50 protein-coding genes and 1 pseudogene (2 of these 51 cut by a window edge) are annotated in these 56,924 nt (G+C 64.5%); 25 read left to right on the forward strand and 26 right to left on the reverse strand.

Translation table 11 applies throughout. The features are described 5' to 3' along the window. The 4 genes and pseudogenes from B9Z01_RS00255 to B9Z01_RS00265 all read right to left on the reverse strand — a co-directional run. Positions 1-133, reverse strand: partial view of an MFS transporter gene (locus B9Z01_RS00255; protein ID WP_085480265.1) — the start only. 1,151 nt of this gene lie to the left of the window's left edge; only the first 133 of its 1,284 coding nucleotides appear in the window; the start codon lies at positions 131-133; the stop codon falls past the left edge of the window. A 115-nt stretch (positions 134-248) separates the two neighbouring features. Further along, a complete protein-coding gene (locus tag B9Z01_RS35370) occupies positions 249-1,232 on the reverse strand; it encodes a sugar kinase (RefSeq protein ID WP_167387432.1) in 984 nt (327 codons plus the stop codon). 102 nt (positions 1,233-1,334) lie between these two features. Next, positions 1,335-2,141, reverse strand: a pseudogene (locus B9Z01_RS35375) (sugar phosphate isomerase/epimerase family protein); the annotation flags it as partial. A 175-nt stretch (positions 2,142-2,316) separates the two neighbouring features. Further along, on the reverse strand, positions 2,317-3,210 hold the full coding sequence (locus B9Z01_RS00265; RefSeq protein WP_085480267.1) for a LysR family transcriptional regulator: 894 nt from the start codon (positions 3,208-3,210) through the stop codon (positions 2,317-2,319). 128 nt (positions 3,211-3,338) lie between these two features. Here B9Z01_RS00265 and B9Z01_RS00270 point away from each other — a divergent pair, with 128 nt between their 5' ends. From B9Z01_RS00270 to B9Z01_RS00295, 6 genes are all read left to right on the forward strand, one after another. After that, positions 3,339-4,445: a YeiH family protein gene (locus tag B9Z01_RS00270; protein ID WP_085480268.1), complete on the forward strand. Its 1,107-nt coding sequence runs from the start codon at positions 3,339-3,341 to the stop codon at positions 4,443-4,445. Between the two features lie 169 nt (positions 4,446-4,614). Beyond that, on the forward strand, positions 4,615-5,352 hold the full coding sequence (locus tag B9Z01_RS00275; RefSeq protein WP_085480269.1) for a glutathione S-transferase: 738 nt from the start codon (positions 4,615-4,617) through the stop codon (positions 5,350-5,352). Positions 5,353-5,470: 118 nt separating this feature from the next. Continuing rightward, positions 5,471-7,204, forward strand: coding sequence for a ClcB-like voltage-gated chloride channel protein (locus B9Z01_RS00280; protein WP_085480270.1), 1,734 nt, complete (start codon positions 5,471-5,473; stop codon positions 7,202-7,204). A gap of 202 nt (positions 7,205-7,406) precedes the next feature. Next, positions 7,407-8,744 carry a C45 family autoproteolytic acyltransferase/hydrolase gene (locus B9Z01_RS00285; protein WP_085480271.1) on the forward strand — a complete coding sequence of 446 codons (1,338 nt, stop codon included), beginning with the start codon at positions 7,407-7,409 and terminating at the stop codon, positions 8,742-8,744. A gap of 270 nt (positions 8,745-9,014) precedes the next feature. Continuing rightward, entirely contained in the window at positions 9,015-9,269 is a 255-nt protein-coding gene (locus tag B9Z01_RS00290) for a hypothetical protein (RefSeq protein WP_085480272.1), read from the forward strand. Between the two features lie 32 nt (positions 9,270-9,301). Then, positions 9,302-9,532 carry a DUF2795 domain-containing protein gene (locus B9Z01_RS00295; protein WP_085480273.1) on the forward strand — a complete coding sequence of 77 codons (231 nt, stop codon included), beginning with the start codon at positions 9,302-9,304 and terminating at the stop codon, positions 9,530-9,532. Positions 9,533-9,583: 51 nt separating this feature from the next. On the opposite strand, the gene B9Z01_RS00300 is transcribed toward B9Z01_RS00295, so the two are convergent. Then, a complete protein-coding gene (locus B9Z01_RS00300) occupies positions 9,584-10,657 on the reverse strand; it encodes a LysR family transcriptional regulator (RefSeq protein WP_085480274.1) in 1,074 nt (357 codons plus the stop codon). Between the two features lie 265 nt (positions 10,658-10,922). Here B9Z01_RS00300 and B9Z01_RS00305 point away from each other — a divergent pair, with 265 nt between their 5' ends. After that, entirely contained in the window at positions 10,923-11,135 is a 213-nt protein-coding gene (locus B9Z01_RS00305) for a hypothetical protein (RefSeq protein WP_085480275.1), read from the forward strand. 151 nt (positions 11,136-11,286) lie between these two features. Here B9Z01_RS00305 and B9Z01_RS00310 read toward each other — a convergent pair whose 3' ends face one another. Continuing rightward, complete coding sequence (locus tag B9Z01_RS00310) at positions 11,287-11,904, reverse strand: TetR/AcrR family transcriptional regulator (RefSeq protein WP_085480276.1); 618 nt, start codon at positions 11,902-11,904, stop codon at positions 11,287-11,289. A 219-nt stretch (positions 11,905-12,123) separates the two neighbouring features. Here B9Z01_RS00310 and B9Z01_RS00315 point away from each other — a divergent pair, with 219 nt between their 5' ends. The 5 genes from B9Z01_RS00315 to B9Z01_RS00335 all read left to right on the forward strand — a co-directional run bounded on the left by B9Z01_RS00315 (position 12,124) and on the right by B9Z01_RS00335 (position 18,958). Continuing rightward, positions 12,124-13,272 carry an efflux RND transporter periplasmic adaptor subunit gene (locus B9Z01_RS00315; protein ID WP_085480277.1) on the forward strand — a complete coding sequence of 383 codons (1,149 nt, stop codon included), beginning with the start codon at positions 12,124-12,126 and terminating at the stop codon, positions 13,270-13,272. Next, a complete protein-coding gene (locus tag B9Z01_RS00320) occupies positions 13,269-16,397 on the forward strand; it encodes an efflux RND transporter permease subunit (RefSeq protein ID WP_085480278.1) in 3,129 nt (1,042 codons plus the stop codon). The genes B9Z01_RS00315 and B9Z01_RS00320 overlap by 4 nt, the downstream gene beginning before the upstream one ends. A gap of 2 nt (positions 16,398-16,399) precedes the next feature. Further along, positions 16,400-18,013, forward strand: coding sequence for an efflux transporter outer membrane subunit (locus B9Z01_RS00325; protein ID WP_085480279.1), 1,614 nt, complete (start codon positions 16,400-16,402; stop codon positions 18,011-18,013). Positions 18,014-18,175: 162 nt separating this feature from the next. Continuing rightward, complete coding sequence (locus B9Z01_RS00330; RefSeq protein WP_167387408.1) at positions 18,176-18,535, forward strand: YcxB family protein; 360 nt, start codon at positions 18,176-18,178, stop codon at positions 18,533-18,535. Positions 18,536-18,697: 162 nt separating this feature from the next. After that, a complete protein-coding gene (locus B9Z01_RS00335; RefSeq protein ID WP_085480281.1) occupies positions 18,698-18,958 on the forward strand; it encodes a hypothetical protein in 261 nt (86 codons plus the stop codon). Positions 18,959-18,987: 29 nt separating this feature from the next. Here B9Z01_RS00335 and B9Z01_RS00340 read toward each other — a convergent pair whose 3' ends face one another. Next, complete coding sequence (locus B9Z01_RS00340) at positions 18,988-21,489, reverse strand: penicillin-binding protein 1A (protein WP_085480282.1); 2,502 nt, start codon at positions 21,487-21,489, stop codon at positions 18,988-18,990. Between the two features lie 511 nt (positions 21,490-22,000). Between B9Z01_RS00340 and B9Z01_RS00345 the strand changes: the two genes are divergently transcribed. From B9Z01_RS00345 to B9Z01_RS00355, 3 genes are all read left to right on the forward strand, one after another. Then, positions 22,001-22,540, forward strand: coding sequence for a hypothetical protein (locus B9Z01_RS00345; RefSeq protein ID WP_085480283.1), 540 nt, complete (start codon positions 22,001-22,003; stop codon positions 22,538-22,540). 444 nt (positions 22,541-22,984) lie between these two features. After that, a complete protein-coding gene (locus B9Z01_RS00350) occupies positions 22,985-23,665 on the forward strand; it encodes a PspA/IM30 family protein (RefSeq protein WP_085480284.1) in 681 nt (226 codons plus the stop codon). Between the two features lie 173 nt (positions 23,666-23,838). Further along, positions 23,839-25,017 (forward strand): tetratricopeptide repeat protein, encoded by a 1,179-nt coding sequence (locus B9Z01_RS00355; RefSeq protein WP_085480285.1) that lies wholly within the window; start codon positions 23,839-23,841, stop codon positions 25,015-25,017. Between the two features lie 140 nt (positions 25,018-25,157). On the opposite strand, the gene B9Z01_RS00360 is transcribed toward B9Z01_RS00355, so the two are convergent. Continuing rightward, entirely contained in the window at positions 25,158-25,826 is a 669-nt protein-coding gene (locus B9Z01_RS00360; RefSeq protein WP_085480286.1) for a TetR family transcriptional regulator, read from the reverse strand. A 187-nt stretch (positions 25,827-26,013) separates the two neighbouring features. Between B9Z01_RS00360 and B9Z01_RS00365 the strand changes: the two genes are divergently transcribed. Further along, on the forward strand, positions 26,014-27,015 hold the full coding sequence (locus B9Z01_RS00365; protein ID WP_085480287.1) for an alpha/beta fold hydrolase: 1,002 nt from the start codon (positions 26,014-26,016) through the stop codon (positions 27,013-27,015). A 40-nt stretch (positions 27,016-27,055) separates the two neighbouring features. On the opposite strand, the gene B9Z01_RS36605 is transcribed toward B9Z01_RS00365, so the two are convergent. The 5 genes from B9Z01_RS36605 to B9Z01_RS00385 all read right to left on the reverse strand — a co-directional run bounded on the left by B9Z01_RS36605 (position 27,056) and on the right by B9Z01_RS00385 (position 31,481). Further along, a complete protein-coding gene (locus tag B9Z01_RS36605; RefSeq protein WP_275937481.1) occupies positions 27,056-27,178 on the reverse strand; it encodes a hypothetical protein in 123 nt (40 codons plus the stop codon). A gap of 197 nt (positions 27,179-27,375) precedes the next feature. After that, positions 27,376-28,194, reverse strand: a complete 819-nt coding sequence (locus B9Z01_RS00370; RefSeq protein ID WP_085480288.1) for an ABC transporter permease subunit — start codon at positions 28,192-28,194, stop codon at positions 27,376-27,378. Further along, the gene (locus tag B9Z01_RS00375) at positions 28,191-29,123 is read right to left on the reverse strand and encodes an ABC transporter permease subunit (RefSeq protein ID WP_085480289.1); all 933 of its coding nucleotides are present in this window, start codon (positions 29,121-29,123) and stop codon (positions 28,191-28,193) included. The genes B9Z01_RS00370 and B9Z01_RS00375 overlap by 4 nt, the downstream gene beginning before the upstream one ends. Further along, positions 29,120-30,286, reverse strand: a complete 1,167-nt coding sequence (locus B9Z01_RS00380) for an ABC transporter ATP-binding protein (RefSeq protein WP_244195890.1) — start codon at positions 30,284-30,286, stop codon at positions 29,120-29,122. The genes B9Z01_RS00375 and B9Z01_RS00380 overlap by 4 nt, the downstream gene beginning before the upstream one ends. A gap of 94 nt (positions 30,287-30,380) precedes the next feature. After that, positions 30,381-31,481, reverse strand: coding sequence for a polyamine ABC transporter substrate-binding protein (locus tag B9Z01_RS00385; RefSeq protein ID WP_085480291.1), 1,101 nt, complete (start codon positions 31,479-31,481; stop codon positions 30,381-30,383). Between the two features lie 654 nt (positions 31,482-32,135). On the opposite strand from B9Z01_RS00385, the gene B9Z01_RS00390 reads away from it, so the two are divergent. Beyond that, a complete protein-coding gene (locus tag B9Z01_RS00390) occupies positions 32,136-33,437 on the forward strand; it encodes an Nramp family divalent metal transporter (protein ID WP_085480292.1) in 1,302 nt (433 codons plus the stop codon). A gap of 109 nt (positions 33,438-33,546) precedes the next feature. Further along, a complete protein-coding gene (locus B9Z01_RS00395; protein ID WP_085480293.1) occupies positions 33,547-33,750 on the forward strand; it encodes a DUF1289 domain-containing protein in 204 nt (67 codons plus the stop codon). A 123-nt stretch (positions 33,751-33,873) separates the two neighbouring features. On the opposite strand, the gene B9Z01_RS00400 is transcribed toward B9Z01_RS00395, so the two are convergent. Together B9Z01_RS00400 and B9Z01_RS00405 are read right to left on the reverse strand one after the other, a co-directional pair. Next, complete coding sequence (locus tag B9Z01_RS00400; protein WP_085480294.1) at positions 33,874-35,112, reverse strand: MFS transporter; 1,239 nt, start codon at positions 35,110-35,112, stop codon at positions 33,874-33,876. Positions 35,113-35,427: 315 nt separating this feature from the next. Beyond that, positions 35,428-37,020 carry an ABC-F family ATPase gene (locus tag B9Z01_RS00405; protein ID WP_085480295.1) on the reverse strand — a complete coding sequence of 531 codons (1,593 nt, stop codon included), beginning with the start codon at positions 37,018-37,020 and terminating at the stop codon, positions 35,428-35,430. Between the two features lie 294 nt (positions 37,021-37,314). Between B9Z01_RS00405 and B9Z01_RS00410 the strand changes: the two genes are divergently transcribed. After that, positions 37,315-37,524, forward strand: a complete 210-nt coding sequence (locus tag B9Z01_RS00410; protein ID WP_085480296.1) for a dodecin — start codon at positions 37,315-37,317, stop codon at positions 37,522-37,524. Between the two features lie 406 nt (positions 37,525-37,930). Here B9Z01_RS00410 and B9Z01_RS00420 read toward each other — a convergent pair whose 3' ends face one another. The 4 genes from B9Z01_RS00420 to B9Z01_RS00435 all read right to left on the reverse strand — a co-directional run bounded on the left by B9Z01_RS00420 (position 37,931) and on the right by B9Z01_RS00435 (position 42,958). Next, positions 37,931-39,037, reverse strand: a complete 1,107-nt coding sequence (locus B9Z01_RS00420; protein ID WP_085480297.1) for a BMP family ABC transporter substrate-binding protein — start codon at positions 39,035-39,037, stop codon at positions 37,931-37,933. Positions 39,038-39,140: 103 nt separating this feature from the next. Then, complete coding sequence (locus B9Z01_RS00425; protein WP_085480298.1) at positions 39,141-40,070, reverse strand: ABC transporter permease; 930 nt, start codon at positions 40,068-40,070, stop codon at positions 39,141-39,143. 27 nt (positions 40,071-40,097) lie between these two features. After that, positions 40,098-41,204 (reverse strand): ABC transporter permease, encoded by a 1,107-nt coding sequence (locus tag B9Z01_RS00430; protein WP_085480299.1) that lies wholly within the window; start codon positions 41,202-41,204, stop codon positions 40,098-40,100. 98 nt (positions 41,205-41,302) lie between these two features. After that, entirely contained in the window at positions 41,303-42,958 is a 1,656-nt protein-coding gene (locus B9Z01_RS00435; RefSeq protein ID WP_085480300.1) for an ABC transporter ATP-binding protein, read from the reverse strand. Between the two features lie 252 nt (positions 42,959-43,210). Between B9Z01_RS00435 and B9Z01_RS00440 the strand changes: the two genes are divergently transcribed. Then, positions 43,211-44,143: a LysR substrate-binding domain-containing protein gene (locus B9Z01_RS00440; RefSeq protein WP_085480301.1), complete on the forward strand. Its 933-nt coding sequence runs from the start codon at positions 43,211-43,213 to the stop codon at positions 44,141-44,143. A gap of 129 nt (positions 44,144-44,272) precedes the next feature. Here B9Z01_RS00440 and B9Z01_RS00445 read toward each other — a convergent pair whose 3' ends face one another. Next, on the reverse strand, positions 44,273-45,661 hold the full coding sequence (locus B9Z01_RS00445; protein WP_085480302.1) for an 8-oxoguanine deaminase: 1,389 nt from the start codon (positions 45,659-45,661) through the stop codon (positions 44,273-44,275). Positions 45,662-46,254: 593 nt separating this feature from the next. Between B9Z01_RS00445 and uraH the strand changes: the two genes are divergently transcribed. From uraH to B9Z01_RS00470, 4 genes are all read left to right on the forward strand, one after another. Continuing rightward, positions 46,255-46,608, forward strand: coding sequence for a hydroxyisourate hydrolase (gene uraH / locus B9Z01_RS00455; RefSeq protein WP_085480304.1), 354 nt, complete (start codon positions 46,255-46,257; stop codon positions 46,606-46,608). Between the two features lie 363 nt (positions 46,609-46,971). After that, positions 46,972-48,165, forward strand: a complete 1,194-nt coding sequence (locus B9Z01_RS00460) for a urate hydroxylase PuuD (RefSeq protein ID WP_085480305.1) — start codon at positions 46,972-46,974, stop codon at positions 48,163-48,165. A gap of 276 nt (positions 48,166-48,441) precedes the next feature. After that, positions 48,442-48,708, forward strand: a complete 267-nt coding sequence (locus tag B9Z01_RS00465) for a helix-turn-helix domain-containing protein (RefSeq protein ID WP_085480306.1) — start codon at positions 48,442-48,444, stop codon at positions 48,706-48,708. After that, complete coding sequence (locus B9Z01_RS00470) at positions 48,705-50,054, forward strand: type II toxin-antitoxin system HipA family toxin (protein WP_085480307.1); 1,350 nt, start codon at positions 48,705-48,707, stop codon at positions 50,052-50,054. The genes B9Z01_RS00465 and B9Z01_RS00470 overlap by 4 nt, the downstream gene beginning before the upstream one ends. 484 nt (positions 50,055-50,538) lie before the next feature. On the opposite strand, the gene B9Z01_RS00475 is transcribed toward B9Z01_RS00470, so the two are convergent. Continuing rightward, positions 50,539-51,429 (reverse strand): LysR family transcriptional regulator, encoded by an 891-nt coding sequence (locus B9Z01_RS00475; protein WP_085480308.1) that lies wholly within the window; start codon positions 51,427-51,429, stop codon positions 50,539-50,541. Between the two features lie 104 nt (positions 51,430-51,533). Between B9Z01_RS00475 and B9Z01_RS00480 the strand changes: the two genes are divergently transcribed. Beyond that, positions 51,534-52,328: an SDR family NAD(P)-dependent oxidoreductase gene (locus B9Z01_RS00480; RefSeq protein WP_085480309.1), complete on the forward strand. Its 795-nt coding sequence runs from the start codon at positions 51,534-51,536 to the stop codon at positions 52,326-52,328. A gap of 295 nt (positions 52,329-52,623) precedes the next feature. On the opposite strand, the gene B9Z01_RS00490 is transcribed toward B9Z01_RS00480, so the two are convergent. The 5 genes from B9Z01_RS00490 to B9Z01_RS00510 form a co-directional block, all read right to left on the reverse strand. Continuing rightward, a complete protein-coding gene (locus B9Z01_RS00490) occupies positions 52,624-53,136 on the reverse strand; it encodes an ureidoglycolate lyase (protein WP_085480311.1) in 513 nt (170 codons plus the stop codon). Beyond that, positions 53,133-54,146: an allantoicase gene (alc, locus tag B9Z01_RS00495; protein WP_085480312.1), complete on the reverse strand. Its 1,014-nt coding sequence runs from the start codon at positions 54,144-54,146 to the stop codon at positions 53,133-53,135. Before alc ends, B9Z01_RS00490 begins: the two co-directional genes overlap by 4 nt. Before the next feature lie 67 nt (positions 54,147-54,213). Continuing rightward, the gene (gene uraD / locus B9Z01_RS00500; protein WP_085480313.1) at positions 54,214-54,735 is read right to left on the reverse strand and encodes a 2-oxo-4-hydroxy-4-carboxy-5-ureidoimidazoline decarboxylase; all 522 of its coding nucleotides are present in this window, start codon (positions 54,733-54,735) and stop codon (positions 54,214-54,216) included. Next, entirely contained in the window at positions 54,732-55,682 is a 951-nt protein-coding gene (gene puuE, locus B9Z01_RS00505; protein WP_085480314.1) for an allantoinase PuuE, read from the reverse strand. Before puuE ends, uraD begins: the two co-directional genes overlap by 4 nt. Positions 55,683-56,172: 490 nt before the next feature. Then, positions 56,173-56,924: the 3' portion of an aspartate/glutamate racemase family protein gene (locus B9Z01_RS00510; RefSeq protein WP_085480315.1), read on the reverse strand. Its footprint extends 1 nt past the window's final position; the window shows 752 of its 753 coding nt (coding positions 2-753); its start codon straddles the right edge of the window (only 2 of its three bases are visible, at positions 56,923-56,924); the stop codon is at positions 56,173-56,175.

Consider the following 56,924-nt stretch of genomic DNA (forward strand, 5'->3'; position numbering starts at 1 on the left):
TGCCGAGGTCCTGATTGATGCCGGCCGCCGACGCGAAGCCGAAGTTCGCGCGATCGAGATACGCGAGGCTGTAGGTGATGAACACGATCGGCATGATCGTCCACCAGCGGCGAATCGCAAGCGATGAGGTCATGAATGTCTCCTTTTACGGCTTCCCGAAACAATGATGAAAATGGGGCGCGCGGTGGGCGCTCCTGTTGTCGGTATGAAACGTCCGGGCTCGGCTTCAGCTCAGTGTCAGCTCAGTGTCAGATTACGCTCGCGGCGCGCGACCCATCGGCCCGTTCGAGCGCGTCGAGTTCGGCGCGACGCGGCAGGCCCTCCGAATCGCCGATCACCTGGATCGCGAGCGAGCCGATCCGGTTGCCGCGTGCGACCGCCTGCGGCAGCGTGCGGCCTTCGAGCAGCGCGCTAATCACGCCGACGGCGAAACCATCGCCCGCGCCGACTGTGTCGACGACCTTGGCGACCGGCTGGCCGACGATCACGGCGGCGTCGCTCGCTGTGCGGTAGTACGCGCCCTGTGCGCCGAGCTTGACGATCACGCCGCGCGCGCCGCGCTCCAGATAGAAGCTCGCGATGTCCTCAGGCTGCGTGTAGCCGGTCAGAATCTCGCCCTCGCCGATGCCGGGCAGCACCCAGTCGGCAAGCGCGGCGAGCGCATTGAGACCTTCGACCATTGCCGCGCGCGACGGCCATAGCGTCGGGCGCAGGTTCGGATCGAACGAGATCGTCCTGCCTGCCGCGCGCATTTCGCGGGCCAGGTGGAACGCGAGTTCGCGCGAACTCGCGGAGATCGCCGGCGCGACGCCGGTCAGGTGCAGATGACGCGCGGGCAGCACGTAATCGGCGACGTAATCGGCGAGCGACAGGTGGCTCGCCGCCGAGCCCTTGCGGAAATACTCGACCGCCGGGTCGCTGCCGTCGTCGTTTTTCGACTTGAGCTGAAAGCCGGTCGGATAGCGCGCGTCGGTGCTCACGCAGCGCTGGTCGATGCCCTCTTTCGTCAGCGTGTCGCGCACGTATTGGCCGAACGAATCGTCGCCCACGCGGCTCATCCAGCCCACCTTGAAACCGAGCCGCGCGAGGCCGATCGCGACGTTCAGATCGGCGCCGGCAACGCGCTTCGTGAACTGCCCGACGCCCGCGAGCGGGCCGGTTTCGGCGGCGACGAACATCGCCATCGCTTCGCCGTAGGTGATGACGTCGAGAGTTGGATGGGGGTGATCCATGCTGTGCTCCTGGGTGGCGCTTGTGCTGTGGTGTTGCTGTGCTTTGCTATGTGCTGCTGATCTGTGCGTCGCTGGTTGCCCTGACCGCTTGCCTTGAACCTTCGCGAGCCATCCGACGTAATGCGCGGCGTCGGCCTCGATCCGGCTCGCGTCGAACGGAAACTCGATACCCCGTGGCACATCGCGCGGCAAACGCTCGAGCACCGTGCGGAACTGCGTGTCATCCGCGGCGGGTGCGACCGGAAAGCGCCGCGCGCCCTCGCCCGCCGCCGTCTTGCAATGGATGTACTCGACGTGCGGCGCGAGCCGCATGGCGGCGTCGAGCGGTGCGACGTCGAGCCATGCCCAGTTGCCGATGTCGAAGGTCATCCCGAGCACGCCGGCCTGGCCCTCGCGCGCGAGCGCATCGAAGAGTCCGGCGAACTGCGCGAGCGAACCACCCTGCGCCAGTTGCCCGTTTTCGACGACGAGCCTTGGCTGCGCGCCGCGCGCCCCGTGCGCACGTTGCGCCCGTTGCGCCACCAAGGCGGCAATGGCCGCGCCCTCGGCGTCATGGATAAAGCCGCCCAGTTGCAGCTTGACGAAACGCGCGCCCAGCGCGGCCGCTTCGTCGAGCGCGAGGCGCAGAGCGTCGGTATCGAGCCGGCCGTGCGGCGTGTACAGCGAAGCGGGTGTCGAAAACACCGACCACAGACCGAGTTCCGCGATTGCCGCGCCGAGCGCATGGAGCTGCTCAGGGGCGGCGTCCGGGTTGGCGTCCCCCTCGCTCGTGAACAGCTCGCGGCGCACCTCGAAGCCCACCGCACCGGCCCGCTTCGCCGCTTGCGCCCACTTCAGATGACCACCCGCGCGCACCGCGTCCATGCCGAACGCGCTTGCGACGATCACGATCTCCACTGCGTCAGCCATGTCGAATCCGCTCAATCCTGCTGGAAACCATCATTTGGAACCGGTTCCAAACACATTTCGAAAAAAAGCGCCGAGGCGCTTGCGTTGCCCGAATAGTGCGCGGGACCGCCGCCGCGCACCATAGAGGAAATCCCCAGGCGAAGCGGGCACGAGAGTGAGCGCAACCCGGCGAGACTCACCCGTCCCCTTCCGCGAGACACAGCGCGAGAAACCGCTCGACCACACGCGACGGCGCACTCGCATGCGGCACGAGAATCGACAGCCGGCGCGTCAGCGGCTCCGGGCTCAGCGACAGCAGTCGCAACGCGCCGTTCTCGTGCCGCATCGACATCGCCGAGACGAAGCCCACGCCCATGCCGGCGCGCACCGCCTCCTTCACGCCTTCGACGCCAGCGATCTCGAGCGCCACGCGCATCGGCACCCCCGCGCGCGCGAACTCGCGCTCGACCGTCTGCCGCACGCCCGAGCCCTCCTCGCGCAACACCAGTGGATAGGCGCCGAACGCCGCGAGCCCGATGCGCCCGTCGTCGCCCTCCTGCGCGAGCGGATGCGCGCGCGGCATGATCGCGACGATCTCATCCTCGCGCCACGCATGCACCGCGGTGTCCGGCGGCAGATCGTCGCCGGCCGGCCCCTCGACCATCGCGATATCGACCGAACCGAGCGCGCCGACGATCTCGGTCGTGTTGCCGTTCGCCGTATGCACGGTCACGTCCGGATAGCGCCGATGAAACTCGGCGATCAGATACGGCAGCAGGTAGCTCGCCGGCGTCGTGCTCGCGCCGATGCGCAGCGTGCCCTGCTCGAGGCCGCGCAGCGCATCCCGATACGCATGCGCCTGCCGCCAGGTATCGCGCAGCCGCGCCGCGTAGCTCGCCAGTTGCTCGCCGGCGGGCGTCAGACGCACGCCGCGGCCGTCACGCTGATACAGCGGTTCGCCGAACTCATCCTGCAATTGCCGCAACTGGCCGGACACCGCCGGCTGCGACAGATGCAGCGCCACCGCCGCCCGGCTGATGTTGCGATGCTCGGCGACGGCGGCGAACGTTATAAGTTGATCCGGGGTCATGGGCGTTAAATATCCATCAGACTGATACCTTACATTCTAAATCATGATTTTTCATATCGATATATCTAATTTAGGATTAGACCCGTTGAAGCCCCCATGCAGTCAGTCACGAAGTCAGGCACCCGATCATGTCCACACCCACCGCACGGTTCACCGCAGCATCCCAGGCGCATTCCACTCGCGGCCAGCTCAACGGCGTGCTGTTCGTCGCGTTGTTCGCCGCCGCCGTCACGCGCATCGCGGCCATTCCGGCGATTGCCGGTCTGGGCCTGAGCCCGCTCATCGTCGGCATCGTGGCGGGCGCGATCTACGGAAACGCCCTGCGCGACGGCATGCCGGCGAGTTGGGCGGCCGGCGTCAATTTCTCGGCGCGCAAGCTGCTGCGCATCGCAGTCGCGTTCTTCGGGCTGCGGGTGAGCCTGCAGGAAATCGCCCAGGTCGGCCTGCCCGGTCTCACGCAGTCGGTCCTGATCGTGGTCAGCACGCTCGTGATCGGCACGTGGGCCGGCATGAAGATCATGAAGCTCGACCGCGACACCGCTCTGCTGACAGCGGCCGGCAGCGCGATCTGCGGCGCGGCCGCCGTGCTCGCCTTCGAGTCGACGCTGCAATCGAAGCCGCACAAGAGCGCGATGGCAGTGGGCAGCGTCGTGCTGTTCGGCACGCTGTCGATGTTCCTCTATCCGGTGCTGTTCAAGGCCGGCTGGCTGCATCTCGATACGGTCGGCGCGGGCCTCTTCTTCGGCGGCACGATCCACGAGGTCGCCCAGGTGGTCGGCGCGGCCAGCAACGTGAGCCCCGAAGCGACGCATATCGCGACGATCGTCAAGATGACCCGCGTGATGCTGCTCGTGCCGGTGCTGCTCGTGGTCGGCCTGTGGGTGAACCGCACGGCGCGTAGCAACGCAGCGGCGCAAGCCTCGCGGGACGGCGCCGCAAGTGACGCCGCGAGCCACGCCCCGCGCAAGCTCGCGATTCCATGGTTCGCGCTCGGCTTTCTCGCCTGTGTCGTCATCAACTCGCTGCATGTGCTGCCGGAGAGCGCCACCTCGACCCTGAACCTGCTCGACACCTTCGCGCTGACGATGGCCATGACCGCGCTCGGCATCGAAACGCGCATCTCGCAGATTCGCGAGGCCGGCCCGCGAGCGCTGAGCACTGGCCTGATTCTGTACGTCTGGCTGATTGCCGGCGGACTGGGGATTACATGGACGGTCCAGTACCTGTTCCGCTAACACGGTCCCGTCTTCACTCACACCCCGCCGCGTGCGGGGTTTTGCGCATTCTGGCGACCCATCCGGCCCGTTCGCGCGGCATACTCGCTGCTGCGGACTTTGCTCATGCAACCCGCGCGGGCGCAGTGCCTCGGCAGCGCGTCCGTGCAACCGGAATGAGGATCGATCGATGAGCCTGGAACTCTATTACTGGGACGGCCTGCAAGGCCGCGGCGAATTCGTGCGGCTCGCCCTCGAGGAAGCCAGCGTGAACTACGTGGAAGTGGCGCGCGGCAAGCCTTCGAAGGGCCTCGGCACCGGGGCGATGATGGCGGTGATGGACAGCCCCGACGAGCCGTATCCGCCGTTCGCGCCACCGTTTCTGAAGGACGGCGATCTCGTGATCGCGCAGACCGCCAACATCCTGCTCTATCTCGGTCCGCGCCTGAATCTCGCGCCGGCGGCCGACAGCCTGCGCTACGTCGCGAACGGCCTGCAACTGACGATCGCCGACGTCGTCAGCGAAGCGCACGACACGCACCATCCGCTCGCGAACTCGCTCTACTACGAAGACCAGAAAGACGCCGCCAAGGCGCGCGCGCATGATTTCATCGACAACCGCATTCCGAAGTTCATGTCGTACTTCGAGCGCGTGTTGAAGCAGAACCCGGCCGGCGACACCTTCATGGTCGGCGATACGCTCACCTACGTCGATCTGTCGATGTTCCAGCTGATCGACGGCCTGCTGTACGCGTTCCCGCGCGCGCTCAAGCGCTTCGGCGAGCACTATCCACGGCTCGCCGCGCTGCACGACGCGGTCATGGCGCGGCCGAACATCGCCGCCTATCTGAAGTCGGACAGGCGCATCGCGCACAACGAAGCCTGCATCTTCCGGCACTACCCGGAACTCGACAAGGCGGCGACTTGATCCACGCCGCCCGGCCCCGCCCCTTCTCCACGACAGCAGCGCGCCCGCCATCGAGGGCGGGCGCGCTGCTGTCGTGCTGCGGATTCCTCCACCTTCTCTCACGCCCCGTACCGTCGACGTGCTTTCATTCCTGCTGAAGCTGCGCACCCGCGCCCAACACCTGTTCCGCCTCTCCGAAGCCCACACGATGCTGGTCTGGTCGGTCGTGGTCGGCATTGCCGGCGCGTTTGCGACCATCGTGTTCCGCGAGGCGATCGCGCTGCTGCAACTGGCAATCACCGGCCGCTCCGGCAGCTTCGTCGAAATGGCCCGCGGCCTGCCGTGGACCATGCGCATCTGGCTGCCGGCGGCGGGCGGCCTCGTCGCCGGTTGCCTGCTGCTGATCGCGCAGCGTCACGCCGACAAGGGCTCGCACACCGACTACATGGAAGCGGTCGCGATCGGCGACGGTGTCGTGCCGGTCAGGTTGAGCCTGTGGCGCAGTGTGTCGTCGCTGTTCACGATCGCGAGCGGCGGCTCGATCGGCCGCGAAGGTCCGATGGTGCAACTGGCGGCGCTCGGCGCATCGCTGATCGGCCGATGGGTTCACTTCGACCCGTCGCGGCTGCGCCTGCTGGTCGCATGCGGCGCGGCGGCCGGCATCACGTCGGCGTATAGCGCGCCGATCGCGGGCGCGTTCTTCGTCACCGAGATCGTGCTCGGCTCGATCGCGATGGAGAGCTTCGGACCGATCGTCGTGTCGGCCGTGGTCGCCAATATCACGATGCGCGAATTCACCAGCTACAAGCCGCCCTATGAAATGCCGGCATTTCCGACGGTGGCGGGCCCCGAAGTGCTGCTGTTCGTCGCGCTCGGCGCGCTGTGCGGCGCGGCGGCGCCGCAGTTCCTGCGGCTGCTCGATGTGTCGAAGACGGGCTTTCGCAAGCTGCCCATGCCGCTGCCGTTGCGGCTCGCGCTCGGCGGTCTCGTGGTCGGCATCATCTCGACGTGGGAGCCCGAGGTATGGGGCAACGGCTACAGCGTCGTGAACTCGATCCTGCATTCGCCGTGGACGTGGTCCGCGCTCGTGCTCGTGCTCGTCTGCAAGCTCGTGGCCACCGCGGCGACGGCCGGCTCCGGCGCGGTCGGCGGGGTTTTCACGCCGACGCTCTTCGTCGGCGCGGCGGTCGGCTCGCTGTTCGGCCAGGGCATGCACGAGCTGTGGCCGCATGCGACGTCCGCGTCTTACGCGTATGCGATGGTCGGTATGGGCGCGTTTCTCGCCGGTGCGACCCAGGCGCCGCTGATGGCGATCCTGATGATCTTCGAGATGACGCTGAGCTACCAGGTCGTGCTGCCGCTCATGGTGTCGTGCGTGGTCGCGTATTTCATCGCGCGCGCGATCGGCAAGACCTCGATGTACGAGATCACGTTGCGCCGCAATCGCGAGGAACAGGAGCGCTCGCGCCTGCGCGCGACGCAGATGCGCGAGCTGATCCGTCCCGCGCAAACGGTCGTGCCGCCCAACGCGACCGTGCACGACATGACGCGCGTGTTCCTCGAATATCCGGTCAAGTATCTGTACGTCGCGAACGAAGCGGGCGCGTTTCTCGGCGTGGTCGCGCTAAAGGACATCACGTCCGATCTGCTCGACAAGCGCGACACTTCGACCAGGACCGCCGCCGATTATCTGCAGCCGCATTTCGACGTGCTGACGCCCGACATGTCGCTCGGCGTCGCGTTGCAGCACTTCATGGCGTTTCAGGGCGAGCGGCTGCCGGTGATCGAAAGCATCGCGCATCCGAAACTCGAGGGCGTGGTCTACAAGACTTCGCTGCTCGATGCGTACTTCCGCATGAATCCGTCGCCCTAGGGCCTGTTCACGCTAATTGCGGAGTTGCGCTGGCCGCGAGTGATTTCTCCCGAACAGAGGAACGGCTGCGCGCGCTTCTCCCGGCGCCATGCAAAGCGCTGCAGATTTTCTACAATGGACAAACCGCCGCGGCATCCGCCACCGGCGCGCGTGACGCGAAGAAAGGGCGTTTCGAGACGCCCGCCGTCCGACCGGAGCGAAGATGAGCGAACCGTCCCCCGATGCCGTGCGCCGCGACCAGGCCGGCTGGATTTTCGTGCATATCCAGGGCGAGCCCTACGATCGCGGCGAGCAGCACGGCCAGTTGCTCGCCGATGAAATCAGGAACGCGATCCGCACCGCCCGCTACCTCGCGAAGTGGGACACCGGCGAAGAATTCGACACCTTCGTCGACGCCGCGACGAGCCAGTTCGCGAGCAAGCTCGACACCGAATTCGCCGACGAAATCCAGGGCATCGCCGACGGCGCGAAGCTGCCGTTCGCCGAAGTGCTCGCGTGGAACGGCTACATGGATCTGCTGCAGAGCTGGTGGCCGAGCCACGTGGCGCAACAGCAGCCGCATCTCGGCGTGAAGCCGTGGCGCGGCCGGCGCGGCCATCATTGCAGCGCGTTCATCGCGACCGGCAATGCGACACGCGATGGCCGCATCGTGATGGCGCACAACTCGTGGGACCGCTACGCGGCGGGCGACGCTTTCAACGTCGTATTCGACATCGTGCCGGACCGCGGCAATCGCATCCTCATGCAAGGTCTGCCGGGCTGCATTTCGAGCCTCACCGATTTCTGGGTCACGGCAGCCGGCCTGATGGTGACCGAAACCACGATCTCGAACTTCGCGGGCTACAACGCAGCGGGCGCGCCCGAGTTCTACCGCTCGCGACGCGCGTCGCAGTATGCGAACAGTATCGGCGAATGGTGCGAAATGTTTTCGTTCGCAAACAACGGCGGCTATGCGAATAGCTGGCTGCTCGGCGACACCAAGACCGGCGAGATCGCGCGCTACGAACTCGGGCTGCACTATTCGGGTTTCGAAACCACGAAAGACGGCTTCTACAGCGGCTACAACACCGCGACCGATCTGAAGATCCGCAACCAGGAATGCATCGGCGAAGGAGAGGACTATACCGACGTGCGCAAGAACGGCGCGCGGCGCCTGCGCTTCATGCAACTGGAGGAAATGCATCGCGGCAGGATCGACGTCGAGCTTGCCAGGGAAATGATCGCCGACCATCACGACGTCTATCTCGACCGCAACGACAACCCGTGCTCGCGCACGATCTGCGGACATCTCGAACTCGACGACGCGCGCTTCGGCGGCACCGATCACGGGCCGTTCAATCCGTGGGGCGCGAATGACGGCAAGGTGGTCGACAGCGAAATGGCGCGTGAGATGGCGTTCACCGCACGCTGGGGTCATCCGTGCGGGCGGCCGTTCGACGCGCAGGCGTTCATGAAGCGCCATCCGCAATGGAACTGGCTCAACGGCTATATGCGCGACCGCCCGTCGTGGCCGTGGACGCGTTTCGACGCGCTGCGCTAGGACCGGGTCGAGCCCTTACCTCGGCGCTATCCTGCGCTAACCCGCGCTAACCCGCGTTGAGCGCCGTTGCCGCATTCGTGCCATCATCTGAAACCTACAATACGGTTTTGTCGCAAATGTGCGCGCATTGCAATATTTGCCAACTAAGATGGTAAATGAGCGCGGGCCGCGCATTGCCACGCCGCCTGTAGCTTGCGCTTTCCTTTCGACGCGGGGACGGCACAGGGATTGCTCAACTGTCAGCGCCGCATGAGCTTAGGAGGTCGGGCGATGAAAACCTCGACACTGTTGACCATGGTGACGCTGTCCGCCTCGTGCTTTGCCGCCCCGATTCACACCGCGCCGGACAGCGCGGATTCCACCACGCTCGCCCAACGCGCCAATGCCGCGCCGGTCGCCCCACCCGCCCCTGATGTCTCGAGCACCGACGACAACCGTCCGCAGCAATGGGAGCATATTGCGCTGCCAAAATCGCGTCATCTCGAGCGCAGCCTGACTGGACAGAACGAGCATCTGCAGACTTGAGGGCAGTGTGGCCTGGCTATAGGAGCATGCGCATGAGTGTCTCGGGCATCCCCGGCGAATCGATCGATCTGCAGATTGCAGACCTTCTCAGCGAAGTCCGGTTTCCCACCAACAAGGACGCGCTCGTCGACGCCGCGCGCGAAGCTGGCGCGAGCAACGAGGTGCTGTCGATGCTCGACGGCATGCCGGAACAGGATTACGTCGATATCGCGTCGGTCACGAGTCTGATTGGCGGCAACTATAGTCCGGGACTAGGCGCATAAACACGACGCTTACGACAGCCCCCCTGCCTCGTTGCCCAGCACCCCGCTCCATCAGAACTGCGATGACGCCGCGACCCGCGCACGCGGCACGCGCGGCAGACGGCGCGCCGGTTCTCCGGCTTCGTGACTTTCCTCCGACAGTTCGGGGCGAGCGAGATCGCCTGGCGAGGTCAACCCGGCTGCCGGCCGCGCGGCAGACACCCGCGCCGCACTGCGTGAATCCCGCGTGAGCCCGCTACCCGGCTGGAAATGGTCGACCAGATGGTCGATGAAAGTCCGCACCTTCGCCGGCAGATGCAGCCGGCTCGGATAGGCAATCGTGATTTCGATGGGTGGCAGACGGTAGTCGTCGAGCAGACGCACGAGCCGCCCCGAGGCCAGATCCCGTCCGATCAGATAGCTCGGCAGGATCGCCACGCCCATGTCCAGCAACGCGAATTGCCGCAGCATCTCGGCATTGTTCGCCGCGATCGCGTTGACCGGCCGTACCCGCACTTCGCCATCCGGTCCGATGAACACGCGCTCCTCGCCGCCCTGCTCGGACGGCCGGCTCAGACACGGATGTTTCAGCAGATCCTCGGGGCGCGTCGGCGTGCCGTGCCGCTCCAGATAGGCGGGTGTCGCGCAGACCGTCATGTAGCCGGTCGTCAATCGCCGCGTGACGATGCTCGCGCTGCGCATGTGCCGCGCGACCAGAATGCCGACATCGAAGCCTTCTTCGACCAGATCGACGTGACGGTCGGCGAGCGTGACGTCGGGCACGACGTCCGGATAGCGCGCCGCGTACGACTGCACCACCGGCGCGAGGCTATGCAGCCCGAACACCACCGGTGCGACGATGCGCAGCGTGCCAACCGGCTCGTGATTGCGCGCCACGACCATCTGTTCGACGCCTTCGAGGTCCGCGAGAATGTGGCGCACGCGTTCCAGGTAAGTCGCGCCGGATTCAGTTAGCGAAAGACGGCGCGTGGTGCGATTGAGCAGACGCGTGCCGAGCCGTGCTTCGAGATCAGCCACGTGCCGCGTGACCACCGCGGTGGACAGATCCAGCGCGCCTGCCGCGCCGACGAAACTGCCGAGGTCCGCCACCTTGACGAACACACGCATCGACTGCAGTTGATTCATGGGACGACTCCTGCCTCGGTAAAGCCGGGCCGGCGCAAACCTGCCGCCTGTCGACCCACGCGGCACGAGCGCACGCGGGTTTGCCCAACGATTCGATTGTATCGACCCGATCATGTCCCAACCCTGACCCGTACATGACATTCCAGTCAGGTTGGCGAGGTGTGACCGCCGCGCCACTATTGCAGCGTCTATTGTGGATTTTAGCTAGGTATAAACCCTAGTCAACTGGTAACATAGCGGCCAAAGGAAATTACCGCTTACCGCTATGTCACATCGTTTTCAGCTTCTGGAAAAAATCGCGTTTTCGCTGGTTTGCTGGTCCGCCGCGGCCAGCTCGGCCTACATCGCTTATGAGCGCTGCCCGGACATCAAGGTCGCCCTGCACGCCGGCGAGAAAATTCTCAGCAATAGCGGCCAGTACGCGTTCGCGTGCCCGGCGCCTGCCGCCGACATGTGCGCGCAATTGCCGGCCGACTGATTCGCTGTTTCTGTTTTGTCGTATCTGACGCGCGATCCAGCCTGGGTCGCGTGTTTGCGTGGCGCGGCCTGACGCTTGCGCGCTCTGCCGCCGGGCCTCACGCCCTCGAGGGAACCCCAGCGCGGCCCCTTTCTCCTTCCCCACCTGAAACTCAAGCCTCGCGCCCGAACACCACGCGCGAGAAAAACCCCGCCAGCACCGCTTCGACCTGCTCCGTCGGCACGTTCTGCGGATCGACCATGTAGAAGAACTGCACGCCGTCGCACAAGCCCATCAGGCCAATGGCGAGCTGATCGGACGGCATCAGCATCGGTGTGCCGACTCGCGCCGAAAACTCGCGGATATACGCGCTCAATTGTTCGAGCTTCTCGTGCATGAACGCGTTGAAGCGCAGCCGGAAGCGGCCGTCGCGCACCGCGAGCAGCTTCGCCTCGGCCCACAGCAGAAAGCACTTGTTCTCGCGATGCAGCGTGCTGTAGTAGCGCAGCACGCGCGCTTCCATTTCCTCGCGCGATGCCGCGCTCTCGAAGATCGCGTGCAGGTCCGCCTGCATCGTTTCGTGATCGCGCCGCAGCAGTTCCAGAAAGAGTTCGTTCTTGCTGCGGAAGTTCGAATAGAACGCTCCGCGCGTATAACCCGCAGCCCCCGCAATGTCTTCGACGCTCGCCGCAACGAAGCCCTTTTTCATGAAAATTGCCTGCGCAGCGTCGAGCAGACGCCCCCGCGTCTGGTCCTTGCTTTGCTCTCTTGTCAGTCTTTGACGTTTCATGGGCGCCAGTCTAGCACCGAAAAGAATTCCAATTCACATCGACATTCAAATACAGGTGTGTATTAGAATGCATAACATCACTCCAAGTCAGATTCGTATGCTATTTGCATAAGCGGGCATGCGAGTCCTCGCTGGCGGGCCGCTGCGGCTTGCCGTGTTCGTTTGCTGTCTCCAGTTGGGGTAATTGTGAAGCGTCCCGGTTCTCCCGCATCACCTGCGATGCGCCAGCAGTCCCCCACGAACATGCGTGCTGGCCTCTTTCTGCGCACGTGCGCCGTCGCGCTGGCCGGCACCGTCGCTCTCGCGGCCTGTTCGAAGAAAGAAGCCGCGGCGCCCGCGCCGCGTCCCGTGGTGGCCGTCGCCGTGCATGCGGACGGTGAGGCGCTGCAGGCGGCCTCTCTGCCCGGCGAAGTGCAGGCACGCTATTCGACGCCGCTGTCGTTTCGCGTCGCGGGCAAGATCATCGAGCGGCGCGTGCGGCTCGGTGATGTCGTGAAAAGCGGCGAAGTCGTCGCGTTGCTCGACCCGGCCGACGCGCAGAAAAACGCCACTAGCACGCAGGCGCAGCTCGACGCCGCGCAACACAACCTCGTCTATGCGCAACAGCAACTCGGGCGCGACAAGGCCCAGGCGAAGGAAAACCTGATTGCGCCGGCGCAGCTCGAACAGACCACCAACGCGTATGCCGCCGCGCTCGCGCAGCGCGATCAGGCACAGCAGCAGGCGGCGCTCGCGAAGAACCAGTTGCAGTACACGACGCTCGTCGCCGGTCATGCGGGCTTCATCACGGCGGAACAGGCCGACACCGGCCAGAACGTAACGGCGGGCCAGGCCGTCTACAACCTCGCGTGGAGCGGCGACACCGACGTGCTGTGCGATGTACCGGAAAGCGCGCTCACCGCGTTCGCGGTCGGACAAAACGCGAGCGTCACGCTTGCCGCCTTGCCGGGCCGCAAGTTCAACGCGCGCGTGCGCGAACTCTCGCCCGCCGCCGATCCGCAAAGCCGCACCTGGCGCGCGCGGCTTACGCTCATCGACGCCGGACCCGACGTGCGCCTCGGCATGACCGCCGACGTGACGCCGGCCCTCCCGCTCGCCGCGGCGGCCGCGGCACACGGCGTCTTCACGCTGCCCGTCACCGCGCTCTTTCACGACAGCCGCCAGCCGGCCGTCTGGGTCGTGCGCGCCGCGGACAACACGCTCGAGTTGCGCCGCGTGACGGTCATCCGCTACAACGAGCGCACCATCGTCGTGAGCCAGGGTTTGAAGGACGGCGAAAGCGTCGTGCTGCAAGGCGTGCACACGGTGAGCGCAGGCGAAAAAGTCCGTGCGATCGCGCCGCTGCATCCTGAGGACTTCGCTTCATGAGCACACCGCATGAAGAAGGACGCTTCAATCTCTCCGCGTGGGCGCTGCGCCATCAGGCGCTGGTGGTTTTTCTGATCGCGCTCGCCACCGCGTTCGGCATCCTCGCCTATACGCGGCTCGCGCAATCCGAAGACCCGCCCTTCACGTTCCGGGTGATGGTGATCCGCACGTTCTGGCCGGGCGCCACCGCGCGCCAGGTGCAGGAACAGTTGACGGACCGCATCGGCCGCAAGCTGCAGGAAACGCCGTACATCGATTTCGTGCGCAGCTATTCGCGCCCCGGCGAATCGCTGATTTTCTTTTCGATGAAGGACTCGGCGCCGGTGAGCGAGGTGCCCGAAACCTGGTATCAGGTGCGCAAGAAAGTCGGCGACATCGCGGCGACCTTGCCACCCGGCATTCAGGGCCCGTTCTTCAACGACGAATTCGGCGACGTCTACACGAACATCTACACGCTCGAAGGTGACGGTTTTTCCGCCGCGCAACTGCACGACTACGCAGACCAGTTACGCACGGTGCTGCTGCGCGTGCCTGGCGTCGGCAAAGTCGATTATTTCGGCGACCCCGACCAGCACATCTACATCGAGATCAGCAACACGCAACTCACGCGCCTCGGCATCTCGCCGCAGCAGCTCGGCCAGGCGATCAACGCGCAGAACACGATTGCGCCCGCGGGCACGCTGACCACCGCTGACGACCGCGTGTTCGTGCGCCCGAGCGGCCAGTTCAACGACGTCAACGCGCTCGCCGACATGCTGATCAGCATCAACAACCGCACGTTCCGTCTCGGCGATATCGCGACGATCAAGCGCGGCTACGACGACCCGGTCGTCACGCAGATGCGTTTCGGCGGCAAAGCGGTGCTCGGCATCGGCGTGACGATGCAGCCGGGCGGCGACGTGATCCGTCTCGGGAAGGCCCTCGATCAGCAGATGACGCAGTTGCGTGCGGCGCTGCCCGTCGGCCTGAAGCTCGTCGAAGTGTCGAGCATGCCGCACGCGGTCGCGCGCTCGGTCGACGACTTCCTCGAAGCGGTTGCCGAAGCGGTCGGGATCGTGCTGATCGTGAGCCTCGTGTCGCTCGGCGTGCGCACCGGCATGGTCGTCGTGATCTCGATTCCCGTGGTGCTCGCCGTCACCGCGCTGTGCATGTACCTGTTCGACATCGGCCTGCACAAGGTGTCGCTCGGCACGCTCGTGCTCGCGCTCGGCCTGCTCGTCGACGATGCGATCATCGCGGTCGAAATGATGTCGGTGAAGCTCGAGCAAGGCTGGAACCGCGCCCGCGCAGCAGCCTTCGCGTACACGAGCACCGCGTTTCCGATGCTGACCGGCACGCTCGTGACCGTCGCAGGCTTCCTGCCGATCGCGCTCGCGAAATCGAGCACCGGCGAATACACGCGCTCGATCTTCGAGGTCTCGGCGATCGCGCTGATCGCGTCGTGGCTCGCGGCCGTCGTGCTGATTCCGCTGCTCGGGTATCACATGCTGCCCGAGCGCAAACGTCACGCGCACGAGGCCGAGGATCACGAACACGATATCTACGACACGCGCTTTTACCAGCGCCTGCGCGGCTGGATCGGCTGGTGCATCGAGCGGCGCTTCGTCGTGCTCGCGATCACCGTGCTGCTGTTCGTGCTCGCGATGGCGGGCTTCGGGCTCGTGCCGCAACAGTTCTTCCCAAGCTCCGATCGCCCGGAATTGCTCGTGGACGTGCGCCTGCCCGAAGGCGCGTCGTTCGACGCCACGCTGCGCCAGGCGAAGCGCCTGGAAAAAACGCTCGAAGGCCGTCCCGAGATCGATCACTCGGTGAGCTTCATCGGCACCGGCGCGCCGCGTTTCTATCTGCCGCTCGATCAGCAATTGCAGCAGCCCAATTTCGCGCAGTTCGTGATTACAGCGAAGTCGGTCAAGGACCGCGAAAAGCTTGCGCAATGGCTCGAACCGCAATTGCGCGACAACTTCCCGGCGATCCGCACGCGCCTGTCGCGCCTCGAGAACGGGCCGCCGGTCGGCTATCCGGTGCAGTTCCGCGTGAGCGGCGACGACATCGCGACCGTGCGCTCGATCGCCGAGCGCGTCGCCGCGACGATGCGCGCGAACGGCGGCACGCGCAACGTGCAGTTCGACTGGGACGAACCCGCCGAGCGCTCGGTGCGCTTCGAGATCGACCAGAAACGCGCGCGCGAACTCGGCGTGACCTCCGAAGACATTTCGAGCTTCCTCGCGTTGACGCTGTCCGGCTACACGGTCACGCAGTACCGCGAACGCGACAAGCTGATCAGCGTCGATCTGCGCGCGCCGCGCGCGGAACGCGTCGACCCGTCGCAGGTGACCGCGCTCGCGATGCCGACGCCGAACGGCCCGGTGCCGCTCGGCACGCTTGGGTCTCTGCGCAACGACCTCGAATACGGTGTGATCTGGGAGCGCGACCGACAGCCGACCATCACCGTGCAGTCCGACGTCGCGCCCGGCGCGCAGGGCATCGACGTCACACATGCAGTCGACCGCACGCTCGGCCCGATCCGCGCAGCGCTGCCGGTCGGCTACCGGATCGAGATCGGCGGCTCGGTCGAGGAAAGCGGCAAGGGCCAAACGTCGATCATCGCGCAGCTTCCGATCATGGTGATCGCCGTGCTTACGCTGCTGATGATCCAGCTGCAAAGCTTCGCGCGCGTGCTGATGGTCGTGCTGACCGCCCCGCTCGGCCTGATCGGCGTGGTGCTCACGCTGCTGCTGTTCGGCCAGCCATTCGGCTTCGTCGCGATGCTCGGCGTGATCGCGATGTTCGGCATCATCATGCGCAACTCGGTGATTCTCGTCGATCAGATCGAGCAGGACATCGCCTCGGGACACAAGCGTTTCGATGCGATCGTCGGCGCGACCGTGCGGCGTTTCCGGCCGATCACGCTGACCGCCGCGGCCGCCGTGCTCGCGCTGATTCCACTGTTGCGCTCGAACTTCTTCGGGCCGATGGCGACCGCGCTGATGGGCGGCATCACGAGCGCGACGATCCTCACGCTGTTCTATCTGCCCGCGCTGTACGCCGCGTCGTTCCGCGTGCGAACCGACGAGCGCGAGCCGCAGGCGCCGTCCGGTTCCGGCGCCACGCATACGGGTAACTGAGCATGAGTACGAGCAAAAGCGTGGGTACTTCCGCACTGTCCTGTCTGTTCTGTTTGTCCCCTTTGTGCCGCGCCGCGCGTCTGCCGCATCAGGCCCGCGCACCGCGCGTCGACGCATTGGCCCGCGCCACGCTCACTACGTTCGCCGCGAGCCTCGCGTGCGCGCTCGCCGCGTGCTCGTTCGGGCCGAACGGCGAACCGCCCGCGATGCCGCAGCCCGCGCACTACGGCGCCGAAGCGCTGCCCACGCAGACCGTGCCCGCGCAAGGCGTCACGCAGCAGTTCGTGAACGGTGCACAGCCGGTGCCCGAATGGTGGAAGCTGTATCGCTCGGATACGCTGAACGCGCTCGTCGACGAAGGCTTGCGCAACAGTCCGACGCTCGCCGCCACCGACCATACGCTCGCCGCCGCGCGCGAGCAGTTGCGCGCGCAGATCGGCAGTTCGCTGCTGCCGACTATCGACGCGGGCGGCCAGGCAACGCGCAATCGCGCGCTCGCGATTCCCGAGGCCGGGCCGAACACGTTCCTGTACGACGTGTTCGTCGGGCAGTTGCAGGCGCACTACACGTTCGATCTGTTCGGCGCCGAGCGTCTCGCGAACGCGGCGCTCGCCGCGCGCGTGAACGTGCAGGTCTACCAGCTCGATGCCGCGCGCCGGGCGCTTGCCGCGAACATCGTGACGGCGTCCATCACGAGTGCCGCGCTGCACGCGCAGATCGACACCACTGAACGGCTCGTCACGCTTGCCAACGATCAGGCACGCGACACCGCGCGGCGCTATGAGCTCGGCGCGGTATCGCATGCCGATCTGCTGAATGCGCAACAAAGCGCGGCGAGCGTATCGGCGAGCCTGCCGGCGCTCAAGCAGCAATGGCTGACGACGCGCCACGCTCTGGCGGTACTGCTCGGCCGCACGCCGGACGCCGCCCCCGATGATCTCGATCTCGCGCAACTGCATGTGCCCGAACAGGTGCCCGTGGTCGTGCCGTCGGATCTGCTGCGCTCGCGGCCCGACATCCAGGCCGCCGACGCCGCGTTGAAGGCCGCCGCGGCCGATGTCGGCGCCGCCACCGCGCAGATGTTCCCGAGCCTGTCGCTCTCGGCGTCGATGGGACAAGGCGGCTTTAGCTGGCCGGTCGCGCTGTCCGGCGCGGGCGCGATCTGGAGCATCGGCGCGTCGCTGTCGCAGCCGCTCTTTCACGGCGGCGCGCTCGTCGCGCAGCGTCGCGCGGCGCAGGACACGTACGAAGCCACGGTCTCGCAGTACAAGCAGACCGTGCTCGCCGCTTTCCAGAACGTCGCCGATACGCTCGCCGCGCTCGAACACGACGCGCAGTCGCTCGATGCGGCCAACGTCGCCGCGCGCTCGGCGCAGGGGGTGTTCAACGAGACATCGGCGCGCTACCGGCTCGGCGCGCTGCCGGTCGCATCGACTCGTTCGAGCGAGCAGCAGTGGCGCAACACGCAACTCGACGAGATCCGCTATACGAGCTCGCGTCTGACCGATACGGCCGCGCTGTTCCAGGCGATGGGGAATCCGCCGGCTGAGGCGGGGGCGGCCGCTGGTGCGTCTCCGGCGACAGCGACGGCGGCGAATGCGGGCACATCCAACTGAACCCGGAATGCCGTGTGGACGACGGCTGACTTATCCCCAGTTTATGTTGATGAGCCTGTTGAAAACTCTCTGATAAGCGGGCTAAGGTATTGTGCGGATTGGGGTTGGGTTGTCTGGTGCGAAACGACGGCCATTCATTGGAAATAGAGCGACGACATGATAATGAGCCGCATCAATTCCTGGCTGCTTGGGCGCCTGCCATCACGCAGACTCTCTTTCGCACTCTCGCTGAGCAACGAGGGTCTCATCGTGAAGAACCCGCAAGGCGAGCAACGCATTGCCTGGGACGATATTGTTGAAATCGTCGCTACGCGGTCCGAGCAATTGATCGGGAGCACTATCCTGTTGCTCATCGGGCTGAACGATGGCCGTACCCTGACTGTGACCGAAGACGATTCAGCCTGGCATGACCTGACGATGATGCTATCGGCGCACCTCGCGGGCGCAAAACCCTACGAGGGGTGGGCGCTTCAGTCCGCTTTTTCCGACGAGGTGCCGCGCATCGAGGTATTTCGGCGTTGATCCCTGCGCTGATGGCACGGTAGGCTGCCATAACCGGCCGGCTTAGGAATCCTCCTGCTCATCACCCGTGTCCCACTGCTTAGACTCGGCATACCTTCCATAAACGATACCCTCGGAAAATCTCAGGCATACGCGCATATGGCTGGATCGAGGTCGTTGCAAATGGCAACACTTGCCCGTAAAGCAGCCAAGGTGCTGCTGTTCTGCGGATTGTATCGTTTAGCGATTCGGTACATTCACACCTATCCGATTCCAATGACGTTGCAGCAGCAGCAAGATTTAATTGTGATCGCTCAGGAATTCGGAGTTGCCGATACCGAACTGTTTTATATCCTTGCAATGATGGTTATCGACCTGATCGTTACCATCGTGGCGTACTCGATCCTGATGAGAATCTGGCGGCGCTATCGCGCGAAAAAGTAAAAAAGCCCCGTCAACGGGGCTTTCCTGCATCACGGCTTGTTCGACTCGAACAAATCCATGATCTGCTTCTTCTCGCTCGACGACACGCTCGGCGGCGGCACCACCGGCGGCGTCATGCCCGCCGGCCCGACTCCGCCGACCGCGTCGCTCGCGCCCGCTATCGGGTTCGCCGAATCGAGCCCGATGCTCGCGACGAAGCCATGTCCCGGCAGCATGTCGGTAAAGAACAGTTCGCCGTCCATCGCGGTCACGCCGTCGGGCTGCTGCGGCTCGGCCTGCGGAACGCCACGCAGCGCGCGCTGCATGTACTCGACCCAGATCGGCAGCGCGAGCTGCGCGCCGAATTCGCGGCTGCCGAGACTCTTCGGCTGGTCGTAGCCCATCCACGCGACTGCGACGAGCGACTGCTGATAACCGGCGAACCAGCCGTCCTTCGCGTCGTTGGTCGTGCCGGTCTTGCCCTGCAGGTCCGAGCGATGCAGCACATTGGTGCCCGCGCCCGTGCCCACGGTCGCGACCGAATGCAGCAGGCTGTTCATCACGTACGCGTTGCGCGGATCGAGCGTGCGCGGCGCGCTTTGGCCGGCCACGAGCGGCTGCGCGCGCGACAGCGGCACGCCGCGCGCATCGGTCACTTCGCTGATCAGATACGGATTGATCCGGTAGCCGCCGTTCGCGAACACCGAGTACGCACCCGCCGACTGCAGCGGCGTGACGAGGCCCGCGCCGAGCGCCATCGGCAGATACGGCGGCGTCTTGTCGGCATCGAAACCGAAGCGCTGCGTGACGAAGTCCTGCGCGTACTTCGTGCCGATGAACGACAGAATGCGGATCGACACTAGGTTCTTCGACTTCTGCAGCGCGGTGCGCATCGACATCGGACCGTCGGGCTGGTCGTCGTCCTTCGGCTCCCACGCGTCGCCGCCCGGCGTGCTCGGCGGGAAGTACAGAGGCGCGTCGTTGATGATCGTCGCCGGTCCGAGCCCCTTGTCGAGCGCGGCCGAATAGATGAACGGCTTGAAGCTCGAACCCGGCTGGCGCCATGCCTGCGTCACGTGGTTGAACTTGTTCTTGTTGAAGTCGAAGCCGCCGATCAGCGCGCGGATCGCGCCGTCCTGCGGCGTGAGCGACACGAGCGCGCCTTCCACCTGCGGCAGTTGCGTGATCTGCCAGTTGCCCTTGTCGTCGGCGACGAGGCGCACGATCGAGCCCGGCTTGATGCGCAGCGTCGCGGAGGCGCGTGGGCTCAACGCGGCGGCGACGAAACGCAGGCCATCTCCGGACACCTTCACCTGCGTGCCGTCGACCAGTTGCGCGACCACCTGCTTCGCGCTCGCGTCGGTCACCACACCGGCGATGATCTCGCCGTTGTCGGGGTGATCGGTGAGCGCGTCGTCGATCGTCTGGTCGCGGTCGTCGCCGGGTTCCGGCAATTGCACGAAGCCTTCCGGCCCGCGATAGCCGTGGCGCCGCTCGTAGTCCATCACGCCCTTGCGCACCGCGCGATACGCGGCGTCCTGATCGGCCGAGTCGATCGTCGTGGTCACGTTCAGGCCGCGCGTGTAGGTTTCGTCCTTGTACTGCGCGTACATCATCTGCCGCACCATTTCGGCGACGTACTCGGCGTGCACGCTGTACTCGTTGCCCGGATTCGTCGTGTGTATCTCTTCCTTGACCGCCTGGTCGTACTGCTCCTGCGTGATGTACTTCAGCTCGAGCATGCGCCGCAGGATGTACTCCTGGCGGATCTTCGCGCGCTTCGGATTGACGACCGGGTTATACGCGGACGGCGCCTTCGGCAGCCCCGCGAGCATCGCGGCTTGCGCGAGCGAGATGTCCTTCAGATCCTTGCCGAAATACACGCGCGCGGCCGCGGCGAAGCCGTAGGCGCGCTCGCCCAGATAGATCTGGTTCATGTACAGCTCGAGAATCTGGTCCTTCGTGAGCGCGCGCTCGATCTTGTAGGCGAGCAGCATCTCGTAGATCTTGCGCGTGTAGGTCTTCTCGCTCGAGAGGAAGAAGTTGCGCGCGACCTGCATCGTGATCGTGCTCGCGCCCTGCGACGCACCGCCATGCGCGAGATCAGCGAAACCGGCTCGCAGAATGCCGACGAAGTCGACGCCGCCGTGCTCGTAGAAGCGGTAGTCCTCGATCGCGAGCACCGCTTTTTTCATCTGGTCCGGAATGTCCTGGAAGCGCACGAGGCTGCGGCGCTCCTCGCCGAATTCGCCGATCAGCACGTGGTCCGCGGTATAGACGCGCAGCGGCACCTTCGGGCGATAGTCGGTCAGCGCGTCGAGCGACGGCAGTTGCGGCCCCATCACGACGAGCGCGTAGCCGACGATCAGCGCGCCCACCACGACGAGCGTCGCGATCAGGCCGAAGAACCACAGCACGAGCGACGTGCCGAACGAACGGCGGCCGCGCTCTGCGTCACGCGAAGCGGCATTGCGTCCTGGAGTGCGTTGCTGGGAGTCCCGGTCTTTACCGGACGGAGAATGCGAGGAATGCGGTCGTTTGATGATTGGCATGACTGGAATAGTGGGCGCGCAACTGCACGCCTGTCTGCGCGCGCTCGCGGCGCGCGCATGGGTCGTGATCGAGCATCCTGGCCGGGGCGTACGCCGCCGTGCGAACCCTTGCCCCCGGCCGGCCGCACGGCACGCCTCGGACCCTGTCCGGCGCAACGTAACAGCGCATTTTAAAGAAATCAGACGCGGTCCAAGGCAGTTTTTTTGTAAGAATTCCCTTCGCGGCGCGGTTTGCCGGGGTAAGAACCTGTAATTTCTGGCAGTGCGCGGCGCGGCCCGCGCACGACGCGTAAGTTATGCGGGGTTATCAACAGAAAAGGTGGAAAGATCTGTGGACAAACCGCCTGGAAACGCTACAACTCATTGATGTCACGGGTTTTTCGCTCAGCGCCCGTTCCGCGTCGGTGCAACTCGTCATATGATGAACCCAGCGCGCCACGCCAGGGCGCGCGGCGGCGTATCCCGGAAGCACGCCCTGACCCGCCAATGCCAACAAGCCTGCGAGCCGATCATGACCAAGCCCAGCGAGCGCATCGTCGTATTCGTCACGACCGCACAGAAACGCGCCATCACCGCCACAGCGGAGGATCTGGGCATTAGCGTGAGCGAACTGATACGGCGCGCGGTGCTGAGCTTCGGCGCGACGAGCGAGCAGGTCAAGGCGGCAAGCATCGTCGACCGGCTGCGCGGGCCGCGCGCGCCCGATGCGCTCAACGCGGCGCTGCAGCGGGTGGCGCGCGGAACGCGCCACGCCCCCGCCGCGGATCAGCCGGCCCCGCTGCTGCCCGCGGACGTCGCCGCCGCGCTCGCCGCCCAACAGGACGAGCAGGCGGCCGCGGCAGAAGCCGTCGCGCAAGTCGCGGCAGCCAGCGCCGCCGAAGCCGATGCTCCGGCGCTATCGGAACAGGAACGGGAACGGGAACAGCAGCCGCAGCCGCAACCCGGCGCGCCGTCGCATCCGCGCAATTCGCTCAAGCGCCGGCGCACCGGCAAGACGCCCGACGACGAATCGCGCAGCGACCCGAGCCCGGAAAGCGAACGCTTCGCGTGACGAAAAGCCGCAACGCGTGACGCGGCTCGAATGCACATGCGCGCGCATGCACGGCCGTGAACGAACGCGCTGTTGCACATCGTTACATCGTCGGGGCGGACATGAACGCGCTTGTCGGCAAGGCAAGCCCACACGCCCTGTCAGCGGCTTTTCCGGCGTAGTAAACGTCTTCGCACCGCTCTATCGTTTAAGCCATATTTAAGAGAGCCGATGGTGTAATATCCGCCGTCGAGTCCATGCCCATCGCGGCTTTCAATTGTCAATACATCCATCAACCCGGTATTGCGCCCGAACAATTCAGGGCCGCGCTATTGCAATTGGCCAGTGCGCCCCGAACTCCGGTCCAAACGTTGCGCAGCTTCGCGCGCAGCGGCGTAAAGTAGCAGTTCTAGGCAGTCAGGTGCGCAAGGTATTCGGCGCCGCTTACATTCTCTGGAGGTTTTCATGTCGCTTTTTGACAGCATTTCGCGCACGCTCAAAGGTCTTCTGAACGATGCAGCCGATTCGGTGCAGGATCCGTCGCGCGACTCGCGCCAGATCGTGCGCGAACTCGACGACAGCATCGGCAAGGCTGAGAACTCGCTGATCGAGATTCAGGCACAGGTCGCCACTCAGCAAAGCAAGCGCGATGTTGCCGCGGACAAGGCGAAGAAGTACGAAGACGGCGCGCGCCGCGCGCTGCAGTCCGGCGACGAGGCGCTCGCGCGTGAAGCGCTCGGCGCGCAGGCCACCGCCGAAGCCGAACGCGATGCGCTGACGAAGGAGCTGACCTCGCTCGAGCCGTCGGTCGCGCAGCTGAAGAGCCAGATCGACGACATGCGCACGCGCCGCAACGACCTCAACGCGCGCTCGAACATCCTGCAGGCGAAGCAGCAGATCGCGCAGGCGAAAGATGTCGCGGCCACCGCGCTGGGCGGCATCGGCGGCAAGAATCTGTCCGAGGATTTCCAGAAGCTCGAAGACAAGGTCGCGCTGTCGAACGCGCGTTCGGACGCGCGTCTGAATTCCGCCGACGACAAAAGCGGCAAGGCGCTCGACGACAAGCTCGCGGACCTGAACCGCGGCCCGTCCGTCGACGATCGTCTCGAAGCATTGAAGAAGCAGCTCAACACGCCGGCGCAGTAATTGCCGCAGTAGCCCGCAGTAACTGCGGGCGAGGCGCAGATGGACGTACGCACAGCATTAGCAGTAGCAGTGCATGCCGGTGCATCCACCCCTGGACACACCGGCATACCGGCCGCCACGAACGGCCACCGCAATCGACTGAAGGAGGCGGGCGCCCCGCGCCCGGTCCGCCCATGAAAAAATTTCTCGCAACCGCTTTCGCCTCGCTGCTGCTCGTGTCGGCCGCCGCGTTCGCGGTGCCTACGGTTCAGCAAATCGAATCGGCGATGTCGCAAGGCAACTGGCAGCAGGCCGACGCCGGCCTCACCGAAGTGCTGCAAGCGCATCCGAACAACGCCCGCGCGCACTATCTGTACGCCCAGGTGCTCGATCGCGAAGGCCGGTACCCCGAAGCGCTCGAGCAGGTGCAACAGGCAAAGACGCTCGATCCGCAGATCCGCTTCACCGACCCGGGCCGCTTCGCGCAAACCGAAGCGCGCCTGCGCCGCGATGCGCAAAGCGCGGGCGGCAACGTCACCCGTCACGCCGCGAATCCGTTCGCGCAGCAGAATGCGCCTGCTGTGCAGCAACAGTCGGCGATGATCTCGCAAGCGCAACAACGGCATGGTCCGGGGGTGGGTATGTGGATCGGTATCATTGTTCTGCTCGTGGGAATCGCACTGGTGCTGCGCTGGACTTTGCGCCGCGCCCGCACACAGGAAGATTCGCGCGCCGACGACGATCGCCGCGTGCAATTGAAGCGCGCGACGGACATGCTCAATGCCGTGCGCTCGATCAAGCTCGACGTGAAGCTCTCGACCGCGCCCGGTCATGAAGCGTTGGAGAAGGAAGTCGAAGCGACCGAAGAGCAATTGCGCGGCGTCGCCGAAACGCTGTCGAACGGCAAGAATCCGCTGCCGCCTTATCAGCTCGACGAACTCGAACAGCGTCTCGCGAGCCTGCGCGCGCGCGCCGACGGCCGGCCCGATCCCGCCGCGGCACCGGCTCCCGGCAGCCAGCCATCGGCGTATGCGCAGGAAGCCGAGCGCTTCGGCAGCCCGCAGCCGCCCTATCCGCAGCAGGGTCCGTATCAGCAGCAGCCGCAGGTCATCGTGCAGCAAGGCGGTGGCATGGGCGGCGGCATGGGGGGGCTGTTGACCGGCGTGCTGCTCGGCGAAGCACTGAATCACGGGCGTGATCGCGTGGTGGAGCGCGACGTGCTCGTCGACGACGACGAATTGCGCCGCCGCGGCAACGATGCCTCCAACGGCGGTGGCCTCGACTTCGGTCAGGGCTCCAACGACTGGGACGACAACGGCGGCGGCATCGACATGGGCAGCAACGACGATTCCGGCGGCTGGACCGACACCTGATCGATCCGCGCCCGATCTGCACCGTTGGATGCCGCGTAGATGTCGCGAAGCATCGAATGAAAACAGGCTCCCCAGGCTCCCTTTCGGAGCCTGTTTTTTTTGCCTGCCGGTTTTGCACGCCGGCCTTGCGCGCCTCACGTCTACGTCGCCCGCCCCGCCCCCGCCGCCTCCTCATGCTGCGCCAGCAGCACCGCCCCCGCAAATAGCCGCACGATGAAACGCGCCGCGTAATCGATCAACGCGGCGCGGCGCGCGGTATCCGCGTCGAGATACTCGGCGGACAGGTGGAACAGTTGCAGCACGATCTGCGTGCAAACTTCGTCGACGGTTTCGCGCGCGAGTCTCGGCATCAGCGCCAGTTGCACGACGTCGTCGGCCATTTCCGCCGACACCTCGTGCAGATTCGCGCGCACCGCTTCGCGCAGCGCGGGCGACGTGCCGTGATATTCGGCGAGCGCGCTCAGAAACGCCTCGCGGTTTTCCTGCGCGAACGCAAAAAAAGCCGCGCACGCACGACGCGGCACGCTATGCGGTTCGTCGTGCGCGGCGAGCCAGCGCTCGCGCCGCAGCATCGGCCGCAGACGCCGGCTCACCGATTCGACGGCTTCGCGCGCGAGGTCGTCGAGCGTATCGAAATGCCGATAGAACGTGTTCGGATTGAGCCCGGCCTCGCGCGCGAGTTCGCGCAAGCCCAGGCTCGCGAAACTGCGGCCGCCGGCGGTCAAGCGCAACGCGGCTTCGATCAGCTTGCGTTTGCCGGGCGGCAATTCCTGCCGGGCGACGAGCGCCGCTTCGGGGACAGAGGTCATGGGATTTCGATCACTACGCGATATGCGCGTTCAGGCGCGTTTGATAGCAGCACTCTAAACGATCTTGACGCGATGTGTACAGTTGTCTACTCTGCGCTTTACGCTGCATGTAGACAAGTGTAGACACGTGACTTGCATAGTTCGGTTTCGCACCGTGCATGCAACGCCGCGCATTGCGATTAAAAACATGACCGACATCGAATCCACCTCGCCCGCTTTCACTGCCCCGCTAGCGCGACGCCCACTCGCCGCGCGCCTTGGCATCACGAGCGTGCCGCGCGACGAACTGCGGCAGCGCTACACGCAAAACGGCTCGAAGTTCGTAAAGATCATGGGCGCCGACGTGCACTATGCCGACGAAGGCCAAGGCGACACGATCGTGATGATTCACGGCTTCGCGTCGTCGCTGCATACGTGGAATCATGTCGCGGACGAACTGAAGCGCGAGCATCGCGTGATCCGCCTCGATCTGCCGCCATTCGGCGTGACCGGGCCGCTGCGCTCGGCAAGCGGCGCGATCGAAACGATGAATCTGCCGACCTACCGCCACTTCATCGACACATTCATGCAGACGCTCGGCATCTCGCGCGCCACGCTAATCGGCAATTCGCTCGGCGGCCTGATTGCGTGGGACTACGCGCTGCGTCATCGCAGCGCCGTCGAGCGGCTCGTGCTGATCGACTCGGCCGGCTTCCCGATGAAGCTGCCGATCTACATCGGCCTCTTCAACAGCGCGCTGGTGCGCGTCAGTTCACCGTGGTGGCTGCCCGAGGCCATCATCAAAAGCGCGGTGCGCAATGTGTATGGCGATCCGCGCAGGATCGACGCGCTCACGCTGCGCCGTTACGTCGAGTTCTTCCACGGCGAAGGCACGCGCGAGGCGATCGGCAGGATGGTGCCCACGCTCGACTTCCGCGAAGTCGACACCGATGCGCTAAAAACGCTCGACGTTCCCACCCTCGTGCTCTGGGGCGCGAACGACCGCTGGATTCCGGGCGCGCACGCCGCCGAATTCGCGCGCCGCATTCCGGGCGCGCAATCGGTCATGTACGCGGGGCTCGGCCATGTTCCGATGGAAGAGGCACCCGAGCGGGTGCTGGCCGATTTGCGCGCGTTCCTGGGAGCGCCAGCGGCCAATGTGCCTGCGAACGGGCATGGCGGCGAAGCGAAGCGCCGCACGTACGTCTGAATTCATGTTTATCCGCCGGCCCCGCTGCGGGCCGGCGGTTTCAGCCGCCCCCGCCGCTCAGCAGCCGCAGCAACTCCCACAGAAACTTGCAGATCATCACGATCAGTTCCCACAGGCGATAAAGCGGCTGCCAGTCCAGAACGCGCGCAAGGCATTCGATCATAGATATCGTCAGAAAAAGTAGCGGCCGCGAAGCCCGGCTCGATCGTCCATTATCGGCCTTGGTGTGCGTGGCGAGACGTATGGGGGCGGCTTGAGGCTCGCCCTTCAAGTATGAGCCTGTGGTGCGTCGGGCGCACGCGGCGGCGTTGACGATGCGCCGCACGGCATGTCGAGCGAACACGACATGCCTGGCAGGCGTCAAACCGCCATCATCGCGCGCTTGCGCTCCGCCCGCTGCATGAAGTAGTTGGCCGCGACCACGCCCACCGTCACGACCGCGATGAACAGCGTCGCGAGCGCGTTCATCTCCGGATTCAGGCCAAGCCGCACGCGCGAGAACACGACGAGCGGCAGTGTCGTCGAACCGGGACCGGACAGGAACGCCGACAGCACGAGATCGTCGATCGACAGCGTGAACGACAGCAGCCAGCCCGACACGAGCGCCTGCGAAATCAGCGGCAGCGTGACGAAGAAGAACACGCGCAGCGGCGTCGCGCCGAGATCGAGCGCGGCCTCTTCGAGCGAGGGATGCAATTCCCGCACGCGCGACTGCACGATGATCGCGACATAGGAAATGCACAGCATCACGTGGCCGATCCAGATCGTGAAGATGCCGCGCCCGGCCGGCCAGCCGATCCAGCGCGCCATTTCGATGAACAGCAGCAGCAGCGAAATGCCCTGAATGACCTCGGGAATCACGAGCGGCGCGTTGATCATGCCCGTGTACAGCGTGAAGCCGCGAAAGCGCCCCATGCGCGCGAGCACGAACCCGGCCCACGTGCCGATGATGACCGACGCGAACGCCGTCATCAACGCGATGCGCAGCGATAGCCACGCCGACGCGATCAGCTCGTCGTCGCGCAGCAGCGCCGCATACCAGCGCGTCGAAAAGCGCGTCCACACCGTGACCAGTTGCGATTCGTTGAACGAATACACGACGAGGCTCACGATCGGGATATACAAAAACAGAAAACCGATGCCGAGAGCAATCAGCTGCAGCGTGCGATTCGGCTTCATTGGCGGCCCTCCTCCAACGCTTTCGCCTGCGCGTGCTGGAACAGCGCCATCGGCACGAGCAGCAGCAGCACCATCGCGCACGTCACGGCGGACGCCATCGGCCAGTCGGCGTTGTCGAAGAACTCATTCCACATCACGCGGCCGATCATCAGCGTGTTCGCGCCGCCGAGCAGCTCAGGAATCACGTACTCGCCGACCGCTGGAATGAACACCAGCAGACACCCCGCGATGATGCCGTTCTTCGAAAGCGGCAGCGTGATCTGCCAGAACGCCTTCCACGGCTTCGCACCGAGGTCGTAAGCGGCTTCGAGCAAGGTCAGGTCCATTTTCACGAGGTGCGCGTAGAGCGGCATCACGAGAAACGGCAGGTACGAATAGACCATGCCGATATAGACGGCCGTATTCGTGTGATACAGCTCGATCGGCGAATGAATGAGCCCGATCGACATCAGGAAATTATTCAGGAGCCCGTTGTTCTTGAGGATGCCGATCCATGCGTACACGCGAATCAGGAACGACGTCCAGAACGGCAGCATCACGGCCATCATCAGCAGATTGCGGGTGGCCGGATTCGAGCGCGCGATGTAGTACGCCATCGGATAGCCGATCAGCAGGCACAGCACGGTCGAGATCGCCGCGACCACGACCGAGTTCACATAGGTCGCGAAATAGAGGCTGTCGGTCAGCAGAAACGCGTAGTGCGACAGGTCGAGCGTGATGTGCAGCGCGCCTTCCGCGAAGTTGACGAGCTGCGTATACGGCGGAATGCCGAGCTGCGAATCGGCGAAGCTGATCTTCACGACGAGCAGGAACGGCACGAGGAAAAACAGCAGCAGCCAGATGAACGGCCCCGCCACCACCGCGGTGCGGCCGGTCAGCTTCAGCCGCCGCACCGGCCACGCAAAAAAGGAAGAAAGCGCTTCTTTCATGACGTCAGCACCACGCCGGCCGATGCGCTCCAGCGCACGTACACTTCGTCGCCCCAGGTGGGTGGATCGATTTCGGTGAGCGCGAGGCTCGTCACGTTCGCGATCACGGTCTTGCCGCCGTCGAGCTTCACGTGGTACAGCGAATAGCCGCCCATGTACGCGATATTCGTGACGACGCCCTTGCCCCAGTTGTACGCGCCCTCGGGCGGCTTGCGCGTGAGCGCGATGCGCTCGGGCCGCACCGAGATCGTCACCGGCATGCCGAGCGGACCGGTGATGCCGTGATTCACGTGCAGGCGGCACGGCAGGTCCGGCGTTTCGATGAACACGTGATCGGGTTCGTCCTCGACCGTATGCCCTTCGAACAGATTGGTCGAGCCGATGAACTCCGCCGAAAAGCGGCTGCTCGGATATTCGTAGACTTCATGCGGCGTGCCGAGCTGCACGATCTGGCCTTCGCTCATCACGGCGAGGCGGTCGGCCATCGTCATCGCCTCTTCCTGATCGTGCGTGACCATCATGCAGGTCACGCCGACCTGGTCGAGAATATTGACGAGTTCGATCTGCGTGCGCTGGCGAATCTGCTTGTCGAGTGCCGACATCGGCTCGTCGAGCAGCAGGAGCTTCGGCCGTTTGACGAGCGAGCGCGCGAGCGCGACGCGCTGCTGCTGGCCGCCCGACAGCTGATGCGGCTTGCGCTTCGCGAAGCGGCCCATCTGCACGAGTTCGAGCGCGCTCTGCACACGCTCCCTGAGCTCGGCCTTCGGCACGCCCTCCTGCTTCAGGCCGAACGCGACGTTCGCCTCGACCGTCATGTGCGGAAAGAGCGCGTACGACTGGAACATCATGTTGACCGGCCGGCGATACGGCGGCAATTGCGCGAGATCTTCGCCGTCGATCAGGATCCGGCCCGAGGTCACGGTTTCGAGCCCGGCCATCATGCGCAGCAAGGTCGACTTGCCGCAGCCGGAGCTGCCGAGCAGCGCGAACAGCTCGCCCTTCTTCACCGACAGATTGACCCCTCTGACCGCCACGGTCTCGCCGAACTTCTTCACGACGTCGACGATCTGGATGAACTGGTCCGCTGCGTCGTCCGAAACGGCGTTCGGGCCCAGGGACTGCGTGCCTGTCCCTGCCAGCGCGCCCGGCTGGTCACTACTCATCATAATGCTGCTTCACTCCGGCGTTTGACGAACAAAGCCCCCGGTGAACACCGGGGGCTTCATGATGACGCTGACTCCCGCTTCGCGCCCGCGCTCAGCGGCCGGACTTGAATTCGGTCCACAGCCGCGTTTGCAGCCGCTGGATTTCCTGTGGCAGCGGCTTCAGCAGGAACAGCGTCTTGATGGTTTCAGGCGACGGGTACACGGCCGGATCGTTCGCGACGTCCTTGTCCACGTACTTGCGCGCTTCCATGTTGACGCTCGGGTAGTACACGGCGTTGGTGATCGCGGCGTGCACCTGCGGCGTCTCGATGTAGTTGATCCATTCGAGCGCGGCTTCCTTGTGCTTCGCGTCCTTCGGAATCGCCATCACGTCGAACCACACCGGCGCGCCGCCCTTCGGAATGAAGTACTCGATCTTGTAGGGCTTTTTCGCTTCGACCGTGCGATGCTTCGCGATCACGACGTCGCCCGACCAGCCGTACGCGAAGCAGATGTCGCCGCCGACGAGGTCGTTGATATAGCCCGACGAGTTGAACTGCGTGATGTACGGGCGGATTTTCTTGAGCATCTCGAGCGCGGCGCGGTAGTCGGCCGGGTTCGTGCTCATCGGATCCTTGCCCATGTAGTGCAGCGCGGCCGCGAACATCTGGTCCGGTGCGTCGAGCACCGATACGCCGCAAGCCTTCAGCTTCGAGATGTTTTCCGGCTTGAACAGGATGTCCCAGTTATCGAGCGGCGTGTCCTTGCCGAGGATCTGCTGGACCTTCGTGACGTTGTAGCCGAGGCCGGTCGTGCCGTAGGCCCAGGGCACCACGTACTTGTTGCCCGGATCGGCGCCGGCGACGAGCGCCATCAGCGACGGATCGAGGTACTTGAGGTTCGGCAGCTTCGATTTGTCGAGCGGCTCGAAGATGCCCGCGGCGATCTGCTTGCCCGCGTAGTTGCTGGTCGGCACGACGATGTCGTAGCCCGAGTTGCCGGTGAGGAGCTTCGCCTGCAGCGTGTCGTCGCTGTCGTAGTTGTCGTACTTGACCTGAACGCCGGTCTGCTTCGTGAAGTTCGGGATCGTGTCCTTCGCGATGTAGTCGGACCAGTTATACACGTTGAGCTGCGTGTCTTTCGCAGCGGCCGTCAACCACGGCGCCGCGCACAAGATCAGCGCCGCCACCCGCCCCACTACCCGTCTGTTCATCCCGTTCTCCGATCCCGTCGTCACTCAAGCCGCTGCGTCACGCGCGGCCCCCTGAAAACCCCGAAAACTACCACCAATTATTGCGCGGTCCAAAAAAAACGCGGCGCTGTCGCGCAAACGGTACAGGCGCGGGCGGCAGCACTGCAAAATGGGCGCAATTTTAACGGGTTATGGGCGCGTGTCTACCGAAAAATAAGCGCGCGGCGGCGGCGTGGCAACGGCTTTGCGCCGATCTTGCGGGCGCTCCGTTATTTCGCTGTCATCTCGTTGTCAGCCAGGTGCATGCGTGGTGCGCAAGGCGCGCGCGAGGAAGCGTGGCTGGCGACGTATCCGGGTTGCGCCGGTGGCGCTTCTGCGGCATGTCCGTAGTCCGTCTATAGTCCTTCCTTCCGCCTTGATCTTTCGATACGCATCGGGCGGTGCCGGCGCATGTCCAGCGCATGCTTGAAGTGGACGCCAGCCGCATTGCGCCCAACAGTGCACAATAGCTGCTTGAGGCCCGGCGGATGAAGCTGTCTTGCCAGCCCCGCGCACGCCATCGCGCGACGACTGCCCGGCTCGCTCCGCCCGCCCCACTGCCCGCCCCACTGCCCGCCGCGCACGCAACGGGCATGTGGCTTGCAACAGGATGTGTTTTCCCGACCTCGGGTACTGATGAACACCAATCCTTTCGCATTGCGTCCCAACCGCCGCCCGGGTCTGCCGGGTGAGCCGACGCGTCCCGCGCACTGGTTCTCGTTCCTCGGCGCCGGGGCGCTGATCGCGGTTGGCTACATCGATCCCGGCAACTGGGCGACCGCGCTCGGCGCCGGCGCGGGCTACGGCTACCGCCTGCTCGGCATCGTGCTGCTGGCGAGCCTGATGGGAATGCTGATGCAATGGCTGTCGTCGCGGCTCGGCGTCGTGACCGGGCGCGACCTCGCGCAGCTGTGCCGCGAACGCACCGGCCGGCGCGGCACGCTGTTCCTGTGGGCGACGAGCGAGGTCGCGATCATCGCCTGCGACGTCGCCGAGGTGGTCGGCAGCGCGGTCGCGCTGCAATTGCTGCTCGGCGTCTCGCTGACGGTCGGCGTGATGATGTCGGCGGTCTGCACGTTCGCGCTGCTCGCGCTGCGGCACCAGGGCGGCCGCAGGCTCGAAGCGGTGATCGCCGCGCTGATCGGCTTCGTCGGCCTGTGCTTCGTGGTCCAGCTCGCGCTCGCACGGCCCGACTGGCGCGCGGCGCTCGCCGGTACCGCGCCGAGTCTCGAGCTGCTGAGAAACGCGGGCATGGTGTGGCTCGCGGCGGGCATCGTCGGCGCGACGGTCATGCCGCACAACCTCTATCTGCACTCGGCGCTCGTCAAACATCACGCGCCGGACGGCAGCGATCCGCAGATCAAGGTCGCGCTCCACGTGGTCAATCTCGATACCTTCGGCTCGCTCGCGTTTGCATTCGTCATCAACGCGGCGCTGCTGATCGTCGCCGCCGCGGTGTTCTACGCGAGCGGACATCGCAACGTGACCGATCTCGCCGACGCGCATCGGCTGATCGCGCCGCTCGTCGGCAGCCGCTGGGCCAGCATCCTGTTCGCGGCGGCGCTGCTCGCGTGCGGCCTGAGCGCGACCGTCACCGGCACGCTGGCCGGCCAGACGGTGATGGAAGGCTTTCTGCGGATACGGCTGCCGCGCTGGAAGCGCGCGCTGCTCACGCGCGCGCTCGCGATCGGCCCGGCGCTGCTCGCGGTCGCGCTGTTCGGCCCGCACGGCTCGAATCAGTTGCTGGTGGCGAGCCAGGTGGTGCTGAGCCTGCAATTGCCGCTCGCCGTCGTGCCGCTGATCCGTTACGCGTCCGATGCGCGCCTCATGCGCAGCTGGCGCGTGCGCGGCGTGCCGCTCATGCTTGCATGGCTGTCGGCGGCGTTCATCGTGCTGCTCAACGCGGCGCTGTTGTGGCAACTGGCATTCGGCGCGTGAGGGTCCGAGCATCGGATAAGCGCATCGGCTAACATAGCGGAACTTCGCTTTCGCATCTTAATTCCGCACCTCAATTGCGCGACTCAATTCCGCATCCCCAAGGTTTCCGATGACTTCGAATCTCCACGATCTCCCCGACAGCCCGTGCATCGGCGTCTGCTCCACGCTCTTCGATGAAGTTTGCAAAGGCTGCGGGCGCACCGCCGCCGAAGTGTCCAACTGGGTATTCCTGAGCGACGAAGAAAAACGCGCGATCTGGGAGCGTATCGAACGGGAAGGTACGGCGATGCGGTTTCAGAACGACAAGGTGTAAAGCCACGGTCCGCGCGCATCGCACGTTGCGCGTTGGACGTCGCACGCTTGCTGACCATAAAAAATGCCGGGGCGGTGAACCGCACCCCGGCATTTTTCATGGTCAGCTGTCGAGTTGCGTCACTCAGTCAGGCGACGCGTCGCAGGCGCACTCGAGCGAAGACACGCGGGTCGTTCGCTCCGATACGGCAAGCCGTTGCAGTGCCGCAAGGCCCAGCAGAGCAAGTCCAAGCCCCAGCGTGAAATCAGCGTGGACGCCCGCGCGGTCGACAATCGTGCCGCCCACTGCCGAGCCCACGGCAATCGCCACCTGGATGACGCTGACGAACATCGCCGAGCCCGCTTCGGGCAAGTCCGTCGTGCCGCGCTGAATCCATACGCTAAAGCAAAGCGGCAGCGCGCCGAACGCGACGCCCCAAAGCAGCATCCCGGCAGTCTCGCCGATGGGCGAATGCTCGAGCAGCAACATCGACGACATCGCGCCGAGAAGCAGCAGAATCATCGCGGCGACAGACTTCTTCAGATGGTCCGAGACCACCATCGACGTCAACGCATTCGAGAAGAAACCGATCAGGCCAAATCCGAACAGCAACAGCGTGATGGCACTCAACGAGAAATCGTGCTCGAGCAGCGGAGCGATGTACGTATAGGTCGAAAAATGCGCGCCAAAGACGAGCGCCACCATCACCATGCTCAGCCTCGTGTGAGGCCGGGCAAGCAACGCCCTGAAATCGGCGACACGCAACGCCGACGCCGACGGCAACGAAGGCACGAGGAACACTTGCGCCAGCAACGCGAGCGATACCAGGCCCGCGGTGGCGGCGAATGCCATACGCCAGGACGCAAACGACGCGATGAACGTCCCGAGCGGCACGCCGATGACGGTGGCAAAGGTCACGCCAGTCAAAATGGTGGCGGTTGCTTTAGCCGCGTCCTTCGCCTGCACGAGTCGCGGCGCCGCCGCGGTCGCCAAAGTCCAGAAGCCGCCCAACGCAGCGCCGAGCAAGGCCCGCCCAACGAGCATGACCGCAAGGCCCGGCGCGATTGCACACACGACGTTCGCAATCAGAAGCACCGCGGTGAGCAGCAGAAAGACGTAGCGCCGATCCATCTGGCCAGCGCTGACGATCAGCGTCGGCGCGAATATCGCTGCCATCACGCCGGGTGTAGTGATCATCAGACCCGCGACGCCGGTCGACACGCCCAGGTCGTGTGCGATTTGCGGCAGCAATCCGACGGGCAGAAATTCGGCCGTCACGAATGCGAACGCACTGACGGCAACGGCGATCACGGAGAGCCATTGAGCCGCCGAGGTTGAACTTCCGTCCAGTGATACTGGAGTCGTGGCTGTGTTGATTTGCATGGTGGGACCGATGCCAGGTTGAAGCGTCAGAGTTTAGGCTGTGCTTCACGCCGGAAAAAGCATCGTCTTATGAAAAGAGTTGACGGTGTGGCTGAACAATGGACGAGCGGTTGAGGCCGCACGAGTACCGTCGTGTCAGGGAGGCAGAGCGATCAAGCCTTTCTCTCCCGGAAAGCCGCAAAACGCGCCGGCAAAAAAAGCCCGCCTCCACATGGAGCGCGGGCTCTTACCAGCAAACAGATGGCCGGGTGTCGTGATTGCAGACGCGCATGCCGACACCACTCACCCCGATCCGAGGATCGAGGCGCGGAACGCTTACTCCACGCCCTGGCTCGTCAGGAAATCCTCATAGTTGCCGCCGAAGTCGTTCAGCGTGCCATTGGTCTTCACTTCGATGATCCGGTTCGCGAGGCCGCTCACGAACTCACGGTCGTGCGAGACGAAAATCAGCGTGCCATCGAACTTGTCGAGCGCGATCTGCAGCGACTCGATCGACTCCATGTCCATGTGGTTGGTCGGCTCGTCCATCATCAGCACGTTGTGGCGGCCGAGCATGAGCTTGCCCCAGATCATGCGGCCCTTCTCGCCGCCCGAGAGCACCTTGACCGACTTGCGGATGTCGTCGGCGTTGAACAGCAGCCGGCCGAGCGTGCCGCGCACCATCTGCTCGTCGTCGCCTTCCTGACGGTACTGGTCGATCCACTCCATCAGCGTGGTGTCGTTCGGAAACTCTTCGTACGTGTCCTGCGGCATGTAGCCGACGTTCGCGTTTTCCGCCCACTTCACACTGCCGTGGTCGAGTTGCAGATTGCCGAGCAGCGAGCGCAGCAGCGTGGTCTTGCCCGCGCCGTTCTCGCCGATGATCGCGATACGTTCGCCCGGCTGCACGCTGATGCTGAAGTTGTTGAAGATCGTGCGCTCGTACTTCTTCGAGATGCTTTCCGCGACCACTGCGATGTTGTGCAGCTTCTTCTCGAACTCGAAGCGGATGAACGGATTCTGCCGCGACGACGGCTTGAATTCCTCGATCTTGATCTTGTCGATCATCTTCAGACGGCTGGTGGCCTGACGCGCCTTCGATTTGTTCGCCGAGAAGCGGCGCACGAAGTCCTGCAGGTCGGCGACGCGCTCCTTCGCCTTCGCGTTGGCGGCCTGCTGACGCTCGCGCGCCTGCGTGCTCGCGAGCATGTAGTCGTCGTAGTTGCCCGGATAGACCTTCAGCGTGCCGTAGTCCATGTCGGCCATGTGCGTGCAGACCTGGTTCAGGAAGTGCCGGTCGTGCGAGATGATGATCATCGTCGAGTTGTACTGGTTGAGCACGTCTTCCAGCCAACGGATCGAGTTGATGTCGAGGTTGTTGGTCGGCTCGTCGAGCAGCAGCACATCGGGCTTCGAGAACAGCGCCTGCGCGAGCAGCACGCGCAGCTTCCAGCCGGGCGCCACGTTGCTCATCGGGCCGTTGTGATCTTCGATCGCGATGCCGATGCCGAGCAGCAGCTCGCCCGCGCGCGCTTCGGCCGTGTAGCCGTCGTACTCGGCGAACTTCGCTTCGAGTTCGGCGGCGTGCATGTAGTCGTCGTCGGTGGCGTCGGGGTTCGCGTAGATCGCGTCGCGCTCGGTCATCGCGGCCCACATTTCGGTGTGGCCCATCATCACGACGTCGAGCACGCGCACGTCTTCGTACGCGAACTGGTCCTGGCGCAGCTTGCCGAGACGCACGTTCGGTTCGAGCATCACGTTGCCCGAGCTCGGCTCGAGATCCGAACCGAGAATCTTCATGAAAGTGGATTTGCCGCAGCCGTTCGCACCGATCAGGCCATAGCGGTTCCCTTCCCCGAATTTGACTGAGATGTTTTCGAAGAGGGGCTTCGGCCCGAATTGCATGGTGATATTGGCGGTAGACAGCACGGCGCGTCCCTTTGAATGTGATATCGGCGAAAAACCGAATATTTTAGCAGATTATCGCGAATCTATCCCGCGCATCCCGCGTCAGGCGCTTGGCGCGCCGCCCCCCAATACCGGGCACACGATGTGCGGCACCACCGGCTCGGCCGCCGCGTGTTACGTGCCGTGCATGCGGCCGCCTATCGGCGCGAACCGTTGCCTATACTTTTGTGATGGCGCTTTTTCCGAAGCGCCTTTCTGAAAGCGTCGTTCCGAACAACGCTTTTCCGACCCGCGGCGCAGACCAAGGAGACATCCATGTCAGACCACGTTTACAAGAAGATCGAACTGACCGGTTCATCGACCCAATCGATCGACGACGCCGTCAGCACCGCGATTGCCAAAGCGTCGAAGACGCTGCGCAATCTGCACTGGTTCGAAGTCACGGAAACGCGCGGCCAGATCGAAAACGGCAAGGTCGCGCACTGGCAGGTGACGCTCAAGGTCGGCCTGCGTCTCGACGACTGAGCCGCCGCGCGGCCACGCTCTGCCGGGCCAATCCGCGAAATCGGCAGGCACAGAAAAGCTGCGTCCGGGTTGGACGCAGCTTTTTCCCGGCTATTGACGGCCCACAGTTGACGCGGCAACGGCCGCAGGCGAGCCGTTCGTAAGCTGGACAATGCGCGCCAGGCGGCGCCTGACGGTTCTGACGGTTCTGACGGTTCTGACGGTTCTGACGGTTCTGACGGTTCTGACGGTTCTGACGGTTCTGACGGTTCTGACGGTTCTGACGGTTGGCAAGGGCCAGCAAGCGCCTGCAAAAGAGTCAGCAAAAAGGAGTCGGCAAAAAGCCAGCCAGAATCGGCGCGAGCCAGCACGCGGCGGCCCGCCCCGGTTGCCCCGCCCGGGCGCCCTCGCCTGCTCCCACTCCGGCTTACTTCGGCAGCGACCCGTCCACGCCTTCCACATACCAGTTCAAGCGCTGCAATTCAGGATCGGTTAGCGTCTTGCCATCCGGAATCTTCACCGCGCCGGACTGATCCTTGATCGGCCCCGTGAACACGTCACGCTTGCCGCTCGCGAGTTCGTCGCGCTTCGCCGCGACCTGTTTCAGCGCGTCGGCCGGAATCACCGAGGTGTTCAGATCCTCGAGATTGACCGCCTTTTGCGGCAGGCCCCACCACACCGGATCGTTCTTCCACTTGCCGTCGAGCACCTGCTGGATCACCGCGCTGTAGTACACGCCCCAGTGCGCGACCACCGAGCCGAGGTGCGCGTCGGGACCGAACTTCTTCATGTCCGAGTCCCAGCCGAACGCGTGCACGTGTTTCTCCGACGCGGTCGCGAGCGTCGCGCTCGAATCGGTGTTCTGCAGCAGGACGTCGGCGCCCTGTCCGATCAGCGTTTCGGCGGCCTGCTTTTCCTTGCCCGGATCGAACCAGCTATTGATCCAGATCACCTTCATATGCACCTTCGGATTCACCGAGCGCGCGCCGAGCGTGAACGCGTTGATGTTGCGCACCACTTCGGGAATCGGCACCGATGCGACGAAGCCGAGCATGTTGCTCTTCGTCACGTAGCCCGCGGCGACGCCGGCCAGATACGCGCCCTGGTACATGCGCACGTCGTAGGTGCCGAAGTTCGGCGCCTTCTTGTAGCCGGTCGCGTGCAGGAACACCGTGTCCGGGAAGTCCTTGGCAACTTTCAGTTGAAAGTCCTGGAAGCCGAAGCTCGTGCCGAAGATGATCTTGTTGCCCTTGTTCGCGAGATCGCGGAACACGCGCTCGGAGTCGGCCGATTCCGGCACGTTCTCGACACGCGTGATCTTGATGCGGTTGCCGAACTTCGCTTCGGCTTCCTTCGAGCCCTGGTCGTGCGCGAAGGTCCAGCCGGCGTCGCCCGGATTGCCGAGATAGACGAAGGCGACGCCCGGCGCGTCGGCGGCCTGCGCGGTTTGCGCGAGCGGCGCGGTCAATGACGCGGCAAGCGCGAGTGAGGCCGCGCCCGAGGCGAAGGCGGTCAGCAGATTTCTTCTCTTCATGTTTTTCCCCTGTCGTGTTGAGCGGATGGTGTTGAGTGGTTGGCGTTGAGTGGATCGTATCGATCGAGTCGTGTCGAGCGGACGGGCGAAAACGCCTGCCCGCTCAGCCCGCCGAGAAAAACGGCTTGCCCAGCGATGCGGGTGCATTCAGACGAATCGTGTTCGGATTGCGCGAAATCAGTGCGAGCACGACGATGGTCGCGACGTACGGCAGCATCGCGAGGAACTGCGTCGGCACCGGCACGCCGATCGCCTGCGCATAGAACTGCAGGCCCGTGACCGCGCCGAACAGCAGCGCGCCGATCAGCAGCCGCCCAGGCCGCCACGTCGCGAACACGACGAGCGCCAGCGCGATCCAGCCGCGGCCCGAGGTCAGGTTCTCCTGCCACAGATGCAGATTGACGATCGAGTAATAGCCGCCCGCGAGCCCCGCCATGCCGCCGCCGAACGCGACCGCGCCGTAGCGCACGCCGATCACCGGAAAGCCGACCGAGTGCGCGACCTGCGGCGATTCGCCGACCGAGCGCAGCACGAGCCCCGCACGCGTGCGATAGAGGAACCAGCCGATCGCGGCGAACATCAGGAACGCGAGGTAGTCGAGCGGCGTGAGGGTAAAGAGCGCCGGACCGAGCACCGGAATCTTCGAGAGACCGGGAATGGTCCACGTGTCGATCGTCGCGCGCACGGCGGCCGACGTGTACGGCTTGCCGACGTACGCCGACAGCCCGATGCCGAAGATCGTCAGCGACAGGCCGGTCGCGACCTGGTTCGCGAGCATGGTCAGCGTGAGGAATGCGAATAGCAGCGACATCGCGAGACCGGCGCCGATCGCGGCGAGCACGCCGAGCCACGGGCTGCCGGTGATCGCCGTGACCGCGTAGCCGCTCACGGCGCCCATCAGCATCATGCCTTCCACGCCGAGGTTGAGCACGCCCGACTTTTCGGCGACGAGTTCGCCCGCGCCCGCGAACATCAGCGGAATCGACGCGGTGATGGCGCTCGAGGTGAGTGCGCTGGCTTGCTGGATATCCATAAACGATGTGCGGGCGGGTTAGCGGGTTTAACGAACCACGGCGGCCGCCGAGCGGCGCCGCACACGGTAGTTCACGAACAGGTCGGCGCCGAGCAGGCTGAACAGCAGCAGCCCCTGGAACACTCCCGAGAGCGCCTGCGGCAATTGCATCGAGGTCTGCACCGCTTCGCCGCCGAGGTAGAGCAGCGCCATCAGCAGGCTCGCGAGCACGATGCCGAGCGGATGCAGCCGCCCGACGAACACGACGATGATCGCGGTAAAGCCGTAACCGGGAGACCATGTCGCCTGCAACTGGCCGATCGGGCCGGCGATCTCGCCCATGCCGGCGAGGCCCGCGAGAGCGCCGCTGATGAGCAGCGACGTCCAGATGGTTTTCTTGTCGGAGAAGCCCGCATAGCGCGCGGCGAGCGGCGCGAGCCCGCCGACGTTCATCCGGTAGCCCGCGAAGCTCTTGCGCATGAAGAGCCACACGAGCGGAATCGCGATCAGCGTGACGAACACCGAGGCGTTCAGGCGCGTGCCGCGCAGCCATTTCCAGTGCCAGTCGCCGTACAGCGTCGGATAGAGCGCGTCGCCGCTGAACATCTCCGAGAGCGGGAAGTTCATGCCCTGCGGATCGCGCCACGGGCCGCTCACGAGATAGATCAGCAGTTGCGTCGCGACATACGTGAGCATGAGGCTCACGAGAATCTCGTTGGTGTTGAAGCGGCTCTTCAGGAACGCGGGAATCGCTGCCCACGCCATGCCGCCCGCCACGCCGGCCGCCATCATCGTCGGCAGGATCCACCAGCCGCTCGCCTGATCGAAATAGATCGCGACGCCGCTCGCAGCGATGCCGCCGAGCAGCATCTGCCCTTCGGCGCCGATGTTCCAGACGTTCGCGCGATAACCGATCGCGAGACCCAAACCGATCAGGCACAGCGGCGACGCCTTCAGCAACAGTTCGGACCAGCCATTGATGCTCGCGAGCGGCTCGATGAAGAACGCGTGCATCGCCTGCAACGGGTCGCGCCCGACGAGGCCGAAGATCAGGAAGCCGATCGCGAGCGTGAGCAAGGCGGCGATCAGCGGCACGGCAAGCTGCATCGAGCGCGAGGGCGTCGTGCGGGCTTCGAGTCGGTAGGGAAGCATCATGGGTAGCGTGTGATCGTTCGGGTTCTGTTCTGTCAGGTCAGCAACGGTTGCGCGGTGCGCCCGCGCAAGACAAGGCGGCGGACAACGCGCGCCCCACTTCACGCATGCGCGGGCTGGTCCGCCGAGGGCGCCGCGCCCTCGCGGTCGCCGAACAGCCCCGCCATCCAGCGGCCGATTTCCTCGGCATTGGTCGCGCCGGTCGCGCGCACCGGCGAGAGCCGCCCGCCCGCAAGCACCGCGATGCGATCGCAAATGTCGAACAGCTCTTCCAGTTCCTCCGAGATCACGAGAATCGCGACGCCGCGCGCCGACAGATCGAGCAGTTGCTGACGGATGAACGCCGCCGCGCCGACGTCGACACCCCACGTGGGCTGCGCGACCACGAGCACCTTCGGCGCCTGCAGAATCTCGCGGCCCATGATGTATTTCTGCAGATTGCCGCCCGACAGACTTTGCGCGAGCGCTTGCGGACCGCCGCAACGCACGTCGAACGCGTCGATGCAGCGCTTCGCGAACGCGTGCATCGCACCCGCGCGAATCCAGCCCGACTTCACCATCTGCTGACGATGCGCGGTGAGCAGCGCGTTGTCCGCGAGGCTCATCGCCGGCACCGCGCCGCGGCCGAGACGCTCCTCGGGCACGAAGCCGAAGCCGAGCGCGCGGCGGGCGCCCGCGCCGAGGCGCGCTGCCGCCTTGCCGCAGATCGTGATCGCGCCGGCAGGCATGCTGCGCCTTTCAGCGCGTTTTTCACCCCGTTTTTCACCCCGTTTTTCACCCCGTTTTTCACCCGATAACGCCGCCAGCAACTCGGCCTGTCCATTGCCCGACACACCCGCAATGCCGAAGATCTCGCCCGCATGCACGCTGAACGACACGTCGGTGAGCGAGGTGCCGAACGGATCGTCGCTCGCGACCGACAACTGTTTCACCTCGAGCAGCACCGCGCCCGGCTTGTGCTCGCGCCGCGTGTAGTCGGGCAGCGAATGGCCGACCATCAGTTGCGCGAGCGACGCATGCGTCTCGCCCTTCGGACTCACGTGGCCGGTCACACGGCCGCCGCGCATCACGGTCGCGGTGTCGCACAGTTCCTGGATTTCATCGAGCTTGTGGCTGATGTAGAGGATGCTGCAGCCTTCGGCGGCGAGCCGGCGCAGCGTCGCGAAGAGCTTTCTCACCGCCTGCGGCGTGAGCACCGAGGTCGGCTCGTCCATGATCAGAAGGCGCGGATTCTGCAGCAGGCAGCGCACGATTTCGACACGCTGCCGCTCGCCGACCGTGAGGCTATGCACGTGACGCTGCGGATCGATGTCGAGGCCATAGTCGGCCGACACTTCGCGAATCCGTTTGGAGAGCGTCTTCAGGTCGAACGGTTCGTCGAGCGCGAGCGCGATGTTTTCGCCGACCGTGAGCGTCTCGAACAGCGAGAAGTGCTGGAACACCATGCCGATGCCGAGCTTGCGCGCGGCCGCCGGGCTCGCGATCTCGAGCGCCTCGCCTTCCCAGCGGATCTCGCCGGCATCGGGCCGCACCGCGCCGTAGATGATCTTCATCAGCGTGCTCTTGCCCGCGCCGTTTTCGCCGAGCACCGCGTGAATTTCTCCCGGCGCGACGACGAGCGTGACGTCGTCGTTGGCCCGCACGGCCGGGTATTGCTTGGTGATGCCCTTGAGCGCGAGCCGCGGCGGCGCCGGACTCGGGCTCAACCCCGGCCCCGGCTGCGCGGTGACGCCGTCGCTATATGAAGAGTCGCTCATGTGATTTCGTAGTGCGTCAGTGACTGCCGGTTTCCGCGCGGTTTCGTCCACCGTGCCGGCAGGCGATCCGTCACCACATCCGGATGACAATACCTAATTCGACCCACTCAGTCGAGCCGACAAAATTCCCGCAAACCCGCGTCACTGCGAGCTCTGCGGGTATGCCACCCTTGACGTCATTTTTTGTCCATATTAAAACCCATATACCCCTACACCTACTCGATCAGCCAGCACATATATTTCGGAGAATTCATGAGCCAGCAACGCGAGGCGATCGACACGTACCTGCTGCGGGTCCTGCACACGCTGTTGATGGAGCGCAGCGTCACGCGCGCAGCCGTCAAACTCAATCAGTCACAACCGGCGATCAGCGCCGCGCTGCGCCGTCTGCGCGACATCACCGGCGACCCGCTGCTCGTGCGCGGCAAATCCGGCATGGTGCCGACCGAGTACGGCCTGCGCCTGCTCGAACCGGTGCAGAACGCGCTGCGCGAAATCGAGCGCATCCGTTTCCAGCAGCACAACTTCGACCCGACCACCTCGATCCGCTGCTACCGGATCGGCTGCCCCGACTATCTGAACGTGCTGTTCGTGCCGACGGTCGTCGAGCGTTTTCGCCAGGCCGCGCCGAACGCGACGCTCGAATTTCATTCGCTCGGTCCCGCGTTCGACTACGAACTCGCGCTCGAAGACGGCAAGCTCGACATCGTGGTCGGCAACTGGCCGGAGCCGCCCGAGCAACTGCATCTGTCGAACCTGTTCGTCGATCAGATCGTCTGCCTGATGAGCAACACGCATCCGTTCGCGAAGCGCGGCGGGCTCACGCTCGACCAGTACCTGAACGCGCCGCATCTCGCGCCGACGCCGTACTCGGTCGGCCAGCGCGGCGCGATCGACGTGCACCTCGCGCGCGAGCGGCTCAAGCGCCACGTGGTCGTCACGCTGCCGTACTTCAATCTCGCGCCGTACGTGCTGATCAAATCCGATCTGATCTTCACGACTACCCGCCTCTTTGCCGACTACTACGCGAAGTTCCTGCCGCTCACCGTGGTCCCCGCGCCGCTCGACTTCCCGCCGATGCAGTACTACCAGTTGTGGCACGAGCGCGTGCATTACTCCGACGAAGTGCGCTGGCTGCGCGGACTGGTCGCCGAGGCGACCCGGACGTTGATCGACAAGCCCTGAGGCCATTTCGGGAACGGCCGGCATCCGTGCGGCGCGGATGCGGCCGGCCCTGCCTCCTCCATCCGCCCGCCGTGCGGCTCCTTCGTACCGCCTCGTCCAGCCGCGTTTTTCCGCCCTCGCTTTCTGCCTTCAGGCGGCCGCTTCGTACAGCACCCGCGCGAGCCGGTTGTGCCGCTCGATGACCGGCCCGAGTTCGAGCGTCGCCAACTGCCCGTCCCTCACGACCACCTTGCCGTCGATCACGCTATGGCTCACTTGCGACGGCGCGCAGAACACCAGCGCCGCCACCGGATCGTGCAGCGCGCCCGCGAAAAGCGGCTGACGCAGATCGAACGCGACGAAATCCGCTGCCATGCCGGGCGCGAGCGCACCGATGTCGTCGCGATTGAGCACGTGCGCGCCGCCGAGCGTGGCGATTTCGAGCGCCTCGCGCGCCGTCATCGCGTCGGGCCCGAAACCGACGCGTTGCAGCAGCAGCGCCTGCCGCACTTCCGCGACCATCTGCGCGCCGTCGTTCGACGCCGAACCGTCGACGCCCAGCCCGACCGGCACGCCTGCCAGGCGCATGCGCTTCACGGGCGCGATACCCGAGGCGAGCCGCATGTTCGAGCACGGACAATGCGCGACGCCGGTGCCGGTGCGCGCGAACAGTTCGATGCCCGCGTCGTCGAGTTGCACGCAGTGCGCATGCCATACGTCGCGGCCGACCCAGCCGAGGTCCTGCGCATACTCGGCGGGCGTCATGCCGAACTTCTCGCGGCTGTATTCGACGTCGTTGAGATTCTCGGCCAGGTGCGTATGCATCGACACGCCGAACTGGCGCGCCATCAGCGCCGATTCGCGCATCAGGTCACGGCTCACCGAAAACGGCGAGCATGGCGCGACCACGATGCGCAACATCGCGTAGCGGCCTGCGTCGTGATACGTCTCGATCAGACGCTGCGTATCCTCGAGAATGGCCGCCTCGGACTCGACCACCGAATCGGGCGGCAAGCCGCCGTCTTTCTGCCCCACGCTCATGCTGCCGCGCGCCGCATGAAAACGCATGCCGATGCGGTGCGCCGCGGCAATGCTGTCGTCGAGGCGGCTGCCGTTCGGATAGATGTACAGGTGGTCGCTCGACGTCGTGCAACCGGACAGCAGCAGTTCGGCCATCGCGGTCAGCGTCGAGACTTCGATCATGTCAGGCGTGAGGTTCGCCCACACCTTGTAGAGATTCGTGAGCCAGCCGAACAGCTCGGCGTTCTGCGCGGCGGGAATCGCGCGCGTGAGGCTCTGGTACATGTGGTGGTGCGTATTGACGAGACCTGGAATCACGAGGTGGCCGCGCATGTCGAGCACTTCGTCGGCCGTTTGCGGCAATTGCGCCGTCGGTCCGACCGCGACGATGCGGTTGTCCTCGATATAAAGGCCGCCGTCGCGCAATTCGCGCCGCTCGCCGTCCATCGTGACGAGCACGTCCGCGTGCTTCACGAGCATGGTTTTGCCGGGTTTTTTCGCTGCCTGGTTCATCGTCATTCGTCTCTCCGCCTGATTGCCTGGATGCAAAGCCGTTCGAACGCGATGGGGCGGCACGCCCACCGTGCCGCCGCGTTCGCTCGAACGCCATTGGCCCGGTTACCCAGCGTGGTGCGCCGTCTTCGGGGTTTCTTTCTCATTTCCGCCGGAAGTCCCCTCGAAGGGGCTCCCTTTGGAGCATGCGGCGCGTGCGGACCATATCGGGTCCGCACGCGCCGCACTGCCGTAACCTTCGGCAGCCAAAATTCGGCTGGCAACTCGCGCCACTGCGATACCCGCCTTCACGCCACCGATATATTGAGCTTTTTTGGCGCCGGTACGATCCGCCGATGGGCCGGCGCGCGTCGCCGGGATCGCCCGCCTGGCGGCCCGGCGCGCCGTGCTGGCTTTCGGCTGGCTGTCCATCATGCGCCAACTATTATCTTTCCTATCGGGTGCTCGCCTGACGGGCCATCCTTTTTACAATGGCTTCCACGGCGCTCGCTTCAGTTCGCCGACGGGTATGTAGCCACTGACGTGGAGCCTCGATCCGCCGCAAACGTTATGGATCGGGCCGCCGCCGACACCTCGCATTCACACAAGGACAATTGCGAATGGGCAAGCTTACTACCCACGTGCTCGACACCGCGAACGGCCGTCCCGGCGCGGGCATCAAGGTCGAACTCTTCGCGCTCGCGGGCGACACGCGCCGCGCGCTCAAAACCACCCTCACCAACCACGATGGCCGCTGCGACGAGCCGCTGCTCGAAGGCGACGCGCTCGTCGCGGGCGAATACGAACTCGTATTCGGCGCGGGTGACTACTTCGCGTCGATCGGCACGAAGGTGCCGGAGCCGCGCTTCGTCGATCGCGTGGTGTTGCGCTTCGGCGTGGCCGACGCCGGCGCGCACTATCACGTGCCGCTGCTCGTGTCGCCGTGGTCGTACAGCACGTATCGGGGCAGCTAAAGCACGGCTGGCCCATGCGGCGCCTGTGGCACGTGCGGCGCATACGAGCCGCGCCCGATTGCATTGCGCGGATGCGCGCCGGTCAGACTCGGAACATTCGAGCCACGACCCGCGAACATGCGCGAAACGCAATCGGCCACGCGGCCTGAGCGGGCACGAGCACAGGCACGGCTGGAAGCACAAGCAGGTACAAGCAGACACAAGCAAGGGCGCACGCCCCGCGATACCCATAAAAACCGTCGCGCTGCGTTTTTTACCCCGCAGTCGGCGCGATGACGAGACATCCGTTGAAGACCCGCGAGCCGGGTCCGCGAAACGACTCATGTCATCGCGCGTACAACGAATCAGAAGTGGAGGAGTTTCATGGAAGGCTTTATTACTGACTGGCTGAACCTCGCGATTCGCTGGTTCCACGTCATCGCCGCGATCGCATGGATCGGCGAATCGTTCTATTTCGTCGCGCTCGACAACAGCCTGAAACCGCCGCAGGACCCGAACCAGCGCCGCCGCGGCGTGTTCGGCGAGCTGTGGCACGTGCACGGCGGCGGCTTCTACAACATGCAGAAATACACGGTTGCGCCGCCTGAAATGCCCGAAGACCTGCACTGGTCGAAGTGGCCGTCGTACACGACGTGGCTCTCGGGCTTCGGTCTCTTCACCGTGCTGTATCTGTTCTCGCCGAGCACATATCTGATCGATAAGAACGTGCTCGACATGGGACCGGTGGTTGCCGTTGCATCGGCGATCGGTTTTCTCGCGGCCGGCTGGATCGTCTACGACTCGCTGTGCCGCATTCTCGGCAACCGCGACAAGGTGCTCGGCATCTGCGTCGGCCTCTATGTGCTGATCGCGGCCTACCTCGCGTGCCATATTTTCTCGGGCCGCGCGGCGTATCTGATTATGGGCGCGATGCTCGCGACGATCATGTCGGCCAACGTGTTCTTCGTGATCATCCCGGGCCAGCGCAAGATGGTCGACGCGATGCTCAAGGGCGACACGCCGAACCCGATCTACGGCAAGCGCGGCAAGCAGCGCTCGGTGCACAACACGTATTTCACGCTGCCGGTCGTGTTCGCGATGCTCTCGAATCACTACGCGATGACCTACACGCATCCGTACAACTGGGCCGTGCTCGTCGTCATCATGCTGGCCGGCGCGCTGATCCGTCAGTTCTTCGTGATGCGTCATCGCGGCCAGGTGCTCTGGTATCTGCCGCTCGTCGGCGTCGCGCTGATGTGCACCGCGCTCGTCTGGACCATGCCGCGGCCGGTGGTGCCGCAAGCGCAGGCCGCCAACGCGCCGACGCTCAAGGTCGCCGACATCGCGCCGGTGTTGCAGCAGCGCTGTGTGGCCTGCCACTCCGCGCATCCGACGATGATGGGCAGCGCGCCGGCCGGCGTGCTGATGGATACGCCCGATGAAATCTCGCAGAACGCGCAGCGGATTTATCAGCAGGCGGTCACGCTGAAGGCGATGCCGCTTGGCAACGTCACGCACATGACCGACGAAGAGCGGATGAAGATCGCGGCATGGTTCGAGGGCGGTGCGGCGAAATAAAGTGAGCGGCCTCGCGGCCGGACGTGCGGTCCGGCTGCGCCTGGCCGGCGCAGTAGATGAAGCGGGCTTGTCGCGTGAGTGGCAAGCCCGCTTTGGTTTTTGGGCGTGGGGTTTCGCGGTACGCTCGTTTACTCTCTTTTTGTAGCCTCAAGGCTACAAAATAATCAAAAGCCTTATAATTTGTAGCCCAAAAGGCACAGAGCAAGATCCTATTTTTGTGTCTCTTAGGCTACAATAAATCTGGAATTCACAGAATTTGACGCCTTGGGGCTACAAATGACCAATCTAGCCGATGTCTCGGACATGCTCAAAGCCGTGCGACACGACAGCAAACTCTCGCAGGAGGAACTCGCGCGCCGCGCGGGCGTCGCTCGCACGACCGTCGCACGCATGGAAACGCTCGCCAAAAACGACATGAGCGTGTCCGTGCTCGTGCGCCTGCTCGAAGCGGCCGGTTATGACCTCAAGTTCGTCGCACACGGGCATGGGCGCACGCTGGAAGACATCCTCGCAGAACAGCGCAGCCCGGGCGCGCAGTCATGAAGCTCGACGTTCAGGTGCTGGGCAAAAACGTCGCCACGCTGTTTCGCGAACGTGATGACTACGTCCTTCGATACAACCGCGACGCGAGCGCGGCCGACTTCGTCAGTCTGACGATGCCGGTGCGCGAAGAGGCTTGGCGCTGGCCGCGCGACCTGCATCCGTTTTTCCGGCAGAACCTGCCCGAGGGCTATCTGCTGAATCTGATCCGCGAGCAATTCGGGCCGCTGCTCGACGGAACCGATCTGTCGCTGCTCGCCGTGGTGGGCTCGATGGGGATTGGCCGGGTCACCGTCACGCCCGAGGGCGTCGCGCCAGGCACGGAGCTGCAGGCGCTCGACGTACAGAACATCCTGCACGGCGACAATTCCGCCGAGCATTTCGCGCAACTCGTGCGCGAATATGCGCGCGCGGCCATCTCGGGCGTGGTGCCGAAGTTCATTGCGCCGCAAGCGCAGCCGTCGGCTGAGTCAACGCCCTTGCGGCTCGGCAAACCCACCATCCGCACGAGCCGCCACATCGTCAAAGGTTCGGACGACAACACGCCCTTCCTCGGTTTCAACGAGTTCTATTCGATGCGTGTGCTGGAGCGACTCGGCGTGGCGCCCGTCGCGCGCACGCAGATGTCGGACGATGGCCGCGCGCTGATCGTCGAGCGCTTCGACGTCGACGCGCAAGGATTGCCGGCGTACGGCGTGGAAGACCTGTGCGGCCTGCTCGGCCTGCCGCCGCATGAAAAATACAATTCGACCAGCGAAAAAATGCTCAACGCGGCAAGAGCGTATCTGCTCGATCGCGACAGCATGCGGGCGCAACTGCAGCAGCTCGGCTGGCATCTGCTGACGAATTACATCGTGCGCAATGCGGATTGCCACACCAAGAACGTTGCGCTGTTCTATACGTCGGTCGACGATGTTGCGTTCACGCCTGTCTACGACGTCGTGACGACGCAGGCTTATCCGCGCTTCGCGGCCAATCCGCCGGGCCTGCCGATCGACGGCCGGAAAACCTGGGCGGCGGGCAAAACGTTGGAGCGCTTTTTTAGCACGCGCATGGGTATCGCCCCGCGGCAATATGCGCAGATGGTCGAGGCGCTGTGTGACTCGGCTGTCGCCGTGGGCCACGAGCTGATCGAGGCGGCGCGCAACGAACCACCATGGCGCACGGTCGCGAAACAGATGCTGCACGCGTGGGACGACGGCATGGCATCGCTGCGCTCGCCGAAGAAAAGCCTGCAATTCAAGGGACTCAAACCGGCCATCGAAGCCGCCGGTTTTTCCGCCCCCGAGCCGCCTGAGCGGGCTCGCGAAGTGATCGGGCGCTCACCGCTTCTGGGCAAACGAAGCTGATCGCGCAACCACGCACGCGCATGTGCCATTGCGCTTCGTCAACGCCCATAAAAAATGTCAGCTATCAAGCTTTTCGCGCGCATCACGCGAAGCTTGAAACCTTTGACAGCACAATAGGTTAGCTCGCTTCTGACCGCCTTCGGAGACTCAGGCGTGGTTAGCTGGGAGCTACATAGGAGCGTTGACAAAGAAAGCCAGGGCGAACTGTAGGGGCAGCTTGCCGGCAAACGGCGGGTTTGCTCAATCATGAGTAGCTCACCCTCCATCCTGTCCAGAACGAAGAACGTATGGCGTTTGGCTGTGCGACGAAACCTTCGGCAAAGATGGAATGTGAGGTGTTCGAGGGAGTAATGCCAACCAGGTTTCAGGGGACGTGTTCGTGCTCTGCTTCTTGAGCTTTCATGGCTCGCGCGATCGCCAGGAAGTCCGCTTGGTTGATTCCGAAGTCCCGCCATCGCTGAACATTTCTCTGTAAGTTCGGGGGCTAAATACGCTGTGGTATGGCCTCCGCAAAAAAGTCGGTGACCCGTCGCACACGCGCCGGTACAAACCGGCGTCTCGGCCAGACGAGGCTTATGTCTCTGGCGTCGCCTATAAATTCGTCGAGAACAGTGAGGACGTCCGGATGCCGGAGATCATCGGCAAGAGAGACCTTGGCAAACCGGCCGATTCCCACGCCGGCTAGAACACCAGCTCGGATCGTTTCGACACTGTTGGACGTGAGATTTCCGCGCACGGACACGCTAAATTGACCTTCTGGTCCTACAAAAGACCAATGCGTTGACTCCGCCAGGCCGCGATATACAAGGCAATTGTGACCAACGAGCTCGGCGGGGGTCTTTGGCATTCCGCGTTGCTCGAAGTAGCGACGGGATCCAACGCATACGAGGGGCGTGCTGGCCACGCGTCTGGCAATCGCGTCGGGATCGTTGACGGACCCCACCCGGATCGCCAGATCGATCCCGTCCTCCACCATATCTCGCACGAAGTCCGAGAGAATGAGATCGACCTGAAGGCCAGGGTTGAGCGATAACAGGTCGGGGATAAGCGGCAAAATATGAAGACGGCCGAAAGTACCTGATGCAGCGATCCTGATCAGACCCGAGACATTGTGCGTGCTGCTGGTCAGTTCGCTGTCGGCGTCATCCATCTCGTCAAGCAGCGGTTTTGCCCGGTCGTAGTATCTCTGCCCTTGATCCGTCAGGGTCACGCTGCGCGTACTTCGGTTAAATAACGCCACCCCGAGGCGTCTCTCGAGCGCGCCGATAGCCTTGCTGATGGCCGACTGTGAGTCGCCGGTTCGACGCGCGGCGGCGGTAAAACCGCCTGCTTCAACCACGGCTATGAAGGCGTTTAATTCGTGGAATCGATCCATATTAATTCCCCTTTGGAATTAATATTATTATAATTCAAGTTATTATCATAGGATCAGGCATCACCCACAATCCAGCTTTCTCCACACGTTGAAGGACTGGTGCCATGAATATCGATCTCACTGGCCGCAAGGCCGTCGTTACCGGGTCAACGGCGGGTATCGGCCGAGCCATTGCAGAAGGGCTGGGGCGCGCAGGCGCCGCGGTCGTGATCAACGGCCGCACGGAGAAGCGCGTCTCCACGGCGCTTCGGGAGCTTCGCGAACTCTTGCCAAAGACGGAGTTTACTGGCGTCATCGCCGATCTTGCGACCCCGGAAGGCGCGGCGGAATTATTCGCTCAGGCGCCGGATGCGGACATTCTCGTCAACAATGTGGGTACTGGGCGTCCGAAGTCCTTCTTCGAAATTGAGGACAGCGAGTGGATCGATCTCTTCGAACTTAACGTCATGAGCGGCATTCGCGCCTCCCGCCACTATATGCCGAACATGACGAAGCGCGGCTGGGGGCGCGTCGTCTTCATCAGCAGCGAGTCCGCGCTTGCCATCCCCAAGGACATGATCGACTACGCCACGACCAAGACCGCTCAACTCGCCATTGCGAGGGGCTTGGCCGAGGTGGTCGGCGGAACGGGCGTCACCGTTAATTCGGTTCTTCCTGGTCCGACGAATTCAGAGATCATGGGTGGTTGGGCGCAGGCGAACGCAGATGCGCAAGGCATTACGCGTGAGGAAGCCGAGCAGCAGTTCCTGAAAACGAATCGCCCGACCACGCTCCTCAATCGCTTCGCGACAACCGAAGAAGTCGCAAACCTGGTCGTCTATGTCTGCTCGGAGCAGGCGTCGGCGACAACAGGCACTTCCTTGCGTGTCGACGGCGGTGTCGTTCGGACAATTGCCTAGGGCGCACGCTTTTTCACTCGCTCATCCCGGAGTTCGACGGCCTGCGCCTGGGATTGTGCCGCATCGACAACGGACTTGGTGAGTTCGATCTTAGCCATGACGACTCCTCGGAAAGACCCGATTCCCAGGAGCCCGATAGGGGCCAGGAGCAGGGAAGCCAGGTCAAGTTTCGGAAAGCACCGGCATAGGGGGGTGCGGACAAAATCCTGAAATAAAAAAGCCCGCGGCACACCTGCGCCGCGGGCTTTCCATCAAAACCAGACTGTTGCCGGCTACCCGGCAACAGCATCACCTGTCAAACCGCCACCGCACTCAACGCATCTTCCGTGAGCCACAGCGGCTCCGCCAGATCCTGCTCGTTGAGATTGAGCCCGTCTCCACCGCGATCGACGACGATAAAGTCGCTCACCCCGCCCAACGCGATCAGCGGATGGTGCCATACGCCCTTCGCGTAGTTGACGCCCTGCCAGCCGCTCGTGACGAACGCGCGGATCTTCGACGCGTCGAGTTCGCCCGCGGGGGCGACCACGACCAGATACGGCTTGTCGTTGAGCGGCACGAACGCCTGGCTGCCGAGCGGATGACGCTCGAGCATCTTCACCTCGAACGGCAGCGTGCGCGGCTGGCCGCGAAACAGGTTCACGAGCGTGCGGCCGTTCTCGTCGGTCACGTCCACTTTCGCGAGATCGTGATAGCGGATCGTCGTGCCGAGGTTGATCGGAATCTGCTTGGCGCCTTCGAGTTCGATCACGTCGCCGAATGCGGCGAACGACTCTTTCGTCAGCGGTTCGATGGCGAGTGTTTTCATGATTCGAGCGTACCCCACAGACGCAGACGCGACACGCCACCGTCCGGAAAGATATTGAAGCGCACGTGCGTGACGGGCCCGAGCGCCGCGATTTCGCTTTCGAAGAAATGCTGCTTGTCCATCTGCAGCTTCTGTTCGCCGAGCAGCACCGGCCAGAACATCGCCTGCGTGACGAGCGAGCTGTCGGTGCCGCCCTTCACATACGCGGCCTGGATCGAGCAGCGGTCCGGATAGTTACCCTTGAAGTGCGCCGTGTCGACTTCGATCTTCCTGATCTCGCCCGGCTGCGCGAGCGCGACGATCGCCCAGTCGTTGCCCGGCTCGCGGCGACGGCGCGTTTCCCAGCCGTCGCCCATGTTCACGCCGCGGCCCGGCATCAGGATCGTCGACGCCGCGCCGAAGTGCTGGTTGTTCGCGCCGACCAGATACGCGCCGTTTTCCATCGCGGCGAGATCGAACAGCTCGGTGCGGCTCGCGCCGGCCCAGTCGACCTGCGGCTGACCGTACACGCGCAGACGCGCGATGCCGCCATCCGGATAGATGTTCACGCGCAGATGCGTGTACGCGTTCGCGTCGCTGACTTTGAGGTAGTGGTGGCTATTGCCCTGCAAGGTGGTCGACGGCACGATCTCGGTCCATTGCGTCGACTGGCTCGGCGCGCCGTCCACGACACGCGCCGCTTCCACCGACGCAGCCGGCGGGAAGTTGCCCGTGAAGTGGCTCGTATCGAGGTCGAGCCCCTTGATTACACCCGGACGCGCGAGCTTGACGACGCACCAGTCGTAGCCGGTCGTGCGCTTGCGGCGCGTTTCCCAGCCGTCCATCCACTTGCCGTTGTCGTCGTACTTGCCCGGAATGAAGACGGCCGGCTCCGGATTCAGCATGCGGTCCTTCGACGCGAAAAATTCGTCGCTGGCCTCGAGCGCCTGCGCGCCGAGACGCGGGTCCGCCAGGTTCACGTAACGGCGCGTGAAGTCCGGTGCGTTGGGATCGAGAATCGGAAGTGCCATCTTTGTCGTCCTTGATATCGTTCGATACTGGAAAAACGTTGCGATTCGAGGCCTGCGCGGGAATGCGTCAGGCGCTGATCAGTTCGTCGAGCCGGAAACGTGCAATGCGATAGATCTGATCGAGGCTCGCGCGCATTTCGTCGGCACGGCTATTGTTCACGCGCGACTCGAAGTTCGCGATGATGCCGTGACGGTCATAGCCGCGCACCGCGAGGATGAACGGAAAGCCGAATTTCCCGCGATACGCGCTATTCAATGCATGCAGCTTGTCGAACTCCTCCTGCGTGCATTGCGCGAGGCCCGCGCCGCTCTGCTCGCGCGTCGATTCGGCGGTCAGCTCGCCGCGCACCGCGGCCTTGCCGGCCAGTTCCGGGTGTGCGTTGATGAGCGCAAGCTGCTTGTCTTCGCCGGCGGTCTCGACGATCTCCGACATCCTGCGATGCAGGTCGTCGATGCTCGCGAACGGCCGCTCGCGCGCCGCGATTTCCGCGACCCACGGCGAGTGCTCGAAGATACCCGACAGCGCCGCGACGAACGCGTCGGTCGAGGTGCTGTTGAGTTGGTCCAGGGTGTATTGCATCGCCTTCATGCCGCAGCCTCGCGGTTGTTTTGTTGGTAAGGATGATGTTCGCGCCAGTGCCGCGCGATGTCGACGCGTCGCGTAACCCACACGCGATCGTGCTGCTCGATGTGATCGAGAAAACGCTGCAGCGCGCGAAACCGCCCGGGGCGCCCGAGCAGCCGGCAGTGCATGCCGATCGAAAGCATCTTCGGCGCTTCGTCGCCTTCTTCGTAGAGCACGTCGAATGCATCGCGCAGATAGGTGAAGAAGTGGTCCGCGGTATTGAAGCCTTGCGGCGTGGCGAAGCGCATGTCGTTCGTGTCGAGCGTGTACGGCACGATCAGTTGCGGCACGTTCTTGCCGCCCGTCACCTCGACGTCCATCCAGAACGGCAGGTCGTCGCCGTAGTAATCGGAGTCGTAGAGGAAGCCGCCGTGCTCGGCGACGAGCCGATGCGTGTTCGGGCTGTCGCGTCCCGTGTACCAGCCGAGCGGATGCACGCCCGTCACGCGCTCGATCGCTTCCATGCCGAGGCGCATGTGCTCCGCTTCCTTCTCCGGCGCCATGTCCTGATAGTGAATCCAGCGATAACCGTGGCACGCGATCTCATGCCCGAGCTCGACGAATGCGCGCGCCACTTCCGGATGCCGCTCGAGCGCCATGCCGACACCGAACACCGTGAGCGGCAGGCCGCGTTTCTCGAACTCGCGCAGAATGCGCCACACGCCCGCGCGCGAACCGTATTCGTAGATCGATTCCATGCTCATATGACGAGCCGGATACGCCGCCGCGCCGACGATCTCCGACAGGAACTGCTCGGAAGCCGGATCGCCATGGAGCACGCAGTTTTCACCGCCCTCTTCGTAATTGAGGACGAATTGCACCGCGACACGCGCTCGCCCCGGCCAGTTCGCGTGCACCGGGTGGCGGCCGTAGCCGATCAGATCGCGTGGGTAGTTCGGGTCGAGTGGCATGTTTGACGAATGCGTAGTGACGGGACAAAAAAATGCGTACGAAGCTCGGACGGCGCGCGGGCCGAGGCTCGTACCGCCGCGCCCGGCCCGACCTTGCGCAGGCGGCTGCGGGGTCTTGCTCGGGCCGATCGCTCAGGTAGCCTGCTCAGGCACCCTGCTCCAGCCCCCTGCTCCAGCAGCGTGCTCGAACCGATGGTCCAAACACCCGCCGGAACGGCCGTTCAACCCGCCGCGCCGAGTTGACCCAGTTTAGCGAAAACGCCCGGGTGCGCCCATACACCGGGCCAGATAGTGCGTGTTACATAGAATGTATGTGCAGGCCCGCCGCTTTAGCGTTTACCCGGGTGCCCGTGGCGCTTTTCCGGGCGAGCGTCGCGCCAATGCTCGTGGAATCGCGCGCGGTCTGCCCGGTGATCCGCCCGGTGGTCTGCTCATTGATCTGCTCATTGACCCGCCCAATGGCCTGCTAATCGATCTGTCCGGTGACCTGTCAAGCGGCCAGTTCAACCGCGCCGGGACTGAACGACGCGAGCGCGCCGTCGTAGCGCTTCGCGAGCGGTCGTGCGTAATCGCCGCGCTTGGCCGTCGCAAGACGCAGCGCGACGAGCGCCTCGGTCCACTTGAGGGCCGCCGTCACGCCTTCGATCACCGGTGCGCCGAGCGCGTCCTCGATCTCCGCGCAGAGCTCGGCCATGCCCGCGCAGCCGAGCACGATCGCGTCCGAGCCGTCCTCGGCAAGCGCGCGCCGGCATTCGTCGAGAATGATGCCGCGCGCCGCCGAGCCCGGCTTGTCGAGATCGAGCACGGCGACATCGGTCGCGCGCACGTTGCGGCAGAACCGCTTCATGCCGTAGCGCTCGGCGAGATGCCAGGCCATGCCGCAGGTGCGCGCGAGCGTCGTCACGACCGAGAAGCCCGGCGCGAGCACGCTCGCCGCGTGCATCGCCGCCTCGGCAATGCCGATTACCGGGCCGCGCGCCAGCTCACGCGCGGCATACAAGCCGGGGTCGCCAAAACACGCGATGACGTAGCCATCGCAGCCCTCCTGCTCGCCCGCCGCGACTTCGGCGAGCAGCCCCGGCGTGGCGAGCGCCTCGTCGTAATAGCCTTCTATCGACGGCGGCCCCATCGTCGGATTGACGGCGATCACCTCGGTGCCGGGCGCGGCGACTTCGCGCGCGCAGCGCCCCATCGCCTCGGTCATGCTCCGCGTGGTGTTCGGATTGATCAGTTTGATGCGCA

The organism is Paraburkholderia susongensis (genome assembly GCF_900177725.1).
Classification (GTDB): Bacteria; Pseudomonadota; Gammaproteobacteria; order Burkholderiales; family Burkholderiaceae; genus Paraburkholderia; species Paraburkholderia susongensis.

Coding starts and splice junctions, on each gene's coding strand:
- B9Z01_RS00360 (WP_085480286.1), bottom strand. CDS start 25,826: ATGACCTCTGTCCCCGAAGCGGCGCTCGTCGCCCGGCAGGAATTGCCG.
- B9Z01_RS00370 (WP_085480288.1), bottom strand. CDS start 28,194: ATGAAGCCGAATCGCACGCTGCAGCTGATTGCTCTCGGCATCGGTTTT.
- B9Z01_RS00395 (WP_085480293.1), top strand. CDS start 33,547: ATGACTTCGAATCTCCACGATCTCCCCGACAGCCCGTGCATCGGCGTC.
- B9Z01_RS00290 (WP_085480272.1), top strand. CDS start 9,015: ATGAAAACCTCGACACTGTTGACCATGGTGACGCTGTCCGCCTCGTGC.
- B9Z01_RS00375 (WP_085480289.1), bottom strand. CDS start 29,123: ATGAAAGAAGCGCTTTCTTCCTTTTTTGCGTGGCCGGTGCGGCGGCTG.
- B9Z01_RS00480 (WP_085480309.1), top strand. CDS start 51,534: ATGAATATCGATCTCACTGGCCGCAAGGCCGTCGTTACCGGGTCAACG.
- B9Z01_RS00340 (WP_085480282.1), bottom strand. CDS start 21,489: ATGCCAATCATCAAACGACCGCATTCCTCGCATTCTCCGTCCGGTAAA.
- B9Z01_RS00310 (WP_085480276.1), bottom strand. CDS start 11,904: ATGAAACGTCAAAGACTGACAAGAGAGCAAAGCAAGGACCAGACGCGG.
- B9Z01_RS36605 (WP_275937481.1), bottom strand. CDS start 27,178: ATGATCGAATGCCTTGCGCGCGTTCTGGACTGGCAGCCGCTTTATCGC.
- alc (WP_085480312.1), bottom strand. CDS start 54,146: ATGGCACTTCCGATTCTCGATCCCAACGCACCGGACTTCACGCGCCGT.
- B9Z01_RS00325 (WP_085480279.1), top strand. CDS start 16,400: ATGAGTACGAGCAAAAGCGTGGGTACTTCCGCACTGTCCTGTCTGTTC.
- B9Z01_RS00330 (WP_167387408.1), top strand. CDS start 18,176: ATGAGCCGCATCAATTCCTGGCTGCTTGGGCGCCTGCCATCACGCAGA.
- puuE (WP_085480314.1), bottom strand. CDS start 55,682: ATGCCACTCGACCCGAACTACCCACGCGATCTGATCGGCTACGGCCGC.
- B9Z01_RS00295 (WP_085480273.1), top strand. CDS start 9,302: ATGAGTGTCTCGGGCATCCCCGGCGAATCGATCGATCTGCAGATTGCA.
- B9Z01_RS00265 (WP_085480267.1), bottom strand. CDS start 3,210: ATGACCCCGGATCAACTTATAACGTTCGCCGCCGTCGCCGAGCATCGC.
- B9Z01_RS00335 (WP_085480281.1), top strand. CDS start 18,698: ATGGCAACACTTGCCCGTAAAGCAGCCAAGGTGCTGCTGTTCTGCGGA.
- B9Z01_RS00305 (WP_085480275.1), top strand. CDS start 10,923: ATGTCACATCGTTTTCAGCTTCTGGAAAAAATCGCGTTTTCGCTGGTT.
- B9Z01_RS00320 (WP_085480278.1), top strand. CDS start 13,269: ATGAGCACACCGCATGAAGAAGGACGCTTCAATCTCTCCGCGTGGGCG.
- B9Z01_RS00380 (WP_244195890.1), bottom strand. CDS start 30,286: ATGAGTAGTGACCAGCCGGGCGCGCTGGCAGGGACAGGCACGCAGTCC.
- B9Z01_RS00355 (WP_085480285.1), top strand. CDS start 23,839: ATGAAAAAATTTCTCGCAACCGCTTTCGCCTCGCTGCTGCTCGTGTCG.
- B9Z01_RS00460 (WP_085480305.1), top strand. CDS start 46,972: ATGGAAGGCTTTATTACTGACTGGCTGAACCTCGCGATTCGCTGGTTC.
- B9Z01_RS00465 (WP_085480306.1), top strand. CDS start 48,442: ATGACCAATCTAGCCGATGTCTCGGACATGCTCAAAGCCGTGCGACAC.
- B9Z01_RS00425 (WP_085480298.1), bottom strand. CDS start 40,070: ATGGATATCCAGCAAGCCAGCGCACTCACCTCGAGCGCCATCACCGCG.
- B9Z01_RS00390 (WP_085480292.1), top strand. CDS start 32,136: ATGAACACCAATCCTTTCGCATTGCGTCCCAACCGCCGCCCGGGTCTG.
- B9Z01_RS00420 (WP_085480297.1), bottom strand. CDS start 39,037: ATGAAGAGAAGAAATCTGCTGACCGCCTTCGCCTCGGGCGCGGCCTCA.
- B9Z01_RS00365 (WP_085480287.1), top strand. CDS start 26,014: ATGACCGACATCGAATCCACCTCGCCCGCTTTCACTGCCCCGCTAGCG.
- B9Z01_RS00315 (WP_085480277.1), top strand. CDS start 12,124: ATGCGCCAGCAGTCCCCCACGAACATGCGTGCTGGCCTCTTTCTGCGC.
- B9Z01_RS00270 (WP_085480268.1), top strand. CDS start 3,339: ATGTCCACACCCACCGCACGGTTCACCGCAGCATCCCAGGCGCATTCC.
- B9Z01_RS00490 (WP_085480311.1), bottom strand. CDS start 53,136: ATGAAAACACTCGCCATCGAACCGCTGACGAAAGAGTCGTTCGCCGCA.
- B9Z01_RS00470 (WP_085480307.1), top strand. CDS start 48,705: ATGAAGCTCGACGTTCAGGTGCTGGGCAAAAACGTCGCCACGCTGTTT.
- B9Z01_RS00475 (WP_085480308.1), bottom strand. CDS start 51,429: ATGGATCGATTCCACGAATTAAACGCCTTCATAGCCGTGGTTGAAGCA.
- B9Z01_RS00400 (WP_085480294.1), bottom strand. CDS start 35,112: ATGCAAATCAACACAGCCACGACTCCAGTATCACTGGACGGAAGTTCA.
- B9Z01_RS00285 (WP_085480271.1), top strand. CDS start 7,407: ATGAGCGAACCGTCCCCCGATGCCGTGCGCCGCGACCAGGCCGGCTGG.
- B9Z01_RS00275 (WP_085480269.1), top strand. CDS start 4,615: ATGAGCCTGGAACTCTATTACTGGGACGGCCTGCAAGGCCGCGGCGAA.
- B9Z01_RS00440 (WP_085480301.1), top strand. CDS start 43,211: ATGAGCCAGCAACGCGAGGCGATCGACACGTACCTGCTGCGGGTCCTG.
- B9Z01_RS00300 (WP_085480274.1), bottom strand. CDS start 10,657: ATGAATCAACTGCAGTCGATGCGTGTGTTCGTCAAGGTGGCGGACCTC.
- B9Z01_RS00430 (WP_085480299.1), bottom strand. CDS start 41,204: ATGATGCTTCCCTACCGACTCGAAGCCCGCACGACGCCCTCGCGCTCG.
- B9Z01_RS00410 (WP_085480296.1), top strand. CDS start 37,315: ATGTCAGACCACGTTTACAAGAAGATCGAACTGACCGGTTCATCGACC.
- uraH (WP_085480304.1), top strand. CDS start 46,255: ATGGGCAAGCTTACTACCCACGTGCTCGACACCGCGAACGGCCGTCCC.
- B9Z01_RS00435 (WP_085480300.1), bottom strand. CDS start 42,958: ATGAGCGACTCTTCATATAGCGACGGCGTCACCGCGCAGCCGGGGCCG.
- B9Z01_RS35370 (WP_167387432.1), bottom strand. CDS start 1,232: ATGGATCACCCCCATCCAACTCTCGACGTCATCACCTACGGCGAAGCG.
- uraD (WP_085480313.1), bottom strand. CDS start 54,735: ATGAAGGCGATGCAATACACCCTGGACCAACTCAACAGCACCTCGACC.
- B9Z01_RS00445 (WP_085480302.1), bottom strand. CDS start 45,661: ATGACGATGAACCAGGCAGCGAAAAAACCCGGCAAAACCATGCTCGTG.
- B9Z01_RS00350 (WP_085480284.1), top strand. CDS start 22,985: ATGTCGCTTTTTGACAGCATTTCGCGCACGCTCAAAGGTCTTCTGAAC.
- B9Z01_RS00345 (WP_085480283.1), top strand. CDS start 22,001: ATGACCAAGCCCAGCGAGCGCATCGTCGTATTCGTCACGACCGCACAG.
- B9Z01_RS00385 (WP_085480291.1), bottom strand. CDS start 31,481: ATGAACAGACGGGTAGTGGGGCGGGTGGCGGCGCTGATCTTGTGCGCG.